Annotated in this window: 52 protein-coding genes (1 of these 52 only partly in view); 22 read left to right on the top strand and 30 right to left on the bottom strand. The window is 64.6% G+C overall.

The genetic code is table 11. The features are described 5' to 3' along the window. Positions 1–25: 25 nt before the first annotated feature. The 3 genes from LB538_RS07995 to LB538_RS07985 form a co-directional block, all read right to left on the bottom strand. Positions 26–433 carry an MAPEG family protein gene (locus LB538_RS07995; protein ID WP_224524186.1) on the bottom strand — a complete coding sequence of 136 codons (408 nt, stop codon included), beginning with the start codon at positions 431–433 and terminating at the stop codon, positions 26–28. A gap of 128 nt (positions 434–561) precedes the next feature. Then, the gene (locus tag LB538_RS07990; RefSeq protein WP_224524188.1) at positions 562–1779 is read right to left on the bottom strand and encodes a DUF459 domain-containing protein; all 1218 of its coding nucleotides are present in this window, start codon (positions 1777–1779) and stop codon (positions 562–564) included. 112 nt (positions 1780–1891) lie between these two features. Further along, positions 1892–3112, bottom strand: a complete 1221-nt coding sequence (locus LB538_RS07985; protein WP_224524190.1) for a lytic murein transglycosylase — start codon at positions 3110–3112, stop codon at positions 1892–1894. 234 nt (positions 3113–3346) lie between these two features. Here LB538_RS07985 and galU point away from each other — a divergent pair, with 234 nt between their 5' ends. Continuing rightward, entirely contained in the window at positions 3347–4252 is a 906-nt protein-coding gene (gene galU / locus LB538_RS07980) for a UTP--glucose-1-phosphate uridylyltransferase GalU (protein WP_140842140.1), read from the top strand. A gap of 158 nt (positions 4253–4410) precedes the next feature. On the opposite strand, the gene LB538_RS07975 is transcribed toward galU, so the two are convergent. After that, a complete protein-coding gene (locus LB538_RS07975) occupies positions 4411–6195 on the bottom strand; it encodes an outer membrane beta-barrel protein (protein ID WP_224524192.1) in 1785 nt (594 codons plus the stop codon). A gap of 158 nt (positions 6196–6353) precedes the next feature. Between LB538_RS07975 and LB538_RS07970 the strand changes: the two genes are divergently transcribed. Next, complete coding sequence (locus LB538_RS07970; RefSeq protein WP_224524194.1) at positions 6354–7355, top strand: SIS domain-containing protein; 1002 nt, start codon at positions 6354–6356, stop codon at positions 7353–7355. A gap of 55 nt (positions 7356–7410) precedes the next feature. On the opposite strand, the gene LB538_RS07965 is transcribed toward LB538_RS07970, so the two are convergent. The 11 genes from LB538_RS07965 to LB538_RS07915 all read right to left on the bottom strand — a co-directional run bounded on the left by LB538_RS07965 (position 7411) and on the right by LB538_RS07915 (position 20678). After that, entirely contained in the window at positions 7411–7875 is a 465-nt protein-coding gene (locus LB538_RS07965; RefSeq protein ID WP_224524205.1) for an NfeD family protein, read from the bottom strand. Positions 7876–7895: 20 nt separating this feature from the next. Continuing rightward, a complete protein-coding gene (locus LB538_RS07960; RefSeq protein ID WP_140541853.1) occupies positions 7896–8846 on the bottom strand; it encodes an SPFH domain-containing protein in 951 nt (316 codons plus the stop codon). A 135-nt stretch (positions 8847–8981) separates the two neighbouring features. Further along, a complete protein-coding gene (hemH, locus tag LB538_RS07955; RefSeq protein WP_224524208.1) occupies positions 8982–10046 on the bottom strand; it encodes a ferrochelatase in 1065 nt (354 codons plus the stop codon). Between the two features lie 145 nt (positions 10047–10191). Continuing rightward, positions 10192–12327, bottom strand: coding sequence for a bifunctional metallophosphatase/5'-nucleotidase (locus LB538_RS07950; protein ID WP_224524209.1), 2136 nt, complete (start codon positions 12325–12327; stop codon positions 10192–10194). Positions 12328–12517: 190 nt separating this feature from the next. Continuing rightward, complete coding sequence (locus LB538_RS07945) at positions 12518–12892, bottom strand: hypothetical protein (protein ID WP_095766333.1); 375 nt, start codon at positions 12890–12892, stop codon at positions 12518–12520. A 188-nt stretch (positions 12893–13080) separates the two neighbouring features. Beyond that, positions 13081–14526, bottom strand: coding sequence for a homospermidine synthase (locus tag LB538_RS07940; protein WP_224524211.1), 1446 nt, complete (start codon positions 14524–14526; stop codon positions 13081–13083). Between the two features lie 132 nt (positions 14527–14658). After that, positions 14659–15594: a heme-dependent oxidative N-demethylase family protein gene (locus LB538_RS07935; RefSeq protein ID WP_224524213.1), complete on the bottom strand. Its 936-nt coding sequence runs from the start codon at positions 15592–15594 to the stop codon at positions 14659–14661. Between the two features lie 39 nt (positions 15595–15633). Then, positions 15634–16296, bottom strand: coding sequence for an aminotransferase class IV family protein (locus tag LB538_RS07930; protein WP_224524216.1), 663 nt, complete (start codon positions 16294–16296; stop codon positions 15634–15636). Next, positions 16245–17390, bottom strand: coding sequence for an aminodeoxychorismate synthase component I (locus LB538_RS07925; RefSeq protein ID WP_224524218.1), 1146 nt, complete (start codon positions 17388–17390; stop codon positions 16245–16247). The genes LB538_RS07930 and LB538_RS07925 overlap by 52 nt, the downstream gene beginning before the upstream one ends. A gap of 389 nt (positions 17391–17779) precedes the next feature. After that, positions 17780–18484, bottom strand: a complete 705-nt coding sequence (locus LB538_RS07920; protein WP_224524220.1) for a proton-conducting membrane transporter — start codon at positions 18482–18484, stop codon at positions 17780–17782. Positions 18485–18839: 355 nt separating this feature from the next. Further along, positions 18840–20678, bottom strand: coding sequence for a M3 family oligoendopeptidase (locus LB538_RS07915; protein WP_224524223.1), 1839 nt, complete (start codon positions 20676–20678; stop codon positions 18840–18842). A gap of 157 nt (positions 20679–20835) precedes the next feature. On the opposite strand from LB538_RS07915, the gene LB538_RS07910 reads away from it, so the two are divergent. Next, on the top strand, positions 20836–22383 hold the full coding sequence (locus LB538_RS07910) for a sigma-54-dependent transcriptional regulator (RefSeq protein WP_224524227.1): 1548 nt from the start codon (positions 20836–20838) through the stop codon (positions 22381–22383). A gap of 379 nt (positions 22384–22762) precedes the next feature. Next, positions 22763–24619 carry a DUF882 domain-containing protein gene (locus LB538_RS07905; protein WP_224524230.1) on the top strand — a complete coding sequence of 619 codons (1857 nt, stop codon included), beginning with the start codon at positions 22763–22765 and terminating at the stop codon, positions 24617–24619. 72 nt (positions 24620–24691) lie between these two features. Here the strand turns inward: LB538_RS07905 and LB538_RS07900 are convergent, their stop codons facing one another. Beyond that, the gene (locus LB538_RS07900; protein ID WP_224524234.1) at positions 24692–25330 is read right to left on the bottom strand and encodes a 2-dehydro-3-deoxy-phosphogluconate aldolase; all 639 of its coding nucleotides are present in this window, start codon (positions 25328–25330) and stop codon (positions 24692–24694) included. A 145-nt stretch (positions 25331–25475) separates the two neighbouring features. Between LB538_RS07900 and LB538_RS07895 the strand changes: the two genes are divergently transcribed. From LB538_RS07895 to LB538_RS07885, 3 genes are all read left to right on the top strand, one after another. Beyond that, positions 25476–26405, top strand: coding sequence for a rhodanese-related sulfurtransferase (locus tag LB538_RS07895; protein ID WP_224524640.1), 930 nt, complete (start codon positions 25476–25478; stop codon positions 26403–26405). A 122-nt stretch (positions 26406–26527) separates the two neighbouring features. Next, positions 26528–27259 (top strand): tellurite resistance TerB family protein, encoded by a 732-nt coding sequence (locus LB538_RS07890; protein WP_224524237.1) that lies wholly within the window; start codon positions 26528–26530, stop codon positions 27257–27259. A 239-nt stretch (positions 27260–27498) separates the two neighbouring features. Then, a complete protein-coding gene (locus tag LB538_RS07885; protein ID WP_224524240.1) occupies positions 27499–28260 on the top strand; it encodes an SDR family oxidoreductase in 762 nt (253 codons plus the stop codon). Between the two features lie 12 nt (positions 28261–28272). Here LB538_RS07885 and LB538_RS07880 read toward each other — a convergent pair whose 3' ends face one another. Next, entirely contained in the window at positions 28273–29457 is a 1185-nt protein-coding gene (locus LB538_RS07880; protein ID WP_224524244.1) for a pyridoxal phosphate-dependent aminotransferase, read from the bottom strand. 82 nt (positions 29458–29539) lie between these two features. On the opposite strand from LB538_RS07880, the gene LB538_RS07875 reads away from it, so the two are divergent. From LB538_RS07875 to denD, 4 genes are read left to right on the top strand one after another with little or no spacing between them, the layout of a single operon-like run. Continuing rightward, a complete protein-coding gene (locus LB538_RS07875) occupies positions 29540–30226 on the top strand; it encodes a GNAT family N-acetyltransferase (protein WP_140842106.1) in 687 nt (228 codons plus the stop codon). Positions 30227–30239: 13 nt separating this feature from the next. Then, positions 30240–31223, top strand: a complete 984-nt coding sequence (locus tag LB538_RS07870) for a cation diffusion facilitator family transporter (protein WP_224524246.1) — start codon at positions 30240–30242, stop codon at positions 31221–31223. 51 nt (positions 31224–31274) lie between these two features. Then, entirely contained in the window at positions 31275–31481 is a 207-nt protein-coding gene (locus LB538_RS07865; RefSeq protein ID WP_224524247.1) for a hypothetical protein, read from the top strand. Between the two features lie 2 nt (positions 31482–31483). Then, positions 31484–32458 (top strand): D-erythronate dehydrogenase, encoded by a 975-nt coding sequence (denD, locus tag LB538_RS07860; protein ID WP_224524248.1) that lies wholly within the window; start codon positions 31484–31486, stop codon positions 32456–32458. 63 nt (positions 32459–32521) lie between these two features. Here the strand turns inward: denD and LB538_RS07855 are convergent, their stop codons facing one another. From LB538_RS07855 to LB538_RS07840, 4 genes are all read right to left on the bottom strand, one after another. Beyond that, entirely contained in the window at positions 32522–33589 is a 1068-nt protein-coding gene (locus LB538_RS07855) for a nickel/cobalt transporter (RefSeq protein WP_263482322.1), read from the bottom strand. Between the two features lie 154 nt (positions 33590–33743). After that, positions 33744–34412, bottom strand: coding sequence for a DUF1007 family protein (locus tag LB538_RS07850; RefSeq protein WP_140842096.1), 669 nt, complete (start codon positions 34410–34412; stop codon positions 33744–33746). A gap of 79 nt (positions 34413–34491) precedes the next feature. After that, positions 34492–35391 carry a LysR family transcriptional regulator gene (locus LB538_RS07845; protein ID WP_224524259.1) on the bottom strand — a complete coding sequence of 300 codons (900 nt, stop codon included), beginning with the start codon at positions 35389–35391 and terminating at the stop codon, positions 34492–34494. Positions 35392–35393: 2 nt separating this feature from the next. Beyond that, a complete protein-coding gene (locus LB538_RS07840; protein ID WP_224524261.1) occupies positions 35394–36590 on the bottom strand; it encodes an amidase in 1197 nt (398 codons plus the stop codon). Between the two features lie 539 nt (positions 36591–37129). On the opposite strand from LB538_RS07840, the gene LB538_RS07835 reads away from it, so the two are divergent. Together LB538_RS07835 and LB538_RS07830 are read left to right on the top strand one after the other, a co-directional pair. Next, positions 37130–38263, top strand: coding sequence for a type III PLP-dependent enzyme (locus LB538_RS07835; protein ID WP_224524264.1), 1134 nt, complete (start codon positions 37130–37132; stop codon positions 38261–38263). Positions 38264–38539: 276 nt separating this feature from the next. Continuing rightward, the gene (locus tag LB538_RS07830; protein WP_263481553.1) at positions 38540–39130 is read left to right on the top strand and encodes a GNAT family N-acetyltransferase; all 591 of its coding nucleotides are present in this window, start codon (positions 38540–38542) and stop codon (positions 39128–39130) included. Between the two features lie 120 nt (positions 39131–39250). Here the strand turns inward: LB538_RS07830 and LB538_RS07825 are convergent, their stop codons facing one another. The 7 genes from LB538_RS07825 to flhA all read right to left on the bottom strand — a co-directional run bounded on the left by LB538_RS07825 (position 39251) and on the right by flhA (position 44581). Further along, positions 39251–39535, bottom strand: coding sequence for an SCP2 sterol-binding domain-containing protein (locus LB538_RS07825; protein WP_027165149.1), 285 nt, complete (start codon positions 39533–39535; stop codon positions 39251–39253). Positions 39536–39726: 191 nt separating this feature from the next. Next, positions 39727–40254, bottom strand: coding sequence for a hypothetical protein (locus LB538_RS07820; RefSeq protein WP_140842088.1), 528 nt, complete (start codon positions 40252–40254; stop codon positions 39727–39729). Between the two features lie 30 nt (positions 40255–40284). Continuing rightward, positions 40285–40704 carry a hypothetical protein gene (locus tag LB538_RS07815; protein WP_140542843.1) on the bottom strand — a complete coding sequence of 140 codons (420 nt, stop codon included), beginning with the start codon at positions 40702–40704 and terminating at the stop codon, positions 40285–40287. Positions 40705–40712: 8 nt separating this feature from the next. Further along, positions 40713–41282 carry a rod-binding protein gene (locus LB538_RS07810; RefSeq protein ID WP_224524267.1) on the bottom strand — a complete coding sequence of 190 codons (570 nt, stop codon included), beginning with the start codon at positions 41280–41282 and terminating at the stop codon, positions 40713–40715. Positions 41283–41352: 70 nt separating this feature from the next. Then, positions 41353–41739 (bottom strand): hypothetical protein, encoded by a 387-nt coding sequence (locus LB538_RS07805; protein WP_224524279.1) that lies wholly within the window; start codon positions 41737–41739, stop codon positions 41353–41355. Between the two features lie 5 nt (positions 41740–41744). Further along, positions 41745–42497 carry a flagellar biosynthetic protein FliR gene (gene fliR, locus LB538_RS07800; RefSeq protein ID WP_140542845.1) on the bottom strand — a complete coding sequence of 251 codons (753 nt, stop codon included), beginning with the start codon at positions 42495–42497 and terminating at the stop codon, positions 41745–41747. Beyond that, the gene (gene flhA, locus LB538_RS07795) at positions 42494–44581 is read right to left on the bottom strand and encodes a flagellar biosynthesis protein FlhA (RefSeq protein WP_224524281.1); all 2088 of its coding nucleotides are present in this window, start codon (positions 44579–44581) and stop codon (positions 42494–42496) included. The genes fliR and flhA overlap by 4 nt, the downstream gene beginning before the upstream one ends. Before the next feature lie 123 nt (positions 44582–44704). Here flhA and LB538_RS07790 point away from each other — a divergent pair, with 123 nt between their 5' ends. The 9 genes from LB538_RS07790 to LB538_RS07750 all read left to right on the top strand — a co-directional run bounded on the left by LB538_RS07790 (position 44705) and on the right by LB538_RS07750 (position 53643). Next, positions 44705–45004, top strand: coding sequence for a putative quinol monooxygenase (locus LB538_RS07790; RefSeq protein ID WP_224524284.1), 300 nt, complete (start codon positions 44705–44707; stop codon positions 45002–45004). Between the two features lie 322 nt (positions 45005–45326). Continuing rightward, positions 45327–47108, top strand: a complete 1782-nt coding sequence (locus LB538_RS07785; protein WP_224524286.1) for a chloride channel protein — start codon at positions 45327–45329, stop codon at positions 47106–47108. A 121-nt stretch (positions 47109–47229) separates the two neighbouring features. After that, positions 47230–47898, top strand: coding sequence for a helix-turn-helix domain-containing protein (locus tag LB538_RS07780; protein WP_224524289.1), 669 nt, complete (start codon positions 47230–47232; stop codon positions 47896–47898). Positions 47899–47936: 38 nt separating this feature from the next. After that, positions 47937–49010 (top strand): extracellular solute-binding protein, encoded by a 1074-nt coding sequence (locus tag LB538_RS07775; protein WP_224524291.1) that lies wholly within the window; start codon positions 47937–47939, stop codon positions 49008–49010. Between the two features lie 22 nt (positions 49011–49032). Next, the gene (locus tag LB538_RS07770) at positions 49033–49902 is read left to right on the top strand and encodes an ABC transporter permease (RefSeq protein ID WP_224524293.1); all 870 of its coding nucleotides are present in this window, start codon (positions 49033–49035) and stop codon (positions 49900–49902) included. Next, positions 49902–50699: an ABC transporter permease gene (locus LB538_RS07765; RefSeq protein ID WP_224524295.1), complete on the top strand. Its 798-nt coding sequence runs from the start codon at positions 49902–49904 to the stop codon at positions 50697–50699. The genes LB538_RS07770 and LB538_RS07765 overlap by 1 nt, the downstream gene beginning before the upstream one ends. Further along, entirely contained in the window at positions 50696–51808 is a 1113-nt protein-coding gene (locus tag LB538_RS07760; protein WP_224524300.1) for an ABC transporter ATP-binding protein, read from the top strand. The genes LB538_RS07765 and LB538_RS07760 overlap by 4 nt, the downstream gene beginning before the upstream one ends. Before the next feature lie 78 nt (positions 51809–51886). Beyond that, a complete protein-coding gene (locus LB538_RS07755; RefSeq protein ID WP_224524302.1) occupies positions 51887–53272 on the top strand; it encodes an NAD(P)/FAD-dependent oxidoreductase in 1386 nt (461 codons plus the stop codon). Between the two features lie 2 nt (positions 53273–53274). Then, positions 53275–53643, top strand: coding sequence for a cupin domain-containing protein (locus tag LB538_RS07750; RefSeq protein WP_224524304.1), 369 nt, complete (start codon positions 53275–53277; stop codon positions 53641–53643). A 13-nt stretch (positions 53644–53656) separates the two neighbouring features. Here LB538_RS07750 and LB538_RS07745 read toward each other — a convergent pair whose 3' ends face one another. Continuing rightward, on the bottom strand, positions 53657–55300 hold the full coding sequence (locus LB538_RS07745) for an MFS transporter (protein ID WP_224524307.1): 1644 nt from the start codon (positions 55298–55300) through the stop codon (positions 53657–53659). Positions 55301–55450: 150 nt separating this feature from the next. Then, positions 55451–57248 carry the 3' portion of an asparagine synthase (glutamine-hydrolyzing) gene (asnB, locus tag LB538_RS07740; RefSeq protein WP_224524325.1) on the bottom strand. It continues 68 nt past the right edge of the window, so the window shows 1798 of its 1866 coding nt (coding positions 69–1866); its start codon lies off the right edge, out of view; it ends in the stop codon at positions 55451–55453.

Genomic DNA, 57248 nt, shown 5'->3' with positions numbered 1-57248 from the left:
CTGAGCCGTAAGCTTCTTGAAGCGCCTAACCGGCCAGCAGCTTTACCGCCCAGTAGAGGCCGATGGCCATCTGGACCGCGAACGCGGAAAATCGAGCCTTGACCGCGTTTGGACTTGTCGACGCCAGATGAATGGACGACTGGATTAGCCGCGCGGCAATAAACCAGTATGCAAGGGGGTCGGTGATCCCCGTCCGAGAAGTCATCATGGCAACGCCCATGAGGCCCCCGAATATCGGGAGTCCCTCAATGCAATTTGCGTGGGCTCGCGCAAGCCGCTGCAAAAAGGGCGAAAGACCTGCGTTATCCGGCGTGAAGCCATTTGCCGGGATGCGCCCACTCACCACAAGATGGGTGCGCAGGATCTCCATCCATACAAGCAGGAGGAGGGTCCAAGCTACGAACCCAAGCAAGGCATAGCCCGTCGCCGACATGTTCGCCCCCTGTAATCCCAGCCGAATAGAACAATGCCATTGTTCGGCCTGGCGTGAAATCGCTTTCGCGCAGACGATCTAAGGGTGATCTCCTTAACGGATATCCCGACGAATCCGATGGACGTCGATTAAGGGCTGGCGGGCGTGGAGTCCGGCTCGACGGCTGCTGTCGCCGGCTGCGTCTTCGGCGGCCAGGAAAAATCGTCGGCGCGGCCGGGCGAGGCGGCGGGCGCCTTGCCTTCGACGATCAGTCTTTCGCCGGGCAGGTTCGGATCGGCCCTGGCCGGCTGCGCGGCGCCGAGCAGCTCGGTGCCGCCGTCGAGCGCCGGGTCGCCGAGAAGCATCGGCGCGGTGCGGTCGACGATGACGGGCGCCGCTGCCGGTTTCGGCGCCTCGACCGGAGCGCCGGCCGGCGCCGACACGGTCGTGACGCTTCCCGGCGCCGCCAAGCCCAGGATCTTCGCCAGCGGCTTTTCCGTATAGAAGGCGAGCTTGCGCTTGCCGGCCTTGGTGACGTTGATGCCATCATCGGAACGCAGGCGAACAGGCTGACCGTTGATGTCCGGGCCGGAGGTGACGAAAGCGCCGTTCTCGTCGACGAAGCCGTCCCAGACGTCGACGAATTCGCCGCCATGCTTTTCGGCGACCGAATGGTAGATGTCGTTGAAGGCGAGCATGTCCGAGTTCATCTTCGACACACCGAAAGCCGGCATGCCGACCCACAGGAACGGCACCTTGGTGTCCTGGATGGCCTTGCCGAGCGCATCGGCGCGGCGCTCGTATTCCTTGGTCCAGTTCTCCGAGCGCGGCTGCTCGCGCACCTCGCCGACCCGCATCTGCTGGCGGTCATTGGAGCCCAGCATGACGATCACGGCCGACGGCTTCTCGGTCTCGATCAACGACTTGATCTCGACCGGCCAGTTATAGAAATCGTCGCGAACGAAGCCCGACGACCCGTTGGCGCGGGCGACAATCCTGACGGCGGGATTGTCGGCAAAGGCGGTGTCCAGGCCCTCGGCCAGCCCGCCCGCCAGAAAATCGCCGACCACCAGCACGACATGGGCGTCGTCCGCCTTCTCGACGATCGGCGTTTCCGGCTCGGCCGGCGGGCGCGGCTTGGATTTCTTCTTCGGCTTCGGCCTTGATTTCTGGATTTCGAACGGTGGCTCGACGCGTTCGCTGCGGCGCGGGAACAGAAGGTCACGCAACGACCAGCCGCGGCTTTCCTCCTGCGCGAATGCCGGTGCGTGGAAAGCGCCCGCGGCAGTGACGACGAGCACGGCCAGGGCGAGAACCAGGATCGGCGCCCGGCGAATGCCCTGCCTGATACGCGCAACCGAAACCAAACACCTCTCCATCCCTTGGCGCATGACCGGAAGACGTGGGAAAGTCATGCGCAAGCCGAAGCGCTACAGCATCCTTGCCGTCTTTGAGAGGATACTGGCGCTTCCCCAGGCTTTACTGCTTGCGGAGCCATTTGAGCACTTCCAGGCTCGGATAGCCATCCTGGTTCAAGCCGACCTTGGCCTGGTAGGCCATGATGGCGGCTTTCGAGCCATCGCCGATCTTGCCGTCGAACTTGCCGTCATAGTAGCCGTGATCTGAAAGCCGCTTCTGCAGTTCCTGCCGTTCCTCGAAGCTGAGCTTGGTGAAAGGCCGCTGCCAGTCCTGCACCAGGCCGGTGCCGCCGGCGATCTCGTCGGCCAGAAGGCCTACGGCCAAAGCGTATTTGTCGGCGTTGTTGTAGGCCTTGATGACGGAGAAATTCCTGATCATCAGGAAGGCGGGCCCACCTCGGCCGTCCGGCACTTTCAACGTCGCCTTGTCAGTCAGGTTCTTGAACGGCTTGCCGCTGGCCCTGACGACGCCGAGCGCCTGCCATTGGGCGATCGTCTTTGCGCCGCCGGGCAATTTGCCGGCCGGTATGGAGACCTCATAGCCCCAGGTCTTGCCGGCCTGCCAGCCGTTCTTCTTGAGCAGATTGGCGGAGGTCGCCAGCGCGTCGGGGATCGAACTCCAGATGTCGCGCTTCCCATTGCCGTCCATGTCGACCGCATAGCGCTGGTAGCTGGTCGGGATGAATTGGGTCTGGCCCATCGCGCCTGCCCAGGAGCCCATCAGATGGCTTTCATCGATGTCGCCGGTCTGCAGGATCTTCAAGGCCGCGATCAATTGGGTGCGGGCATATTTCGACCGCTTCGGATCGCCATAGGCAAGCGTCGCCAGCGAGCGGACGACGTTGCGCATGATGTCGTCGCGCTTGAGCGTCTCGCCATAGTTCGATTCCATCGACCAGATGGCCAAAAGGATGTTGCGGTCGACACCGAACCGCGCCTCGATGCGATCGAGCCACGGCCTCCATTTCTTCGCCATCGCCTGGCCGTTGGCGACTGCCTGGTCGTGCACGCGGTTGTCGAAATAGTCCCAGGCGGGCGCGGTGAATTCCGGCTGGGTACGGGCCTTTTCCAGCACGACCGGGTCGGCCTCGATGCCTCTCATGGACTGATCGTAGACCGCCCCCGAAACGCCGCCGGCCACCGCGGTTGCGCGGAAATCCGAGACCCACTGGCGGAATCCGGCATCGGCGAAAGCGGGTCCGGCGGGCATCAGCAAGGCCAGCGTGAGGCCGGCGGCCGTCGCCAGTGCCGTCAGGCGCCTCGCGGTGTTGCGAACGGACATCATTTCCTCCTTCGTCACATCAGGAAGATCATTCAACGCCGAACCGGGTTAGCATTTGGTTTACCATAGGTCCCGCGGGGAACGAAAAGAGGTGTCGCGGCTTTTAGTTCTCACGTTCACTGCTCGCCCTTAATCCAACATTCCGGCGTGAAAATGATTTCCGTCGGGAAATGTTTGGGGATTGCGGAGCGTGCCGCCGAGCGGATAATTGGCTGAAACGCAGGGGGTGTCAGCATGAAGCGCGTTCGCAAGGCAGTTTTTCCGGTCGCCGGCCTCGGCACGCGGTTTCTTCCGGCCACCAAGGCCATCCCGAAGGAAATGCTCACCGTCGTCGACCGGCCGGTCATCCAATATGTGGTCGATGAGGCACGCGAGGCCGGCATCGAGCATTTCATTTTCGTGACCGGACGCAACAAGGCGGTCATCGAGGACCATTTCGACGTACAGTTCGAGCTCTATGACACGCTTGCCCAGCGCGGCAAGGACGATCAGCTCGCCCGCCTGCAGCGGCTGCAGCCGGCGCCGGGACAGACGAGCTTCACGCGCCAGCAGGTGCCGATGGGCCTTGGCCACGCCGTCTGGTGCGCCCGCGAGCTGGTCGGCGAGGAGCCGTTCGCCTTGCTTCTGCCGGACATGATCATGCAGTCGGAAAAGAGCTGCACGAGGAGTATGGTCGAACTCTATGCCGAGACTGGCAACAATATCGTCGCCGTGCAGGAATGCGATCCGGCGGAAGCGCATAAATACGGCATCGTCGGCCGCGGCGAGGACGCGCATCACGGCTTCCGCATCACCGGCATGGTGGAGAAGCCGAAACAGGGGACCGCGCCCTCCAATCTTTACATCAACGGCCGCTACATCCTGCAGCCGGAAATCTTCGGCATCCTGGAGAGCCAGGAGCGTGGCGCCGGCAACGAGATTCAGCTGACCGACGCGATGCTGAAGCTGGAGAAAGAGCAGCCCTTCTACGGCTACCACTACAAGGGGCGCACGTTCGATTGCGGCTCGCCGGAAGGTTTCGTCGAGGCCAATGTCGCCTTCGCGCTCTGGCGTAGCGACATGAACGGAAGCATGGCCGGCGTCATCCGCACGCTGCTGGACGAGGTGCGGCCGGTAGAGCGGCGCGGCGCCGCGTCTTAGCCTATGCCGATATTCAGGTGAGGCCGGTCTGCGAACGGCAGTTTCCTGCGCTTCCGGTGCTCACGTACTTTGAGTACGCTCCGCTCCGGTTCTCGGAAGCCACCGTTCTCGACTCGGCCTGACCTGAATCTCGGCATAGGCTTGGCGGTTGCTGCCCTTCAGCGCTGGACCTTCAGGCCGAGATAGACACTGTTGGTCGTATAGTCTCGGCCAGGCAGATTGCTGGTCAGCTTCTCCGTCCTTACCCTGGTGGTGACCCCGGCATAGCGGTTCAACCACCAGGTCAGCCCGGCCTCGGCGCTCAGGATCAGATCGTGGCCGTCGGAGCCGGTGTAATCGCGCCAGTCGAGGCCGAGCGCCGAGTTCGCCGTCAGATTGGCGCGAATCTGGCGCTCGCCGGTCAGACGGCCGGAGTAGAGGATATCGCCGCTCTCATTAGCCGTCGTGGTTGTTTCGACCCTGGTCTTGCCGGTCAGGCCTATAGTGGTGCCGCGCTCGGGCGACCATTTGAGGTCGGCATCGATGCTCGGACCCGCTACCGCCGGAAGGCGGTTGTCGTCGATCGCCTCGCGCAGCCAGCCGACAGAAAATTCGCCGGACAACTTCTCGCCCATGTCGAGCTCGAGCCCGGCGCGCGCGCCAAGCCTGGTCGAGGATCGCTCGAAGCCGTCGGTGTCGACGCGCAGGTCATAGAGGCGCCGCCCGGCCTCGACTTCCGTGAACGGCGTCAGCGCCGGCGAAATCTCGTAACCGGTGCGCAAGGTCGCGGTGTAGAGCGTGGAGTCGCGATCCTTCTGCGAAACGGTGATGCCGTCGGAGAGTTCGGCATCGCCGTAGAAATCATGCGAGACCGCGCCGGTCAGCGCGTAGCGCATCTTGCCGACACTCTTTTCGAGACCGAGGCTGCCGTCGACGGTCTGGCGCAGCGGCTGTTGGGTGACACCGGCGATCGCATCCGGCGAGGAGGCCGATTCTGGCGCGGCCTCGTAGCCCAGCTTGGCGATGGCGCGCAGCTCGTTGTCGAGGTCGACATTGAGCTGGCCCTCGATACGGCCCTGCGCATCGTTGATCTTCTGGCCAGAGACGGTATTGCGGAACTGGCCGTAGCCGGTGATCAAAGCCGAATTTTCGCGCCAGTCGGAGGTCGCAGTGAAGCGCAGCGCCGTCTCGGACAGAACCGCCGATTTGCCGGTGCTGCTGGAATCGGCATTGGAGGTCGCGGTGAAGCCCTGCTCGAGCGTCGGCCGGAAGAGAAAGGTGCCGACCTTGACGCCCGGCGCGGCGAAGGGATCCTCCTCCGGCTTGACCTTCCGGCCTTCAATGGAGGCGGTGCGCTCCTGACCGGGGTCCAGCTTCTGCTTGTCGACGCTGTCGATGGTGACGGCACGGCGGTTGCTGCCGTCATTGTCGTCGGTGGCGGTGGCGTCGGTCCGGTTGCCTGTGCCGGCGGTCGCGGCGGTGGTCGTGCTGTCCGTCGTTTCGCCGGGTTTTTTCTTGGCCTTTTGCTTGTCGGCGGTCTTGGCGCCGGCCTTGGCGTCCTGAGCACGCTGCTTTGCCATCGAAGGTCGGCGGGGTTTTACCGGAGCCTTCGTGACGGCCAATGGATCGTCCGTTGCCTGCGGCTGATCGAAGATGCTGTCCGTCGCGCCCGCCGTCTGATCATCATCGGGAACGGCGCCGGGGCTTGATGGTTGGTAGGTCGTCGATGCCGTGTCCTGGACGGCGGCGGCGGGCGGGGTCTGACCCTGCGATCCCCGCGCCCGCCTGGCCTTGCGCTGCTGGTCGGCGAGTATGGCCGACTCGGAGACCTCGCCGCGCAGCTCGGTTTCCTGCGAGAATGCCGGCGCGGGATGCAGCAAGGCTAGCGCGCTTGCCGTCAGCAGCAGTGCTGCAAGGGCAAGGCCGCTTCGGCCGATTTTCGTTTCAGACTGGCCCCCGGACATCGTCACCACTGCTTGCGCGGCGCGGTTGCGCCATACTTACCGAACCGTAAATGCGGATGGTTAACGGAGGGTTGAGAGAGCCGCCTTTGGGCCCCCAATCGGAGGTTGAAGGCAATTCCGTTGGACAGGGGCGCGGCAAAGCGCTAATCGCTTGCGCCATGCATGCGGGGTCCCCAGAAAGAAAGCAGCCGGACAGGCAGGCCGTGATCGAATCGGCGCTGAGAACGGTGGCGACGGAGCAGACCGGCGTGGCGGCCCTCGCCGCCGCGCTCGCAAACGGGCTGACCGAGCCTTTTGCCGCCGCGATCGACCTGATCTCGCGGATCGAGGGCCGCGTCATCGTCACCGGCGTCGGCAAGAGCGGCCATATCGGCGCAAAGATCGCCGCGACGCTTGCCTCGACCGGCACGCCAGCCTTTTTCGTCCATCCCGCCGAGGCCAATCACGGCGATCTCGGCATGATCGCCAAGGACGACGCCATCATCGCCATGTCGTGGTCGGGCGAAAGCAAGGAATTGATGGGCATCGTCGCCTATTCGAGGCGTTTTTCCATCCCGCTGATCGCCATTACTTCCGGCGAGAGCTCGGCGCTGGCACGTGCGGCCGATGTGGTTTTGCTGCTGCCGGTCGTGCCCGAGGCTTGTCCGCACGGGCTGGCTCCGACGACATCGACACTTCTCCAGCTCGTACTGGGCGACGCGTTGGCCATCGCTCTGCTCGAAGCGCGAGGCTTCACGCCGGATCACTTCCGAACCTTGCACCCCGGCGGGCAGCTTGGCGCCAATCTGACCCTGGTGTCGGAGATCATGCGGACCGGCGATCAGGTGCCGCTCGCCCTGCTCGGCACCAAGATGCCGGAAGCGGTGATGACGCTGTCGCAGAAGAAAGTCGGGTGCGTCTGCATCGTCGATACGAGCGGCAAACTGGTCGGGATCGTGACCGACGGCGACGTTGCACGCAATCTGCATCGCAATCTGGCCGACGTGACCGTCGATGAGGTCATGACCCGCACGCCCAAGACGATCGATCCGCAGACGCTGGCGGGCACGGCGATCGCCATGCTCAACGAGCACAATATCGGCGCGCTGGTCGTGACCAAAGACAAAATGCCGGTGGGCGTGGTTCACTTCCACGACCTGCTGCGCATTGGCGCAGCTTAGCCACGCCCTTTCGTGGAATTGCCTTAGTCTCAGCCCGTCCGATACCTGTCTCGGGTCAGGCCGCCTCGACCGTCAGTTCCAGGTCGGTGTCGGCGGCGCCGACAACGCGCACTTGCGTGCCGGCAGGGAGGTCAGGACCGGAAACGCGCCACAGCGTGTCGCCGAGCTTGATGCGGCCGCGGCCGTCCTTGATCGGCTCGGCCAGCGTCGCCAGCTTGCCCACCATCTGCGCGCCGCGGCGGTTGAGCAGCGGCTGGTCGGCATCGTCGTGGCGGCCGGCCATCAGTTTCTTGCCGACGAAAGCCGAGATCAGCGACAGGATCAGGAACGCCAGCACCTGCACCTGCCAGGTCCAGAAAGCGGCGTCCCATATCGCCAGCGACACGGCGCCGACGATGAGCGCGGCGATGCCGATCCACAGCATGAAGACGCCCGGCGCGACGATCTCCATCGCCAGGAGCACGAAGCCCAGAACCATCCAGTTCCACGGGCCGAGCTCGGAAACGATACGGTCGAACATGGGAGCAGCCTCCTATGATCTCAGTTTTCGTTCGGCCGAACCAGCGGCGGGCGTGCGGCCTGCCGCTGCGCGCCGGCCGTACCTTCACTCCTGAAAACTTCCTTGGCGATCTCGCCGATACCGCCGAGCGTTCCGATCAGCGACGAGGCTTCAAGCGGCATCAGCACGATCTTGCTGTTCGTGGCCGAGCCGATCCTGGTCAGCGCCTCGGTGTATTTCTGGGCGATGAAGTAGTTGAGCGCCTGGACGTCGCCCTTGGCGATGGCCTCCGACACGACCTGGGTCGCCTTGGCCTCCGCTTCGGCCGAGCGCTCGCGCGCCTCGGCGTCGCGGAAGGCTGCTTCCCTGCGGCCCTCGGCCTCGAGGATCTGCGACTGCTTGAGGCCTTCGGCGGCCAGGATCTGGGCGCGCTTGTTGCGCTCGGCCGTCATCTGGCGGCCCATAGATTCGATCAGATTGGCCGGCGGATTGATGTCCTTGATCTCGACGCGGGTGATCTTGATGCCCCACGGATGCGCCGCCTCGTCGACGACGCGCAACAGGCGCTCGTTGATGGCGTCGCGGTTGGACAGCAATTCGTCGAGGTCCATCGAGCCCATGACGGTACGGATGTTGGTCATGGTCAGGTTGAGAATGGCGTTCTGCAGCCCGGCCACCTGATAAGCGGCCTGCGCGGCATTGAGGATTTGGTAGAAGGCGATGCCGTCGACACCGACGATGGCGTTGTCGCGGGTGATGATCTCCTGCGTCGGCACGTCGAGCACCTGCTCCATCATATTCATTTTGGCGCCGACGCGCTCGAAGATGGGGTTGATGATGTTCAGGCCAGGCGTCAGCGTCTTGGTGTACCGGCCGAAGCGTTCCACCGTGTAATTATAACCTTGCGGCACCGTCTTGATGCCTTTGAAAAGAAGGATGATGACCAAGAAGACAAGAACAATGATGGCAATATCGAAACCGCTGAAGCCCATTTCGTTTCTCCCTCAAAAGGCGGCGACCTCACGGAATCACTTAAGTGTGTTTCCGCAGCGTTACAATCATGTGATCGGGAATATTGGTTAGCGAAGGCTTTTGCGCACCGGTTTCGAGCCTGTCGGTGAAACCGGTCACACCCAGCCGGAAAGCTCGCGCCGCGCCAGCGCTTCGATGACCGCCATGCCCTCGGCGCTGTCGTTGAGGCAGGGGATGTGCGCAAAATTCTCGCCGCCGGCGTGATGGAAGGTTTCGGCCGCCTCGCGGCCGATCTCGTCCAGCGTCTCGATGCAGTCGACGGAGAAGCCGGGATTGACGATGGCGATCGATTTCACGCCGTCCTTGGCCAGTTTCTCGACGGTGACGTCGGTGTAAGGCTGCAGCCATTCCTGCGCGCCGAAACGCGACTGGAAGGTGGCGATGAGCTTGTTCTCGTCCCAGCCGAGCCTTGCCCGCAGCAGCCGCGTGGTCTCCAGGCAATGCGCCCCGTAGGGATCGCCCTTGTCGGAATAGGGCTTGGGGATGCCGTGATAGGAGGCGATCACCACCTCCGGCACGAAATCGAGGGTCGCCAGATGCTGCTCGATCGAACGCGCAAGCGCGTCGATATAGACCGGTTCGTCATAATAGGGCGGCACGCTGCGGATCGCCGGCGCGCGCCTGATCTTCATCAGCGCGCGGAACAGCTGGTCGTTGGCGGTCGCCGTCGTCGTCGCCGAATATTGCGGATAGAGCGGAAAGGTGAGGATGCGGTCGCAGCCCTGGTCGACCAGCTTCTGAGTGACGCTTGCCGTCGAGGGATTGCCGTAGCGCATCGCCCAGTCGACCACCACATCGGGCAGATCGGTAAGTGCGGCGGCCAGCTTCTGACCTTGAGCGCGGGTGAAAGTGCGCAGCGGCGACTCGTTCATCTCCCGGTTCCAGATACGGGCGTAGTTGGCGCCGGATTTTTTCGGCCGGGTCGTCAGCACCAGTCCATACAGGATCGGATACCAGATCGCCTTGTTGAGCTCGATGACGCGCGGGTCGGAAAGGAATTCGCGCAGGTAGCGCCACATCGGCCTGAAATCTGTGCCGTCGGGCGTGCCGAGATTGACCAGCATGATGCCGATCTTGCCCGGCCTGACCGGCGCGGCATGCGCCGGCGGCAGGCCGACGGCCTTTGCGGCTTTGGCATCGGTGGGGTTGGCAACGGTCATCAACAGTCTCCGGTAGCGCCGCGGAACCTAGCGATGCCCTGCCGGTTTTCAATGCTGCGTCTGGCCGCACCTTATCGCGTCAGGACCTCAAAAAGGAACACCCGCCCGGTTGCCCGAGCGGGTGCCATGCTTTCCGGATGACCGGTTACTTCGCGGCCGGCGGGATGGTCAGCGTCGCGCCGAGCGGCAGGCGCCGCGGCTTATAATCCTTATTGGCTTCGGAGATGAGCTTCCACTTGGTTGCGTCGCCGTAGGCTTTCTTGGCCAGGTCCCAATAGGTATCGCCGGCGGCGATGGTGTGGCTGGTCTCGGCCGGTTTCGCTTCGGCCTGCGTTGCCTGCGCCGGCTTGGCCGGCTCGGCTGCGGGAGGAGGCGTTGCCGGGGCGGTCTCGGCGGGCTTTGCCGGTTCCGCGGCCGGCGCCGCGGGCGCGCTCTCTGCCGGCTTCGCGGTCTCGGTGGGCGCGGCCGGAGCGGTTTCAGTAGAAACCACCGGCGGCGTGCCAGCTATGTCGCTGGAACCGGAAGGCGGAGCCGGCATGGCGGGCTCGCCGCTTGTCGGCGACGTCTCGGCTGGTTTTGCTGCCCCGTTCGCAGGTGCCTGGGTGGCGGGGGCGGTCTCGGCAGGCTTTGCCGGTTCCGCAGGCTTGGCCGGCTCGGCCGCCGCCGCCGTTGCCGCAAGCTCGGTGATGCGGCCGTCGAGCTTGGGCGTATAGGGACGGTGGGCGCCGAGATAGTCGGCCACCACCTGCTCCAGGCCGGGGCCGTAGTCATAGGCGTCGGTCGCCTTGTCGGCGAAAACCTTGTAGCCGTCGCCGCCCTGGCGGACGTAGTTGTTGGTGGCGACGAGGTACTGCTTGTCCGGGCTGATCGGCGCCCAGGCGCCGTTCTCCATCACCTCGACCGATTTGACGCGGCCGGAATTGGGCGCGACGGATCTGTCGAAGGAATATTTGATGCCGGCAACCTGCGGGAAGCGGCCGGCGCCGTCCTCGATCTGGCTGAGGCCGTTTTCAAGGCCCGCGACCAGGTCCTTGCCCGAGATCTTGAAAGTGGCCAGCGTGTTCTGGAACGGCAGCACGGTCAGCACCTCGCCCATAGTCACCGTGCCCTGGTCGATCGAGGCGCGCAGGCCGCCGCCATTCGAGATGACGATTTCGACGCCTTGGCCCTTGGTGCGCTCGAGAATGGCGTCGGAGACGAGATTGCCCATCTCGCATTCGCGCGCGCGGCAATTCTCGCGGCTGCCGTCGATGGCCTTGGTGGTCTCGGCCACCTCCTTGTTCTTCAGCGCCTCGATCGGCGCGCCGAGCTCCTTGATGCGGGCAAGAACGGCGGGATCGGGGGTGATCGACTTGTCGAGATAGATCGGCGCGCCGCTCGCCTCCTTGACGACGCCGTTGTCGTCGAACACGACCTTGAACTCGCCGAGATATTTCGAATAGGACGCCGCCTGCACCACCGGCACCTTGTAACCGTCGGGGTTGTCGACCATCGTCGGATAGGGCCCCGCCGCCTTCGGATCGGTGTTCGACAGAAGCGTGTGGCTGTGACCGCCGACCACCACGTCGACACCCGGTATTTTCGCTATGACGTCGCGCTCGCGGTTATACCCGATATGCGTCACCGCGATGATCTTGTTGATGCCTTGTGCCTTGAGCTTCTCGACCTCGGCCGTGATCGACTTGACATCGTCGGCGATGGCGATGTTCGGGCCGGGCGAGGCGAGTTCCGGCGTGTCGTTGGTGACGGCGCCGACGATGCCGATCTTCTGGCCACCGACCTCGACGACGATCGAAGGCTTGATCTTGTCCTTGGCGCCGGACTTGTCATTGGGCACGACATTGGCGCTGACGATCGGGAATTTCGCCTTGTCGAGATAGGGAACCAGCGCGGTCTCGCCGTCGTCGAACTCGTGGTTGCCGAGCGTCACCGCGTCGGGCTTGATCTGATTGAGGAATTCCTCTTCCGCCGCACCCTTGTAGGTGATGTAGAACAGCGATCCCTGGAAGCTGTCGCCGGCATTGAGCAGCAGCAGGTTCTGGCCTTCGAGCTTCTTGCGCTCCTGAGCGATCGCCGTGATCAGCCGGCCGGCGCCGCCGATGCATTCGCCCTTGGTCTCTTCATCGGCGGAGCAGGTCGACTCGTATTTGTTGTTGCCTTCGATGCGGCTGTGCCAATCGTTGAAATGCAGGATGTTCAGCGTGTAGTCGGCAAAAGACACGCCTGCCGACAGGCCGAGCGCCGAGGCCGACAGGGCTAGGATCGCGGCAATCTTCTTCATCATCGTCTCCCGGATAAGCTGACTTCGAATATGCTTAACGCCCTCGCTTGACTGGAAAATAACAGTCAGCTCCGGTCATGTTCACATCGGGTTCCGGTCGATGCAAGCACAAATCAGGGAGATGTTTGCCGGCACAAAAAAGGACGGCGGCTTGCGCCGCCGGCCCTGTCGGCTGACGATTTGCGAACGCTCAAGCTCGGCGCGTCAGCACGAAATTCTGGCCGCTGGCGCTGGTGCAATTGAGTTGGCTGATGGAGACCATCAGGCAGTTGAAGCTGACCGGCGTCTGGCGGATCAGCGAGGTGCCGTGGATCTCGACCGAGGTCGCTCCGGTCATGGTGTAGCTGCCTTCCGACAGCTTCTGGCCGGTGTCGGTGGCCACGGTGGTGAAGCTGCCGGCCGCGAAGGTCGACAGGCCGGTGCCCTTGGCGTCGATCCAGTTGCCCTCGACGCCCTTCGGCGCCGCCATCGAAGGCTGGTCCGCGGGGCCGGTGGTGGTGCAGGCGGCCGCAGCCAGAAGGCTTGCCGCGGCGCCTGCCGAAAGCAGTTTGCGCGCAATGGTCATTTTGAAAATCCTCTCCTCAGTCCGCCGATACTCAATCGCCCGATTTCCGGGCGATTGCAAGGCGCAGAGGGAGAGCGTCTCCACCGTTTCGCGGAAACGGCGAACCGCTCTATCCCCTTGTTTTCACACAAATCCGGACGGAAAACCGTTTCACACTTTTCCTCGAATTGCTCCGGTAGGTCCGGCTGCTATCGGACCAGAATGTTGCGGAACTGCCACGGGTCGTCCTTGTCCAGGTCCTCGGGGAAGAGACCCGGCCGGTTATCCAGCGGCGTCCAGTCGGTGTAGTAGCCCCTGACCGGCCCGAGATAGGGAAGTTGCACTTCGAGGCAGCGCCGGTAGTCCATCTCGTCGGACTCGACGATGCCGGCGGTCGGGTTCTCCAGCGCCCAGACCATGCCGGCGAGCACAGCCGAGGTCACCTGTAGGCCGGTGGCGTTCTGGTAGGGGGCGAGCTTACGCGCCTCGGCCAGCGACAGCTGCGAGCCGTACCAGTAGGCGTTCTTGTCGTGGCCGTAGAGCAGCACGCCGAGCTCGTCGACGCCGTCGACCAATTCGTTCTCGTCGAGCACGTGGTGGACGGGCTGCGACTTGCCGGCGGCGCCGAACATCTCGTCCAGCGACAGCATGGCGTCGTTGCAAGGATGGTAGGCGTAGTGGCAGGTCGGGCGATACTGGACCTTGCCCTTTTTCGAGCGCACGGTGAAGAAGTCGGCGATCGAGATCGACTCGTTATGCGTCACCAGCAGGCCGTATTGCGGGCCGGGCGTCGGGCACCAACTGCGCACGCGCGTGTTGGCGCCGGGCTGTTCCAGATAGATCGCCGCCTTGGAGCCGTGCTTGTGCTTCTTGCCGTTCTTCGGCATCCAGTTTTCATGCGTGCCCCAGCCGAGCTCGGCCGGTTGCAGGCCCTCCGAGATGAAGCCTTCGACCGACCAGGTGTTCCAGAACACGTTCATCGGCTTCGGCTTCTTCGTGCGCTGGGTGTCGCGCTCGGCGATATGGATGCCCTTGACGCCGGCCTTCTTCATCAGCCTGGCCCAGGCCTCGCGATCCTCCTGCGCGGGCTCGGAAAACTCGAGACCGAGATCGGTGGCGAGGTTGACCAGCGCCTTCTTGACGAACCACGAGACCATGCCGGGATTGGCGCCGCAGGTGGAGACCGCCGTCGGGCCGCCGGGCTTGTCTTGCTTTTCCTTGATCATCGCCTCGCGCAGCGCATAGTTGGTGCGGCTGGCATTGTCGGCCTCGGTGTCGAAATAGAAGCCGAGCCACGGCTCGACCACGGTGTCGATGTAGAGCACGCCGAGCTTGCGGCACAATTTCATCAGGTCCACCGAGCCGGTGTCGACCGACAGGTTGACGCAAAAGCCCTGGCCGCCGCCATTGGTCAGAAGCGGCGTCAGCAGCTTCTTGTAATTCTTCTCGGTCACCGCGTCCTGCATGAAGGTGATGCCGCGCTCGTCGAGCAGCTTGCGGTCGGTGTCGCGCGGGTCGATGACCGTCATACGCGACTTGTCGAACTTGAAATGGCGCTCGATCAGCGGCAGCGTTCCCCGTCCGATCGAGCCGAAGCCGATCATCACGACAGGGCCGGTGATTTCACCGTAAACGGGCCAGTTTTCGTTCGCCATTTTTTCGCACACTCCTTCAAACACGCGCAAAACCGGGGCCTTTTGCCCGACGGCCAAGCGCTACAACCACAGATCATTGTCATAAACCAGCGAAAAGCACCAACCGCCGGCCAGGCCCGGCTGGCACCTTGGTTAAGGCGTGCAGGCCATGCCGCTGAGGAATTCGACCAGCCGGTCGCGGTCGGCGGTCAGGCCCTTATAGTCGAGTTGTTGCTGGTCGAGAGCCAGGAGCTGCTCCGCGAAGGAGACGGCGAGGGCTGCCCGGTCAGGATGGCGAACGAGCAGCTTGAGCGGATCGAGATGGATGCGGATGGTGAAGAGGATGTCGCGCGACAGGGGAAGCTTGCGCAGCGTCTGGCGTTCGACGCGGATGAAGGCGTGGGCGTCGACATCGCCGTCGGCGAAGCGGCTCGGGCGGTTCGTGGCGCGGTCGATGCGTTCGACATTGGAGAGCGGATGATAGAGCGCATCGCCGGCCTGGATCGACCAGTTGAAGCGCTCGACCGCCTGGCCCTGCAGGCCGTCGAACATGCGGTTGATGAGTTCGGCCGGCCGCGTGCCGGGTCCGAATCCAGGCACCGGTTCGTGGATATCCTGCAATGGCTTGCCGAATTTTTCCTGCAGCGACCAGGACGAAGGGAAGCAGAGCGAGCCGGCGCCGAGCCGCCAGCCGTGCTCGCCGCGGCGCATCAGGATCAGATCTTCCTGGACGAGCAGCGAAGCCTTGGCCAGCGGCGCCTCGCGCAGGGCAGCAGGCAGCCTGTCGCTTGCCGTCTCGAAACCGATCGGCTCGACATCCTCTCCGTTGCGACGATACGTGCCGGGATGGGCGGCTTCGAGATGCGCGACGAGCAGGTCCAGCACTTCGCGCTGAGCCTCGCTTGTGCCGTCTTCCTCGACAAAGACCTTTTCCGGGATTTCCGCATAGAGCCGTTGCTTCTCGGCCAGATGCGGCAGCAGCAATTCGTCGATCTCGATCCAGCGGTCGAAGTCGAGCGGCTTCAGCCCGATGGTGAAGAGCTTCGAGGACCCGTCATAGGGTGTATGGGTCGGCTGGCGGACGGTCATGCCTGTTTGGGTGCTATCCAGTTTATGTCTCCGGCGCGGTCAGCCAAGCCGCGCCGGGATCAGCCCGCGCAGCGAGTTGCCGACGAAGATCGCCTTCGCCGCCTTCAGATCGTCGAAGCTGTAGATCGCTTCCACGGCGCGGCCTTCGTCCAGAAGCGCGCCGCGCAATATTCCAGGCAAAAGGCCGCAGTCGAGCCGAGGCGTGGCAAGCGGGCCGTCGCCGAAGTCGGCGAAGAGATTGGTGATCGTGCCCTCGCAGAGCTCGCCGCGCTCGTTGGCCAAAAGCACTTCGTCGGCGCGGGTGGCGAGATATTCGGCGCGCGCCTGCGCGTAGACCTGGCGCAGGCTTGTCTTGTGGCGCAACAGCGTGTTGGCCGAATCGAGACGGATCCGCGCCAGCTGCAGCCGCCAGACCTTGTCGGCGGGCAGCGGTTCATAGACTTGAGCCGCGGCCGTCGCTTCGCCATTGCGCCGCAAGGCAAGACGTACGCGCAAGGCAACTCCGTGTCCGCTAACGGTGTTCGAAAGCACTTCGCCGATCCGTTCAGGATCGCAGACGAAGCCGAGTTCGGCGGCGGAGACGTAAAGCCTCGCAAGATGGCGCTCGAAGCGCAGGAAACCTGTGGCCGGCTCCCAGCGCATGGTCTCGATCAGCTCGAAGCCGGCACCGTTCCCGTCGCGAAGCGGGCTTTCAACAGACACTCCCGATACTCCTCCTCGGCGGTGGAATCGAAGACGACGCCGCCGCCGACATTGTAGACGGCCTCGCCGTCGGCAAAGAGCGAGATGGTGCGGATCGCCACCGAAAAACGCATCCTGCCGCCCGGCGCGATCCAGCCGATGGCGCCGCAATAGACGTCTCGCGGCGCATCTTCCAGCTCATGCAGGATTTCCATGGCACGGATTTTCGGCGCGCCGGTGATCGAGCCGCAAGGGAAGAGCGCGGCGAAGATTTGGCGGATGCCGATACCAGGCAAAAGCCTTGCCCGCACGCGGCTGACCATCTGGTGCACCGTCGGATAGGTCTCGATGCGGAACAGTTCCGGCACGTCGAGCGTGCCGACTTGGCTGATCAGCGAGATGTCGTTGCGCAAAAGGTCGACGATCATCCGGTTCTCGGCTTGGTTCTTCTCGTCATTGCGCAGGAAGGCCTTCAGCCGGGCGTCTTCGGCCTTGGTCGCGCCGCGCGGCGCGGTGCCCTTCATCGGATGGGTTTCGATCATGCCGTCGGCATCGATCTCGAAGAACAGTTCGGGCGAGCGCGACAGGACGATCGGATCGCCGAGCGAGACCAGCGCACCGTATTTCACCGGCTGGCGTTCGGTGAGCGCGTCGAAGGCCGCAAGCGGATCTCCGGACCACTGTGCACGGACCGGGAAGGTGAGATTGCCCTGGTAGCAATCGCCCTTGCGGATGTGGTTGTGAAGGCGCGCGAAACGGCCGGCATAGTCCTCGGCCGACCAGGCTGCGCGGGCATCGAAGATTGGACCATTGCTGGCTGACGCCCGTGACTGCGGGACCTCCTCCTCGTCCGGCGCATCGAATACGCCGAGGCAAACCAACGGTGCGCGGCGGCCATCGGGCAGCAGCGGCACCAGTTTCGGCTCGAGCAGGTAACCTGCTTCGTAGGAGAAATAGCCCGCCAGCCATTTGCCGGAGTCGGAGGCGGCCTGGGCTCTTTCAAGCGCAGGCCCGAACTCTTCAGCCCCGTGCGCGACGATGATCTCATCCGGCCGATCGAAGACCAGCTGACGAGCGGTCGCGTCGTTGCGGAAAATGGCTGCGGGCAGGGACATGAGCCTCGGATGCGGACAAAAGCGCCGTCGACCGCTCTATATGGGGGTTCGGCGTGGCGCAATCGAGGGAACGGCGTCGAACGGCGCAAAGGCGTCCCGTTGGCGCGGAAGCTTCGGTAGCTGATCCTGCAGGGATGGCGGAAACGCCCGAACTTCGTCATCCACGGGCGGAGCGGACGCGAAAGCGGACGCGTAGACCCGAGGATCCATTCCGTGATCTTAATCGTAGGGTGCTGCGGAGCAGAATTCTGCAGCGTGGCAACGCCTCGACTTCACGGAATGGATCCTATGGTCTGCGCTGCGTCGCTTCGCTCCTCGCTACGCCATAGGATGACGAAGTGGCGGGTGTCTCTGGCCAATGGACGGCGTTTGCGACGCCGGCTAGATGTTCAGGTGTTATTTGCGGTTCCAGCTGTTGGGAACTGCCTGGCAAACTCCGCTTCGTCGCCGGCGGCCAGCAATTTCGCCTGCTCGATCCACTTTTCACGCGCGATGCGGCCGTCGAAATTGAGCACCTCCTCGATGCGTTTGACGTCGGCGGCGGTCCAGGCGGCGATCTGGGCGTAGGTGGTGACGCCCTGGCCTTTGAGCAGCCTTTCATTGACCGGCCCGATGCCGATGAGGCGGCGCAGATTGTCGGCCTTGCCGGACGCGGCCTGCGGCGCTGCCGCCTTCTTTGCCGCGGGCGCTGCCGCCTTCTTTGGCGCGGCCGCCTTGGCCGCCGGCTTCGGTGCCGCTGCAGTCTTCGTTGCGGCCGGCTTCTTTGCAGCGGCGGGCTTTGCGGGCCCGGCCTTTGCCGCCGCCGATGTCGTCGACATCAGCGCCGACGGCGCCGGCGTGGCGGCCTTGTCGGCGCCGGCCTTGGCGGCAGGCGCATCGCGCAGCCGGCTTTCGAGATCGGCGCGGGCACGGCCGCTGGCATCGAGCTCGCCCTTCAACCGATCGCTATCGGCGCGCAGCCTGTCGCGCTCGCTTCGCGTGCGGTCGAGATCGCCACGCAGACTGTCGAGCTCGCCGCGCAGACGGCCCCAGATGAACCAGCCGACCAGGATACCCACAACGAACGCCAGGAGCATGTAGAAAAAAGTGCTCATTTCCCTCTCCAGTCCGATCTGTCGGCCGAGGCCCGGAAAGGCGAGCTCACGCCAGGGATCGTCAAAGGTTCCGTGATCGGCGCAATCGCCGGCTTCAATCGAGCCATCGGCGTTTGGCCCTTGTCCGAAGCCGACGGCCGTCATCGCATTCGCCGTAGCGGCGCGACCAGCCATCTCTGGCCTGCGCGATGCGTCCGGCTGAGCTTGAGGCCGGACGCTATCATATGGCTTGTCGAAAGCCAGTTGAAAAATGCGCCGGAGAGTTATTCAAGAACAGCTATTTAGGGCAAGAATAGATTCTTGCTAATATGCGTCTTGGCTAAACTATAGCTGCCGATGCGCCCTTCGTTGCTGTTCACCTCTCGAGCGCTTCCAATTCGTCGATCAGCGAACCGATCACGCCAAGGCCGATCTGCCAGAAAGCGGGATCGGTGGCGTCGAGGCCGAAGGGCGCCAGAAGCTCGGAATGATGTTTCGTGCCGCCGGCGCGCAGCATCTCGAAATACTTCTCCTGAAATCCGCGCTCGGCATTCTGGTAAACGGCGTAGAGCGAATTCACCAGGCAATCGCCGAAGGCATAGGCATAGACGTAGAAAGGCGAGTGGATGAAGTGCGGGATGTAGGTCCAGAAGACCTCGTAGCCCTCGCGCAGCTTGATCGCGGGCCCCAGGCTCTCGGCCTGCACCTCCAGCCAGAATTCGCCGAGCCTGTCCGAGGTCAGCTCGCCGTTCTTGCGGTCGGCATGCACCTTGCGCTCGAACTCGTAGAAGGCGATCTGGCGCACGACGGTGTTGATCATGTCCTCGACCTTCTGGGCGAGCATGGCCTTGCGCTCGCGGCGGTCAGCGGTCTGCTCGAGCAGCGAACGGAAGGTCAGCATCTCGCCGAAGACGGAGGCGGTCTCGGCCAGCGTCAGCGGCGTCGAGGCCATCAGCGCGCCCTGGCCGGCGGCCAGCACCTGGTGCACGCCATGGCCGAGCTCATGCGCCAGCGTCATCACATCGCGCGGCTTGCCCATGTAGTTCAGCAGCACATAAGGATGCGCCGACGGCACCGTCGGATGGGCGAAGGCGCCGGGCGACTTGCCCGGCCGCACCGGCGCGTCGATCCATTTGCGATCGAAAAAGCCGCGGGCGATCTCGGCCATGTCGGGCGAGAAGCGCTGATAGGCGGAAAGCACCGTGTCCCTGGCGTCGTCCCAGCGGATCACCGCCTGCGGCGTCTCCGGCAGCGGCGCGTTGCGGTCCCAATGGTTCATCACCTCCATGCCGAGCCAGCGCGCCTTCATCGCGTAATAGCGGTGCGACAGCCGCGGATAGGCCTCGCGCACGGCCGCGGCCAGCGCGTCGACGACGTCGCGCTCGACGCGGTTGGCGAGGTGGCGCGAGTCGGCGATGTCCTGGAAGCCGCGCCAGCGATCGGAGATTTCCTTGTCCTTGGCTAAGGTATTGGTGATGAGGGTGAAGGTGCGCAGGTTCTTGCGGAAGGTCGCCGCGAGCGCCTCGGAGGCACGGCGGCGAACCTCGCCATTGGCATCCTGCAGTCGGTTCAGCGCCGGCTCGAGCGTCAGCTCCTCGCCGTCGACGTCGAAGCGCAGGTCGGTCATCGTCTCGTCGAACAGGCGGTTCCAGGCGCCCCGCCCGGTGACCGACTTTTCGTGGAACAACTGCTCGACGCGATCCTCGAGCTGGTAGGGCTTGTCCTTCCTGAGGTCGAGCACCCAAGGCCGGTAGTGGCCGAAGTCCTTGTCGGCGGCCAAGGCGTTCTCGATCGCCGCATCGTCGATCAGGTTCAGCTCGAGCGCGAAGAACAAGAGATGGGCGCTGGCGTCCGTCATCTTTTCCTGGACGTCGCCATAGAGCTTGGCGCGCTGCGGATCGGCGGTGTTGCCGGCATAGACGAGCCCGGCATAGGAGACGATGCGGCCGATCAGTTCCTCGAGCGCCTCATAGGTTTTCAGCGCCTCGCCAAGCCGGCCGGCGCCGCCGCGCCCGGCCTCGGTGGCCAAAGTGCCCTTCCAGCGGGCCTCGAAGGCGATGGCGTCGCTGGCCGCCTTGGCGATGTCGCGCTTCAACTCGGGCGCTTCCATGCTCGAATAGAGATCGGCGAGATTCCACTCGGGCAGGTCGCCAAGCTCCGCCGCGCCCTGGCCGGACGCTGGGGCCGCTAGCCGCCGAGCAAACATCATGCGCATCGACAATACCTTCTTTGAACCAAGCGCCAGAATCAAAGGGAAAGGAGAAGCCGGTCAAATCCTAAGGAATTCGTTCACCGGGTTTTTTGAAACCTTATTTAGAACCCTGTGCCAAGATGATCCATGGGATTTTCTCGGGCGGACAACTCAAACAGTCATGACAGGTTCCATACTCATAGTCGATGACGATCCGGTGCAGCGCAGGCTGGTCGAGGCCGCGTTGACCAAGTTCGGCCACACCGCGATCGTCACGGATAGCGGCGCCGCCGGCCTCGACGTGCTCGACGGGCCGAACGCGCGCGAGGTCTCCGTCGTCATTCTCGATCTCGTCATGCCCGGCCTCGACGGCATCGGCGTGCTGAAGGCGATGCGCGAGCGCGCCATCAACATCCCCGTCATCGTGCAGACCGCCCAGGGCGGAATCGAAATCGTCGTCTCGGCGATGCGGCACGGCGCCTTCGACTTCGTCGTCAAGCCGGCCTCGCCCGACAGGCTGCAGACCGCGATCTCCAACGCCCTCAAGGTGGAAGCCGTCGAGGACGAGATGAAACGTGCGTCGCGGCGGCGCGGCGGCGGCCACCTCACCTTCAAGGACATGATCACGCGCAGCCCGGCAATGGACCGCGTGATACGCCTCGGGCAGAAGGCGGCGGCCTCCAACATCCCGATCCTGATCGAGGGCGAATCCGGCGTCGGCAAGGAGCTGGTGGCGCGCGCCATCCAGGGCAGCGGCGATCGTCGCTCGAAGCCCTTCGTCACCGTCAATTGCGGCGCTATCCCCGACAATCTGGTCGAATCGATCCTGTTCGGCCATGAGAAGGGCTCCTTCACCGGCGCCACCGATAAGCACATCGGCAAATTCGTCGAGGCGAATTCCGGTACGCTGTTCCTCGACGAGATCGGCGACCTGCCGCTCGACGTCCAGGTCAAGCTTTTGCGCGCCGTGCAGGAAGGCGAGGTCGATCCGGTCGGCGGCCGCTCGACCGTCAAGGTCGATATAAGGCTGATCTCGGCCACGCACCGCAACCTTCTGCAGCAGGTCAAGGACGGCAAGTTCCGCGAGGACCTGTTCTACCGGCTGAACGTCTACCCGATCTTCGTGCCGCCGCTGCGCGACCGCCGCGACGACATTCCCTACCTGGTCCGGCATTTCATGGAGAAGGTCGCTCCGACAGATCCGCGCCGCCGCCTTGCCGGCATATCGGCCACGGCGCTTGCGATGCTGCAGGCCTATGACTGGCCGGGCAACATCCGCCAGCTGGAGAATGCGGTCTTCCGGGCGTCGGTGCTTGCCGAGGGCGACGTGCTGACCGAGGAGGAATTCCCGCAGATCCGTGCGCAGGTGGAAGGAACGGTCAATCTCGGAGCGGAACCGGCATCCGCCATCGCCGATATGGTTGCGGACGCGACTCGGCAAGGGGATGAGACTGTCGCCGATACAATGGGAGCCGGCTTGCCTGATGGCCAGGCGCCAGCCAAGCCGCAGCCGCGTTTCGGAACGCTTCGCGCGCTCGATGAGCGCGGCAATGTGCGGGCGTTGGCCGACGTCGAGCTCGAGATGATCAAGCTTGCGATCGACCATTACAACGGCCAGATGAGCGAAGTCGCCCGGCGATTGGGCATCGGCCGCTCGACACTCTACCGCAAGTTGAAGGAATATGGCATTGATCCCGAAGCTGGTCGCGTCGACCGGCTTGCCTCATGAGGGGCAAGCCTCGATCCAGCTTGCCTGCCTAAAATCCGAATCAAATTGTCGCTTTTGACCTGAAAACGCATGGTTTTCAGCGGTTGGCGTTGCCGAGGATCACGCATTAACGCTAACGGTAACAGATCGTGTTGTCGGCGAGGCCGGATTCTTGATATAAACCAGCGGTTTACCACGAAATGCCGTGCATCATTTTTGACGGGATATCGCCACGGTGTTACCGCATTTCGGCTTCAATAAACGATGATTAACCATTAGGATCGATATTCGGATGTGAAAACGACGCATCCGTTTGGTCAAATCCGGGGACAAACGGCAGCCTGCAAGGCCATTTGATTTGAACAAAGTCGAACGACACAACAACGGGCGGCATTTTCACATGAGCGTCTGGCCGAGGTGGCTGACGTTCGTGATTTTGGCCGTCGGTTTTCTGTCCGCGGCGACGTCGGGCGCCCGGGCCGAGGTTCGTACGCTCAAGCTCTATCACCTGCACACCCACGAGAAGGCCGAGATCGTCTACAAGCGCAATGGGCGCTACGATCCCGAAGGCCTGCGCAAGATCAACATCATCCTGCGCGACTGGCGCCGCAACGAGCCGACCAAGATGGACCCGCGGCTGCTCGACCTCGTCTGGGAAGCCTATCGCGAAAGCGGCGCGACCGACTATATCCAGGTCGTCTGCGGCTATCGCTCGCCGTCGACCAACGCGCTGTTGCGCTCGCGCAGCCGCGGCGTCGCCGAGAAGAGCCAGCACATGCTGGGCAAGGCGATGGATTTCTACATCCCCGGCGTGCCGTTGAAGAAACTGCGCAACATCGGCCTAAAGATGCAGGGCGGCGGCGTCGGCTATTACCCGACTTCCGGTTCGCCCTTCGTGCATATGGATGTCGGCAACGTGCGCCATTGGCCGGGCATCAGCCGCCAGGAACTGGTCAGCCTGTTCCCCAACGGCAAGACGCTGCATGTGCCGAGCGACGGACGCCCGCTGCCCGGCTATGAGCAAGCAGTGGCAGCGTATCAGGCCCGCAAGGGGGCCGGCACTCCGAACATCGAACTGGCCAGCGCCGGCGGCTCGACCAAGCGCTCCGGCGGCCTGCTTGCGGCCTTGTTCGGCGGCGGTGCCGACGAAGCCGACGACGCCGCCGACGAAAGTGCCCCGGCGCCCCAGCGGAAAGCCGTGAAGCAGGTTCAGGTCGCTACTGCTGCCACGGCACGCGACAGCAATCTTCCGGGCATCGCGATTGTTTCGCCGAAGGATGCCAAGCGCGCCAGCATCCCGCAGATCGCGGATGACGGCGCCGACGAGCAACAGCAGGATACGCCGGAGACGATCATCGCCGCCCTGCCGCCCAAGGAAATCCCGCTGCCCGATTTCGCGCCGCGTCCGAAGGTTGATGTCGGCCAGCAGACGCCGCAGAACGTGCCGTTCGCCATGGCGGATGCCTCGGCGACGACGGAGCAGGCGGTTTCGACTGCGCAGGCGCCGGTGCCGGACAAGGTTCCGTTCGCCACGGCCAGCGCCGCCGAGGCCGCGAGCACCGATCCGGCCCAGGTAGCGGTCAACAACATCCCGCTGCCGACCTGGCGTCCCGACCGCTCGGCGACGCCGGCCGATCTGGCGCCGAAGGACAAGAGCGTGCTTCTGGCGCTGGCCGAAACCGCTTCGCAGGACAAGAGCGCGACCGACGCGTTCTCCGTGCTGCCGACCGCCCGGCCGCAGCCCGGCAAGCAGGACGAGGTCAAAGCCGTCCTCGAACAGGCCAATGCCACCGTCGAGGCCGATGGCGTCGGCGGCGCCGAATACCAGCTTGCGTCGCTGACCGAGCCGGAGCCGCGCTCCGCGTTCAACGATCCGTCGGGCGTCGATGCGGCCTCGCCGCGCCAGGCCATTGCCGCGCTCCCGGCCGGGAGCGACCCGGCGCAGGCAATTGGCGCCGGCGTGAAGACGACGGCCAAGGAAGCCAGGGCGTCTGCCCACGATCTGAAGCCCGGGCCCAAGGCCATGGTGGTGGCGACGCCGCCGCAAGCCGCGCGCTGGGCGCTGGGCAGCGGCGTCAACATTGCCACGGTTTCCGACCCGACGACAGCGCCGCGCTATGCCTACAACATCGTGCATACGCCGCCGAGCGAAGTGTATACGGCCGGCTTTCAGGCGGATGGCGGGGTGCCGGACGCAAGCCGGTTCACGGGCAACGCGGTGAAGTTCCTCTCGGTCGCGCGCTTCCAAACGAAATAGGCGAGCCAGCGTGGCCGCTGAAAAGCCGCGTTGGCCCGCCAGCGCGGCTTTTGCTTTATGGGGGCGGACCGATTACTTCTTGAGCTTGCTCGCCTCACGCGCCAGCGCTTCGATCTCGTCCCACTTGCCGACCTTGATGAGATCGTCGGGCGCGACCCAGGAGCCGCCGACGCAGATGACGTTGGGCAGGCTCAGATAGTCGGCGGCATTCTTGGCCGTAATGCCGCCGGTCGGGCAGAATTTCACGTCGGCGAGCGGCGAGGCGAAAGCCTTCAGCGAAGCGATGCCGCCGGACTGCTCGGCCGGGAAGAATTTCAGGAAGCGCAGGCCGGCTTCGCGCGCGGCCATGATCTCGCCGGGCGTGATGGCGCCGGGCAGCAGCGGCACGGAGCTGTCCTTGGCCGCGTCGAGAAGCTGGCTGGTGATGCCCGGACTGACGATGAATTTCGAGCCGGCGGCGGCTGCCTCGTCGAACTGCTTGGCATCGAGAATGGTGCCGGCGCCGACGACCGCGTCCTCGACCTCGGCGGCGACGCGGCGGATCGCTTCCAGCGCATCGGCGGTGCGCAAGGTGATCTCGATGGCCCGCAAACCGCCGCGCGAAAGCGCGCGGGCGAGCGGCACGGCATCTGCCACGTTGGCGATCTTGAGCACCGGGATGACCGGCTGACCATTGAGGAGCGACAGGAGCTTTTCGGTCTTGCTGGTCATGTGCTGGTCTCCATCTCGATCGTTTTAAACCGATTAGCAGAAGGGATATGCCAAGTCCACGAAACCCGGCGTGTCGTGATGCCGCGTGGCCAGCTGAATATCGGTCGCCTTGAAACGGCTTTCAGCACGGTCTAGTGGCATGAGCATGACAACTGCTATGGAGATTCAGCCAGTCCGGGTCGCCGCGCTCTACAAATTCGCGCGCCTCGACGGATACGAAGCCTTGCGCGCGCCGCTTGCCGCCTTCTGCTGCGGGCGCGGCATCAAGGGCACGCTGCTTCTGGCGCATGAAGGCATCAACGGTACCGTTGCCGGCAGCGAGGATGCGATTGCCGCGCTGATCGACCATCTGCAAGCCATCGAAGGCCTTGCCGGTCTCGAAGTCAAATACAGCGCCGCTGCCGAAATGCCGTTCCACCGCATGAAGGTGCGGCTGAAGCGCGAGATCGTCACCATGGGCGTCGAGGACATCGATCCGAAGGCGAGCGCCGGAACCTATGTCGCGCCGGCCGACTGGAACGCGCTGATCTCGGACACCGACACGCTCGTCATCGATACCCGCAACGCCTACGAGGTCTCGCTCGGCACTTTCCAGGGTGCGGTCGATCCCAAGACCACCAGCTTCCGCGAGTTCCCCGCCTGGGTCGAGCAGCATCGTGGAGAGCTCGAAGGCCGCAAGGTGGCGATGTTCTGCACCGGCGGCATTCGCTGCGAGAAGGCGACGGCCTATGTGAAGTCGCTCGGCCTCAAAAACGTTTTCCATCTCAAGGGCGGCATCCTGAAATATCTGGAGGACGTGCCGGCCGAAGAGAGCCTCTGGCAAGGCGAATGTTTCGTGTTCGACGAGCGGGTCTCCGTCTCGCATGGTCTGGTCGAGGGGGAGGCGGAGCTCTGCCGGGCTTGCCGGCATCCGCTGACGGTCGAGGACCGGCTGTCGCCGAAATACGCAATCGGCGTCTCATGCCCGCGTTGCTTTGAAGTGCGGTCCGATGCGGATCGCGAGCGCTATGCCGAACGCCACCGCCAGGTCGAGCTGGCGCAAGCGCGCGGCGGCAAGCGCCATATCGGCAATTAGAGCGGCCAGTTCTGCGAGCGAAAGCTGGCCCCGTCATTGTAATGTCGATGCACGGGGCCTACCTCTTGCCGGTCCGAAACCCTGCCCGGGCGCGTTCGGCCGGGCCCATTCTGGAGGCATTGATGCTCGATCCCAAGAAGCTGCTCGACGACCTTCTCGGCTCGCAAATCCCCGGGACCGGCTCGACTGTCCGCGACAAGGCGGGGCAGGCGGTGCAGATGGCAAAGGACAATCCGCTCGCCGCCGGCGCGCTGGCAGCCGTGCTGCTCGGCACCGGCACTGGCCGGCAGGTGACGGGCGCGGCCGTCAAGCTCGGCGGCCTGGCTGCGATCGGAGGCCTCGCCTACAAGGCTTATCAGAATTACAAGGCCGGCAAGGAGCCGGCGCAGGCACCGGCCGGCAGCGAGCCAGAGCTGCTGCCGCCGCCGGCCGACACCGCCTTCCACCCCTCGCAGGCGCCGCAGGGCGAGGCCGAGTTCACGCTGACGCTGGTCAGGGCAATGATCTCGGCGGCGAAGGCAGACGGCCATGTCGACGATGACGAGCGCAAGAAGATCGCCGACAAGCTCAAGCTCGCGGGCATCGGGGCCGAAGCGGAAAAGTTCCTGCTTGCCGAGCTCGAAAGCCCGCTCGATCTCGACGCGCTGATCGCCGGCGCCAAGACCGATGCGCAGAAGCTCGAGCTTTATACCGCCTCGCGGCTCACCATCGATCCCGACACGCGCACCGAGCGCGGTTATCTCGACCTGCTCGCCGGCCGCCTCGGCCTGCCGGACGCCCTGGTCGATCATGTCGAGGCGACGGTTTCGGCGGCCAAGGTGCCGGCGGGAACGGCGCCCAATTCACCGTGGTGATTCGGCGTGGTAAACGTCCTTCGGGGACGCCTTGCCGGTCGTTAATCTTCCGTTAACCCAGCAAGCGCATCATTCTAATCAGTCGGACCGGCTTTTCCTCCTCCCAAGCGCGGTTCAGATCGGGGCGGTCGCCAATGGCCGCCCTTTTTGTTGGCCTTTTCTTTATTGCCAACAGCGGCTTGCCATGACCCCAGGCATTTGCGATGCCACGTCTTTCCATCCATGACCGGAGGTCGGCGATGACAGCCATAGCAGAGAAGACCGCCATCGTTACCGGCGCCGGCACCGGCATCGGCAAGAGCGTCGCGACGGCGCTGCTCAAGGCAGGCTGGAACACGGTGTTCTGCGGCCGCCGCAAGACGCTGCTGGAAGAGGCGATCGCCGATGCGGGCAAGACGCAAGCCAAAGCATTGGCCGTCGCTTGCGATATCAGCAAGGCCGAGGAAGTGGACGACATGTTCGAGACCGTGCTCGAAGGCTTCGGCCGCGTCGACCTGCTCTTCAACAATGCCGGCATAGGCTACAAGTCGACGCTGATCGACGAGATTCCGGTCGAGGTGTGGAACGACGTCGTCGGCGTCAATCTCACCGGATCGTTCCTGTGCGCTCGCGCAGCCTTCGGTGCGATGCGAAGGCAGAAGCCGATGGGCGGCCGGATCATCAACAACGGCTCTGTGTCGGCCTATGCACCGCGCCCAGGCTCAGCGCCCTATACGGCGACCAAGCACGCGATCACCGGGCTCACCAAGACGCTGGCGCTCGACGGCCGGCCCTTCGACATCGCCTGCGGCCAGATCGACATCGGCAATGCGCTGACCGAGATGGCGCAGCCGATGACGGTGGGTGTGCCGCAGGCCAACGGCTCGATCGCCGCCGAGGCGGTAATGGATGTGCAGCGCGTCGCCGACGCGGTGCTGCATATGGCCAGCCTGCCGCTCGATGCCAATGTGCTGTTCATGACGGTGATGGCGACGAAGATGCCATTCGTCGGGCGCGGATGAGCGCCTGATCGATCACTTGTTCAGGAACGCCTCGATCCGCTCCAGCGCGCGCAGGATGTTCTCCTCCGAATTGGCGTAGGAAAGCCGGATATAGCCTTCGCCGAGCACGCCGAAATCGGGGCCGCCGATGAGCGCCACGCCGGCGTCTTCCAACAGCGCCGAGGCAAGCTTCTTGGCCTTCCAGCCGGTCTTCGAGACGTTGGGGAAGGCATAGAAGGCACCTTTAGGCGTGATGCAGGAAATGCCCGGGAGCGCGTTCAGCCCTTCGACCACGATCTTCCTGCGGTTGTCGAAGGCGCGCATCATCTTCTCGACGTCGTCCTGCGGGCCGTCGATCGCGGCGATGCCGGCGAACTGGCTCGGCGCGTTGACGCAGGACCAGCAGTTCACCGCCAGCTTGCGAACCTTGTCGTAGAGATGCGCGCCCTTGTCGCCGTTCGGCCAGATCGACCAGCCCATGCGCCAGCCGGTCATCGCCCAGGTCTTCGACCAGCCGTTGAGCACGATCAGCCGGTCGCGGATCTCGGGGAAATTGAGTAGCGAGCAGTGGGTCTCGCCGTCATAGGTCATGACGTCGTAGATCTCGTCCGACATGATGGCGACCTCAGGATGTTTCTCCAGGCCCTTGACCAGCTTCTCGATCTCGGCCCGCGGGGTGACGCCGCCGGTCGGATTGGCGGGCGAGTTGAGGATCAGCAGCCTCGTCTTCGGCGTGATCAGCGCCAGCGTCTCGTCGGCCGAGAAGGCAAAGCCGTTTTCCTCGCGGATCGGCACCGGCACCGGAGTGGCGCCGGTGAACTCGATCATCGAGCGGTAGATCGGAAAGCCGGGATCGGGGTAGAGGATCTCGGTGCCGGCCTCGCCGAACATCAGGATCGCGGCGAACATGGTCGGCTTGCCGCCGGGCAGGATCATCACGTTCTCGGGCGACACCTCGACGCCGGTGGTGGTCAGCGTGCGGCGCACGACGGCCTCGCGGGTGGCCAAGAGGCCGTTTGCCGGCGTGTAGCCATGGTGGCCGTCGCGCAGCGCCTTGATCGCCGCCTCGACGATGTGCTGGGGCGTCTTGAAATCGGGCTGGCCGATGCCGAGGTTGACGATATCACGACCCTGATGGGCAAGCGCGGTAGCCCTCGCCAGCACCGCAAAGGCATTTTCCTCGCCGAGACGGTCGAAGGCCGCGATCGTGTGGAGCATTTTTCCTGTCCCTGTGGTTCTTTCTGTGGGCGAGCGTTTTTGTGACCGTCCGCAGGCAAAAGTCAAACGGATTGGAATGGCCGTGTCGGAAGATCTGAAGAATTGGCAGCCGCGCCCGCGGCCGGAACGCAAGCCGATCGAGGGACGCACGGTCAGGCTCGAGCCGCTGAGCGCAGCAAGGCATGGCGATGGTCTTTACGAAGCGTCGTCGGTGCCCGACGCCGGCGGACGTTTCGCCTGGCTGCCGGACTATCCGCCGGAGACCCGCGCGGCCTTCCAGCCTTGGCTGGACAAGGCCGAAGCGAGCGAGGACCCGCTGTTCTTCACTGTCATCGACAAGGCGAGCGGCAAGATCGCCGGGCGTCAGACGCTGATGCGCATCGACGCCGCCAACGGCGTCGGCGAAATCGGCAACATCTATTGGGGTCCGCTGATCTCGCGCAAGCCGGCCGCGACCGAGGCGCAGTTCCTGTTTGCGAAATATCTCTTCGACGATCTCGGCTACCGCCGTTACGAGTGGAAGTGCAACAACCGCAACGAGCCTTCGAAGCGCGCCGCCGAGCGCTTCGGCTTCAGGTTCGAAGGCATCTTCCGGCAACACCTTGTCGTCAAGGGTGAAAACCGCGACACGGCGTGGTATTCGATCATCGACAAGGAATGGCCGGCCTTGCGCAAAGCCTATGAGGGCTGGCTCGATCCGGCGAATTTCGATGGCGAAGGCGGCCAGAGGCGGCGGCTTGAGGATTTCCGCGCTGATTTCGGCGCGTGACAGGAGTTCAGCGATGGCGCATGACCACGCTTCGCACGATCACGGCCCGGCCGGTGCCGGCCATGTGCATGGCTCGACCGACAAGAAACGGGTGCTGATCGCGACCTGCCTGACCGCGGGCTTCATGGTCGCCGAGGCACTGGGCGGCTGGCTGACCGGGTCGCTGGCGCTGGTCGCCGATGCCGGGCACATGCTGGCGGACGCCATCGCGCTCGGTCTTGCCTGGTATGCCTTCCACCTGACGGGCCGTCCGGCCACCGGCCGTCTCACCTATGGCTTCGCCCGGGTGAAGACGCTCGTCGCCTACACCAACGGCATCGCCATCTTCGTCATCGCGCTCTGGATCGTCTACGAGGCCTGGGGGCGGCTGATGAACCCGGCGCCGGTGCTCGGCGGGCCGATGCTGGTGGTGGCGGTGGCAGGCCTTCTGGTCAACATCGCCTCCTTCTTCGTGCTGCATGGCGGCGATCGGGAAAGCCTCAACATGCGCGGCGCCATCCTGCACGTGCTGGGCGACCTGCTTGGCTCGGCCGCGGCAATCGCGGCAGCCCTCATCATCCTGGCAACCGGCTGGACGCCCATCGATCCGATCCTGTCGGTGCTGGTGTCGCTGCTCATTCTCTCGACGGCATGGTCGCTGATGCGCCAGGCGGCCCACGTCCTGCTCGAAGGCGTGCCGGCCAGCCTCGATCGCGACCTGATCGCCAAGGACATCGAAGGCGCTGTCAAGGGCGTGCGTGAGGTGCACCATATGCATGTCTGGTCTCTCGACGGGACCTCCAACATGGCGACGCTGCATGCTTGCCTGAATGACGGCGTCGATGCGCATGTGGCGGTGAGCGCCATCAAGAAACGGCTTGCGGCCGAGCATGGCATCGAGCATGCCACTGTCGAACCCGAATTCGGCCAATGCGCGGACAGCCATGACGAGCACGACCACCATCATGATCACGACCATGCGCATGATGCGCCGCGCGATCGCCGGCACTATCACTGATCGCGGCGTGATGATGAACCCGAACAGCCTCGAACTGAAGAACGCCAGCTGATGGATCGTGACACAAAGAACGCGGCGACCGCTGCGGCCGTGATACTGCTCGTGTTCGGTCTCGCGGCCTATTTCCTGCCGGCCATCATGCTGGCCGCGGGCAAGGTGTCGACGGTGCTCGCGGCCGTCATCGCCGCGATCTTCATGGTCGGTCTGTTCGTCGTCCTGTGGCTGCGCGGACGCAGCCAGCGCAAGAAAGGTCTCTGAAGATGAGAATACTGATCACGGGCGCGGCCGGCATGGTCGGCCGCAAGCTTATCGCGCGGCTCGCCAAGGACGGCGCCTTGCGCGGGCGAAAGATCACGGCGCTCGACCTGCATGACATCGTGGCGCCGCAGGCGCCGGCGCTCGCCGGCGTCGATGTCTCGATCCATACCGGCGATCTTTCCGCGCCCGGCGCCATGTCCGCTCTCGTGGCTCCGCGCCCGGATGTGATCTTCCATCTGGCGGGCATCGTCTCGGGCGAGGCAGAGGCTAATTTCGACCTCGGCTATCGCGTCAATCTCGACGGCACGCGCACCCTGTTTGACGCCGTGCGGCTGGCGGCGTTCGCGCCGCGCCTCGTCTTCACCTCGTCGATCGCCGTGTTCGGCGCGCCGTTTCCGGACGTCATCCCGGACGAATTCCATCCGACGCCGCTCACCTCCTACGGCACGCAGAAGCAGATGAGCGAAGCGCTGCTCGCCGACTATACGCGGCGCGGTTTCTTCGACGGCATCGGCATCCGGCTGCCGACGATCTGCGTCCGCCCTGGCAAGCCGAACAAGGCGGCGTCGAGCTTCTTCTCAGGCATCATCCGCGAGCCGCTCGCCGGCCAGGAGGCGATCCTGCCGGTGCCGCGATCGGTGCTGCATACTCATGCCAGCCCGCGTTCGGCGGTGAATTTCCTCGTCCACGCGGCCGAGATCGACGGCGACAAGGTTGGTCCGCGCCGCAATCTCACAATGCCGGGCGTCGCCGTCACGGTCGGCGAGCAGATCGAGGCGCTGGAACGCATCGCCGGCGCCGAGGTCGCGAAACGGATCCGCGAGCAGCCCGACGAGACCGTCTGGGCGATCGTCAAAGGCTGGCCGACGCGGTTCGAGGCCAGGCGGGCGAGGGAATTGGGATTTGCCGCCGAAAGCAGTTTCGACGAAATCATCCGCGCGCATATCGAGGATGAGCTCGGCGGGAAGATCGCCTGACGTCTGTCCATACCAGGTGATGCAGGGCTGACGCGAAGCTCAATACAGCTTTGGGCTGCTTGGTCAGGCGCCGCCTGACAAGCCGGCCGACAGAAGCAGCAGGCCGACCAGGAAGATGAAGGCGGCGCCGCCGATCTCGACGATGGAATGGATGCGGTTCCCAATGCGTCCGTCGCCGGCGAAATAGACCGCCCAATTTTTGGCCAGCACCGCGATCGTCGCCAGCGCCGAGACGGTGATCGCGGTACCGATCGACATCGCCAGCACCGACAGCAGCCCTCCCACCCACAGTCCGTTGAGCAGCGCGAAGCTCAGCACGATCAGCGCGCCGGAGCAGGGGCGGATGCCGACGGCGGCCACCGCCGACCAGGCGGTCTTCCAATCGAAGCGGTCACCCGACAGCATTGCCGGATCCGGGGCATGCGAATGGCCGCAGGTCTCGCAGACTTCGCCCGGGCCATGATCGTGGTGGGCGTGGTCGGTGTGATGGTGACCGTGCGAATGATCATGATCGTCATGCACGTGCAGTGCATGCGTATGAGCATGCGAGTGGCCCGCATGCCCGCCATGCGAATGGCCGGCATGAGCGGCCGACAGGCTGTAGGCAGGCGTCCTGCCGAACAGGTGCAGGATCGACGGACCGAGCTTGCGCCACAAAAGCCAGGCGCCGAACAGTGTCACCAGCACATAGCTCGAGATTTCCAGGAACCAGGCCGCGTCGGTCATCGAGATCGCGGTGCCGCGCAGCACGAAATAGGCAAGCATCATCACGACCACCGCCGTCAGGCCCTGCAGCAGCGCCGAGACGAAGGAGAGCATGATGCCGCGTCTCAACGCCACTTCATTGGCGACCATATAGGAGGAGATCACCGCCTTGCCGTGGCCGGGGCCGGCGGCGTGGAAGATGCCATAGGCGAAGGACAAGCCGATCAGCAGCCAAAGCTTGCTGCCGTCCTGACGCATCGCCTTCATGGCGGCCGCCAGCGAATGGTAGAACTCCTGCTGACGCAGATTGATCCACATCAGGATATGGGCGAACGGACCGGTGGTGGTGGGCGCCATGCCGTCATTGGTGCCGATGCCGAGCGAGCTTTGCGCATGCGCCGCGACACGCAGATGGGTCACAATCAAGGCAGCGGCCAATAGCCCGAGGGCCAAGCGGATATTCGTGGGATGCCCCACGAATATCCGCTTGGATTCCCTTGTTTGTCGCAGGTTCCGATCGCAAAACCGTGAGACACTTTTGCGGAACCTGCTTGCGCGCAGCGACGGTTTCATCACCAAATCATCCTTCCGGCGGGCAGTTCAACTCGAGCTTGGTGGCGAAAATCTTGCTCATGTTGGTGCCTGTCGGATCGTTGAAGAACGCCTCCGTCAGGGTCTTCTGGTTTTCCTTGATCGCCTCGTCAGGATCGGGCCGGATGACCTTTTTGGTGCAGGTCGATGGCAGGCCTTCGACGGCAAGGTTGGCGTCGTCGGTGAAGTCAATCGCCGTATAGAAGGTCGGATCGTAGACGCCGATGTCGACTTTGCCGGCGAGCTTGATCGGGGTCTTCGGCTGCGACTCGAACAGGATGATCAGCTGGTCGTTGTCGAAGTTCGCCATCAGATGCGGCGGCGGCACCATCGGCACGTCCTTGCCGTCCTGGGTGACGAGCTGGAAATAGTTGAACTCGGCCAACGACGAATGAACGGTGTCGGCCACTTCCTTGAGCTCTTTGTCGTCAAGTTTCAGATCGGAGTTCTTGTCGAACTCCATCATCACCGTACTCGAAAACAGGTCGTCGAAGCGCCAAAGGTGGCGCAGCGCCGTCACACTTTGGTGATCCTGGCTGAGGATGACGTCGAGGCGAGCCTCGGCGAAGACATGCGGGTGCACCTCGGCCTGCTCGACCGAGGCGAACGTGGCCGCGAGGGCCGAAGCCAGCATGGTTGCTTGCCGTTTCAGATGCATTCCGGGCCGCGATTCCATCGACTTCGGGAGTGAGGGCCCGAGAGTTAACATAAAGGGGGCGAAATTGGGACGCGGGTTATCACGCTGTGTCGCGCGTCTTGAACCACTGCACCAGGAAATCGACGAGGACCCTTACCTTGGCCGGCAGATAGCGGCGATGCGGGTAGACGGCGAAGATGCCGGTGCCCGCCAGGAGACGATCGTCGAGCGCGGTGACCAGCTTGCCGGACGCGACGTCGGGGGCGGCGACGAAATCCGGCAGCATGGCGTAGCCCAGGCCGGAGAGCGCGGCGGCTCTTGCCACGATCGGGCTGTTGACCTCGATCGGGCCCGAAACGGCGACGCTGATGGAGTCCTCGGCATCGCCCTTGAAGCGCCAGTTGGCCAGTGAGCGGCCGTTGGTGTCGACGATGCAGGGCATGTTGGCGAGATCCTGCGGACGTGTCGGCTTGCCGTGCCTGGCGATCAGCTCCGGCGACGCGCAAAGCCTGACCGAGAACGGCGCCAGCCGCCTGGCGATCAGCGAGGAGTTCTCCAGCCGCGAGATGCGCACGGCAAGGTCGAAGCCCTCCTCGACAAGATCGACGAAGCGGTCGTCGAGATGGATGTCGAGCACGATGTCGGGATGCTGCCTGGCGAAGTCGACCAGCGATTGGCCGATCGGCGCATCGGCGAAGGTGCGGGCGGCCGACAGCTTGATCCTGCCGCGAACGTCGCCGGAAGACTGGCGCACAGCCTCGGCGAGGCTGTCGACCTCGCGCACGATCTCGGAGGCGCGCTGATAATAGGTGTGGCCGGCTTCGGTCAGCGAGAACTGGCGCGTGGTGCGGTTGAGCAGCAGCGCGCCGAGCTCGTCCTCCAGCTCGCGCACATATTTCGACAACAGCGCCTTGGAGCGGCCGATCTTGCGCGCCGCGGCCGAAAAACCTTCCGCCTCGACCACGTCGATGAAGGCGCGCATGCGCGTCAATGTATCCATGGTCAGACCTTTCGTGCCGCGTCGAGAATCCTGCGGCCGAGCCGTATCAGGGCAACGTCGCTGCCGAAAGGGCCGAGCAGCGAAAGGCCGAAGGGCGCGCCGTCGACGGAGCCGATCGGCAAGGTGATCTGCGGAAAGCCCGAGAGACCGGAAAGACACAAGAGATGCAGCGCCCTTTCGCGATAGGCCTGGAACTGTTCGGGCGTGCTTGAAGCGAGCGGCGCCGCGCCGGGAACGGTGGGCAGGACCAGAAAGCCGTTGTTGCCGAGCAGCGCCGCGAACTCGGCCCGGAACGCCAGGCGGCGCGCGGCTTCGGTGGCGGCAGTCTTGGCGTCGATGGTGCGGCCGAAGCCGAAACGCTCCTCGACGCCCGGGCTGAGCCGGCCGCCGGCCGAAATCCAGGGACCATGCTCGCGCCAGGCCTCGAAGGCCTGCAGGCGGCGGAAGCACCAGTAAAGCTCGTCGGGGGACGAGGCGAAGGCGTATTCGGTCTCCGCGGGCTGGCCGACGACGGCGGCCGCCGATGCCTTCATACGCGCATATTCGGCGGCTTCGGCCGGACCGGTGACGAAGGCGTCAAGCCAGCGGATCGACAGCGGCCGGTTGAGCGGGTGTTGGTGCGGGTCGCGGCCAAGCAGCAGCTTGCCGACCGTCTCATAGGTTTCGATGTCGTCGGCGAACCAGCCGAAAGTGTCGAAGCTCGATGCCAGCTTCATCGCGCCGTCGAGCGGGATGCGGCCATGGCTGGTGCGCAGTCCGATCAGGCCGCAGAAGCTCGCCGGCGCGCGGATCGAGCCGCCGGTGTCGGAACCGGTGGCGATGTTCGCCAGCCCGCCGGCGACCGCGGCGGCCGAGCCGGAGGAGGAGCCGCCGGTGACGCGCTCGGGCGCGGCGGGATTGACCGGGTAGGGGAAATGCGCGTTCTGGCCGAACAGCGAGAAGGCCAGCTCGTCGGTCTGGGTCTTGCCGACGAATCGCGCGCCGGCGTCGAGGATCGTCTGCACCGCTTGCGCCGTGCGCGAGGCAGCGTGCGCCTCCTCGAATTTTTGCGGGTTGCCGCAGCCTGTGCGGTAGCCGGCAACGTCATAGATGTCCTTGACGGCCAGGCGCAGGCCTGCGAGCGGGCCCAATTCCGCATTCGCCACAGGCATTTGGCGCAGATCGAGGAAGGCGTTGAGCGGTGCTTGAGTTCCTGGCATCGTTCGATATCCGGATACAGTGCGGCAAGCATTGTTCGATGCCAGAAATTTTACAACCTGCACTTACGATTTTTATTGATTGTGAAATCCTTCGCTCCTATATCCCCTTTGCCCAAAGTCGCACGTGCCTGTGGGTGTCCGCCGATCCTCGAATGGTGAGGGCAATCGGTAAGGTAACTGGAGCCAACCCCTCCAGTCGGTCAGTGGCCAACCACAAGACCGAGGACACCTTGAAGCAACGACGGTGCGGGCCTTTCTGGTTCTCTTCCGGTTGTCCAAAGACCGGGGTTACTAAAGAGGCACACCTTCATTGCCGGCAGTGCGGACGGGTCTCCCATCCAAGCCAAGGCAGACAAAGCGAACCGAGGCCGGGCAAGGCCAAGGTTCATCGCCGCGAGACGGCATTTCATGGTTCCGGGGTCTCCACCGGCTGGTCCCATGGATTTGACGTCCCGCCTTTGTCCACCGCGTGTTCGCGAGGCCGACAGCCCGCGTCCCGCAGCCTTATTGCACGCCGAAAGGCGTTATGGAGAGACCCGATGGCCACCCAGCGCATCCTTGATTTCCTCGCCACCCGACGTCCGAACGGCCCTTGCCTCGTCGTCGACCTCGATGTCGTGCGCGACAATTTCCGCGCCTTCGAGAAGGCGTTGCCCGATTCCAAGATCTACTATGCGGTGAAAGCAAACCCGGCGCCGGAAATCCTGCGCCTGCTTGCTGCAATGGGCTCGTCCTTCGACACCGCATCGGTTGCCGAGGTCGAGATGGCGATGGATGCCGGCGCGCCGGCGGGCCGCATTTCCTTCGGCAATACCATCAAGAAGGAGCGTGACATCGCACGCGCTTACCAGCTCGGCATCCGCCTCTACGCGGTGGACTGCGTCGAAGAGGTCGAGAAGATCGCCCGCGTCGCCCCCGGCTCGCGCGTGTTCTGCCGCGTGCTGACCGACGGCGAAGGCGCGGAATGGCCGCTGTCGCGCAAGTTCGGCTGTGTGCCGGCGATGGCCGTCGACGTGCTGCGTCATGCCAAGGGCCTCGGCCTCGATGCCTATGGCGTGTCGTTCCATGTCGGCTCGCAGCAGACCGACCTGTCGGCCTGGGATCGCGCGCTGGGCGACGCCAGGAAGGTGTTCGCGACGCTCGCCGAGGAAGGCATCGTCTTGAAGATGGTCAACCTGGGCGGCGGCTTCCCGACCCGTTACCTGAAGGACGTGCCGGCGGCCCAGGCCTACGGCCAGGCGATCTTCTCGGCCCTGCGCAAGCATTTCGGCAACGCGCTGCCCGAGACGATCATCGAGCCGGGACGCGGCATGGTCGGCAATGCCGGCGTCATCAAGTCGGAAGTCGTGCTGATCTCGAAGAAGGCCGACAACGACAATGTGCGCTGGGTGTTCCTCGACATCGGCAAGTTCGGCGGTCTCGCCGAGACCATGGACGAGGCGATCCGCTATCCGCTGGTCACCCGCCATGACGGCTCGGAGACCGCGCCCTGCGTGCTCGCCGGCCCGACCTGCGATTCGGCCGACGTGATGTATGAGAAGACGCCTTATCCGCTGCCCTTGTCGCTGACCATCGGCGACGAGGTGCTGATCGAAGGCACCGGGGCCTACACGACCACCTATTCGGCGGTCGCCTTCAACGGCTTCGAACCTCTCCGATCCTACGTGATCTGAGCATTTCGCAAGAAACCGCTCAGATCAAACCGGCGCGGGCGCCTTCGCCCGCCCGGGCTCGCTTGTGGGACAGATCTCCGCTCGTGAAGGATCGCGGATATGGAATACCTGACCAAATCGGCCTTCGCGGCCACTGAAATTGCCCCCTCGTCCGGACCGTTGGCTGAGCTTTTCTCCGCGGGGGAGAACGGCTCGACGGCAGTGCTTCTTGGCGCATTTTCTTACGGCGAACCCGTTTCCACTTCGCCTGAAAATGCGTTTGCGCCCTCCCTGGCCCTGCGGGCACAGGCTGGCTCGCGCGGCGCACCGGACGAGGGGGCCGCCCAGGCGCCGGCCTTCGTCATTCTTGGCGAAGGCGCGGGCGACGTCGCAGCGCGCGAAGCGCTGCTCGACCGCGCCATGGGGCCGAAGCGCAAGAAGAAGTCATCCGAGAAGCTGCGGCGCGGCCGCCGGCCCTCGGAAGGCCTGGCCTTTGTCGCCCGCGATGCGTCGGGCGCGGTCGTCGGCACGGTGCGGCTGTGGGATGTGAGGTTGGGCGAGGGCGGTCCGGCAGCGCTGCTGCTCGGCCCGCTCGCGGTCGAGCCGGGATTGAAGAGCGGCGGCATCGGCTCGGCGCTGATGCGGCACGCACTCGCCGAAGCGGCGCGGCTCGGCCATGGCGCGATCCTGCTCGTCGGCGATGCGCCCTATTACGGGCGGTTCGGCTTCTCAGCCGACCGCACCGGGGCGCTTGCCATGCCCGGCCCCTATGAGCGGCACCGGCTTCTGGCGCTGGAACTGCAGGAAGGCGCGTTGGACGGCGCCAAAGGCACGATCAAGGCCGCCGGCCGCAAGATCAAAGGACAGGCGCTGGGTTTCGTCGCCTGAAGCCTTTGTTTTCACGCAATTCCGGACGGAAACCCGCTACGCACTTTTCCTGGAATTGCTTTAGGTTCGACAAAAACAGCAACGCCGCCCATCGGGCGGCGTTGCTGTTTTTGCGAAGGATCAGCCGAGCAGCTGGCTGAGCGCCATGGCGACGGTCATGTCGCCCTCGACCTTCAGCTTGCCGGACATGAAGGCCATGGTCGGATTGAGGTCGCCGGCAATCAGCGAATCCAGATCGTCGAGCGACAGCTTGACGGTGCAGTCGGTCGGCGCATCGGTGGTCGAGACGGTCGCGCCGTCGATGACGATGACGCCGTCGCTGCCGGTGTCGAACTTGACCGAATGCTCGAAGCCGGCGCTTGCCACGCGCGACTTGATCTTGTCGGCAATCTCCTGAACGCCCATGGCGGTTCTCCTCGTTGGTTGCGTTGACGCGCACCGGCGCTTGGCCGCTGGGCGAGGTAGACGCGCCGCGCTCCAGCGCGACCACAGGCGCATATAGCTTCGAGTTGACGTTTACGTCAACGCGGTCACCATGCGTCATATCGCTTAGGGAAACTGGGCCATGTCTATCGCCGGCGCACGCGGCTAGGCAGTCAATGCTCCGGCGCCTGGAAAGGCTTGGTCATCGCCGCCGCGGTGTCGCCGGCATTCTTGCGGCGCCGAAGCGCGTTGTCGCGGATATCGTCCTTGGACAGGAAGTTGACCTGGTCGATCAGCACCTCGTGCACCAGCTCGACGCCGACGCGGGTGTTGATGGTGTCGCGGATCGACTTGCGGAAAGCGTCGAGATCGATCGATTCCTTCTTGGTGAAATCGATCTGCGGGTTGGAATAGAGATAGGAATAGACCTGGTCGGTCATCAGCGCCTGCGCCGGGATCGACAGCTTCTTTATCTGGTCCGGCTCCACCGTGTAGACGAGTTTGGTGAGGAAATAGCCCTCGATCGTCCCGTCGCGCAGCAACGGCACCGAGATCATGTCGGTCTTGACATAGTCGAGGCCGCCCAGCATCGGCTTCGGCGGCTCGGCCGCGCCGCGCTGGCCCGCCGCCTGGAAGGAATAGAAGACCGCGCCGAGCGTCACGGCGCAGATCCACAGCGCGGCGGCGATGAATTTTATCACCGGGTCTGTCCTTGCGCCTCGATCATCTCATCAGGCTCGCGCCATTCCGAACTCACCGGCCGAATAGGTGCCGTCGGTATCGGCGCGCTGGATGGCGTTCCTCAAAAGCGTGGCGACTTCGTTGACCGCGTTGAGATGGGCAAGGATCGCCGCCTCATTCCTGGCCAGCTTCTGGCGCAGCCGCAGCAGGCCTTCGCGATGCTGCTCGAGGAATTCGATCTCGTTGGCGCCCTTCATGGCGCGGTTCAGCTCGTAGAGATACCGGCTCTTGCGCGCGTTCGAGGCCTTGAGATCATAGGCCGTTCCGCTGCGGATGCCGGCGGTTTCCTCGTCCACGACTTCCTCGATGCGACCGATGATGGCGGCGAGGTTGCCGGGTCGCGCGGCGGCGGGCGCCTCCATTGCGCTGGTGCGTGCGGGAAGGTTGGAAAGCTCCGTTTGGTCGGCCATGTAGGTCCCTAGATCTTGATATCTGTTTTTATGATCGTCTCGTCGCCGGTCATCGACCGTGCTGCTTTGCGCTCAAGCTCCTCGATCATCGAGGTCGAAAGCCGGGTCTGCCGGTCGATCTCGGTTTTCTGCGCTCCACCGGCAATGGGGCCGACCGGCACCTTGTGCTTGCCGTCGAGATAATGGTCGGCAAGCATGGATCTGGCGATGCCGATGCCCCCATGCGCGGCCATGACATCGGCCACCTTTTCGGCGAGCTGCGACTTCCACATGTCGCCGGCCAGGCCCTTGCCGTAAACACCCTCGGTGTCCTTGGGCATCATGTTCTGGATGAAGGTGGTCAGCACCATCGCCTCGAAGCGCTGGAACTTCTTCGCCGGATTGGCGGCTTCCGCCTTGTCGGCCGTTGCGCGCGAGAGAATGGAGCCGGCATCGACCGTCGCGGATGGATCGACAGAGAAAGGCGCCGAGGTGCCATTCGCCCTTCTCGCGAGCGCCGCGCGCGCGGCCTCGACATCGGCCGGCTCCGCTGCGCGGGCAACGTCCATGACGATGTCGCTGGGTGGGGAAATGGCCAAGAAAGTCCGCCCTTTGTCGGTTTTGTTAGTTGCACAATGACTGAAGAAGCTTGTGGCAGGCTTGCGATGATCAGCGGTCGGAGGTTCGCTTCTGCATGATCAGATCGAGCCGCTCGCGGTCGGAGCGTTCGCGCTCGTCGCGGCGGCGCTCGTCCTTGTAGGCGCGCTCGACCATGTTGGTGCGCGCCGTCGCAGTGGCGATCAGCGATACTTCCTGGCGGGCGTTCTCGAGGTTCCGTTCCTGACGGCCGAGCGCGTCAGTGATGCGGCGGTGGTAGATTTCCGGAAAGAGGGAACCCAGCGAGCTGTCGGTGTCGAAGCGCTCGATCAGCTCCTTGGCCTCCGTTTCGGCCTTGACGGCGGCGGCGAGGAAGCCGGCGTGGCGGGTCTCGTGCAGCGCCTTCAACTGCTCCTGCACCTTGACCAGTTTCTTCAGGCGGTCCTTTCGCACGGTCATGGAGCCTATCTCGCCAGGGTGAGGTCGACGAAGCCGTCGACGAACAGCGACAGCAAGGTGCCGACGGCGAAATAGAAGATGATCATTCCGCCGGCGATGACGAAGGGCAGCGAAATGAAATAGACCGGGATCTGCGGCGTCAGCTTGTTGACGAAGCCGATCGTCAGATTGACCAGGATGGCATAGGCGACGAAGGGACTGCCGAGGCGGATGACCAGAAAGAAGGCGTCGGACACCGTGTCGGTGACGTCGACCAGCGCCGCCTGCGGGTTGAAGAACACGTTGACCGGAGCGACCGTGTAGGAGGCGACGAGCGCCTTGACGATCTCGTGGTCGAAGTCGAAGACGAAGAGCAGAAGCAGCGCCGAGAACGAGATGATGGCGGCAAGGGCCGCCTGCGGTTCCGGCTCCTCGATCGCCGGTCCGCCCGAGCCGCCATAGCCGATCAGCATGGCGATGGCCGAGCCCATGAAGCGCAGCGCCTCCATGTAGAGCCTGGTCATGGCGCCGATCAGACCGCCGACCAAGAGCTCCGAGACGATCATCGGCGCCAGGACCTGCGGGCGCGGATCGACGAACGGGTAGATGCGGTCCCACAGGAAAGCGAGCAGGCCGCCGGTGGCGGCGAGCGAAACGAACAGCCGGATCTGCAGCGGCACGCGGGCGCTGGACAGGCCGGGCATCAGCATGAAGCAGGCGCCGATACGGCAGAAGGCGAGGAAGGCGGCGATGACGACGCCTTGCGAGAGCGCGTTCACGAGATTGTTCCGAGCACCTTGATCTCGACGCCCTTGGCGATCTCGACATGGCTGAGAACGGGAAGCGTCGTGAACAGCCGCTCGATGATCATGCGCACATAGGGACGGGCGTCGGGCGCGGTGACGAGCACAAAACGCTCGCCGGCCTCGAGATGCTTGCGGATCGCCTTGGTGGCGTCCTGGCCGAATTCCTCGAGCTGACGCGGATCGATGTCGAACTCGCGTACCTCGCCCTTGGCGTCGCGCTTGAGGCTCTGATGGAAGGCCAGGTCCCAGCGGTTGCCCAGGCGCAGCACCTTGAGCGTGCCGCCTTCGGAGAGGTCGCCGCAGATCTGCTGCGCCATGCGGATGCGCACGTGCTCGACGATCTGCTCGGTGCGGCGCACATGCGGCGCGATCTCGGCGATCGCCTCGATGATCAAATGCAGGTTGCGGATCGAGACGCGCTCGGCGAGCAGCAGCTTCAGCACGGCCTGCAGGCCTGGATAGGAGATGTGCGAGGTGCATATCTCGTCGGCGAGCTTGCGGTATTCCGGGTCGAGCCGCTCCAAGAGCGCCTTCATGTCCTTGTAGGACAGAAGCTGCGGCAGGTTGTTGCGGATCACCTCGGAGAGATGCGTGAGCAGCACCGACATGTTGTCGGCGAAGGTGAAGTTCTCGCGTCTCAGATCCTCGGCGAAGGTTTCGAGCACCGAATAGGCGCGCATGCCGAAGGCCGGTTCGCGGATTTCCTCGCCGGGAATTTCCGGCACGCCGCGCGTGCCGAGCAGCACCATGATCTCGCCGACGCGCATCTGGTATTCGGCGACCACCGTGCCGTGCACCTTGATCTGATAGCTCTTCGGCGGGATGGCGAAGTCGTCGGCGACGCGCACCTCCGGCACCACGAAGCCATATTGCTGGGCGAATTTCTTGCGCATCTTCGACATGCGGAACACCAGTTCCTGGTGCGCCACCATCAGCCTGGTCGAAAGCTGCTTGCCGATCAGAAGCTCGATCTCGGCGGTGACCAGCGAGGCCTTGACCGAGTTCTTCTCCTCCTCGACCTTGTTCGCCTTTTCCTGCGTCTTCAGGGCTTCGGCGGCGGCGCGCTCGCGGCTCTGGCGCAGCGGGATGATGTAGCCGAGGCCGGCCATGCCGCCGGCAAGCGCGAAGAACGGGAACAGGGGCAGGCCGGGCATCAGGCCGAGGATGACCAGCAGCGAGGCCGCGACGTAGAGCGCGCGCGGATGCGCGCCGAGCTGGCCGAACACCGCCTGGTTGGTCGAGCCGCGCGTGCCGCCCTTGGAGACGAGCATGCCCGCGGCGAGCGAGACGATAAGCGCCGGGATCTGGGTGACGAGGCCGTCGCCGACCGACAGCTTGATGAAGACGTCGGCCGCCTGGCCAAGGCCCATGCCGTGGCGCAGATAGCCGATGGCGATGCCGCCGACGATATTGATGGCGGTGATGATCAGGCCGGCGATGGCGTCGCCGCGCACGAATTTCGAGGCGCCGTCCATCGAGCCGAAGAAGGAGCTCTCCTCCTCCAGCTCGCGGCGGCGCAGCTGCGCGGTCTTCTCATCGATCATGCCGGCGGAAAGGTCGGCGTCGATCGACATCTGCTTGCCGGGAATGGCGTCGAGCGTGAAGCGCGCGCCGACCTCGGCGATACGGGTCGCGCCCTTGGTGATGACGATGAAGTTCACCACGATCAGGATCATGAAGACGATGAGGCCGATGACGAAGTCGCTCGACATCACCAGCTTCGAGAAGCCCGAGATGACATAGCCGGCGGCATGCGTGCCCTCGTTGCCGTGCGACAGGATCATGCGCGTGGTAGCAATGTTGAGCGATAGCCTGAGCATGGTGGCGATGAGCAGCACGGTCGGGAAAGATGAGAAGTCGAGCGGCCGCTGGATCCACAGCGCCACCATCAGGATCAGCACCGAAAGCGCGATCGAGAAGGCGAGGCCGATATCGATCAGGAAGGCCGGAATCGGCAGGAACAGCACCGCCAAGATGAAGACGATGCCCAGCGCGAAGAAGATGTCGCGGCCGTTCTTGACCGCCAGGCCGGACGGTAGTGTTTCGCTGATCGCCATGTCGTCCTCAAAATCCAGGCCGTCCGCCACGCACAGGACAGGCCCTCGACCGTAACCCTCCAAGCTTGCGCGAAGGTGGGAGAGCGGCTACGGCGCCTGAGCCACCTATCGGAAGGAAATCGCATGCTCCTGATCATCGGCACGATCCGCTTGCCACGCGACAGGCTCGAACAGGCAAAGCCGGCGATGCAGCGAATGATCTCGGCGAGCCGCGCCGAGCCCGGCTGCCTCGGCTATTCCTACGCGCAGGATGTGCTGGATGCCGGGCTCATCCATGTCTCGGAGGCCTGGAGCGACCGCGCCGCGCTCGAAACGCATTTCAAGTCGGCGCATATCGCCGAATGGCGCGCGAGCTGGGCCGAGCTCGGCATCGGCGAGCGCAAGCTCACGCTTTTCGAGACGGACGGCGGCGCGCCGACCTGATCGTGTGAGGCATTTACGGCTGTGCCGCCTCCGCGGTCGCGACGGCGACCAGCCAGCGCCGCACGGCGCGTTCCTCCTCGGCGGACAGGCCGGAGGGCGGAGCTGCTGGCGATCTTCGTCGTACAAGACGATTCCGGCCCTCTCACCATACCGGTGCCCGACTAAGTCTATCTCCTGGTCACGCGGCAAGTCTTGCTTAAGGCTAATGCGGCGCAACGCCAAAATGGCGCCACATGCGGTCGGCATTGCGGTTGCCACGCAAAGCCGCCGCGCGTATCAGGCACGGCAGTTCTTATCTTTCGCATACCGGCGAGCCGCTTCGTTGCCTGCCAGAAACGACCCACAAGTTTACGCCCGCCGGCTTCGCGCGGTGCTGATCAGCTCGATCCCCGTGCTCGAGGCGCGCGGCATCGTGATCGTGCTGATGGCCGGCATGGTCGGCGTCATCGCGGGCGCGCTGGTCACCGGCATGAGCGCCTTGGTGCAAGGCATGCATTACCTGCTGTTCGACGTGCAGCCGGGCGGCCGGCTTTCGGCGATGTTCTCGCTTGCCGACCCGGCACAGGCGATGTTCCCGGCGATCGGCGGCCTGCTTCTTGGGCTTTCCGTCATCTGGCTCAGAAAGCGCAAGTTCCGCACGCCGGTCGACCCGATCGAGGCCAACGCGCTCTATGGCGGGCGCATGTCGCTCACCGACACGTTCATCATCGTGGCGCAGACGATGGTCTCAAGCGGCTTCGGCGCCTCGGTCGGGCTGGAAGCGGGCTATACGCAGATCGGCTCCGGCGTAGCTTCCCGGCTGGCGCGGGCCTTCCACCTGCGCCGCAATGACGTGCGCATTCTGGTCGGCTGCGGCGCGGCCGGCGCGATCGCCGCCGCCTTCGACGCGCCGCTGACCGGCGCCTTCTACGGTTTCGAGCTGGTCATCGGCATCTACTCCGTCGCCAATGTGGCGCCGGTGATGGCGGCGGCGATCGCCGCTTCGCTGACGGCGGAAATGTTCGGCGGCGTGCCGTTCCCGCTGGAACTCTCAGGTCTGCCGAATCTGACCGCCGGCGAGTATGTGCCATTCCTGCTGCTGGGGCTGCTCGGCGGGGCTGCCTCGATTGCGATCATGCATCTGGTGAGCATCGTCGAGCGGCTCTTTGTACGGTTGTCGATCGACGTGTCGGTCAGGCCGTTCATCGGCGGCATCTTCGTCGGCTTGCTCGGGCTGGTCACGCCGCAGGTACTCTCCAGCGGCCATGGCGCGCTGCATCGCGAGTTCGCCATGAATTATGCCCTTCCCGTGGTGGCGAGCGTCTTCGTGATGAAGCTGGCGGCCTCAGCCATCTCGCTCGGCTCGGGCTTCCGCGGCGGCCTGTTCTTCGCTTCGCTGTTCCTGGGGGCTTTGCTCGGCAAGGTCTTTGCCGGCGTCATGGCGCTGACCGCGCCGTCGGCCGGCATCGACCCGTCGGTCGCCGCCGTCGTCGGCATGACCTCGCTTGCGGTGGGCGTTGTCGGCGGTCCGCTGACCATGACGTTCCTGGCGCTGGAGTCGACCCGCGACCTGACGCTCACCGGCGTGGTGCTGGCCGCCTCGATCATGTCGGCGATCCTGGTGCGCGAGACCTTCGGCTACTCCTTCTCGACCTGGCGTTTCCACCTGCGCGGCGAAACGATCCGCAGCGCCCATGACGTCGGCTGGATGCGCAGCCTCACCGTCGGCACGATGATGCGCAAGGACGTCCGCACCATTCCCGCCTCGACCACGCTCTCCGAATTCCGCAAGGAGATCCCGCTCGGCTCGGCGCAGCGGGTTATCGCCGTCGAGCAGGCCGACCAATATGTCGGCATGCTGCTGGTGCCGGAACTGCACAGCGATCGCTCCGATGGCGAAATGCCGGTGAGCACGCTCGCCCAGTTCAAGGACGCGGTGCTGGTGCCGTCGATGAATGTCCAGACCGCCGCCGAGACTTTCCAGCGCACCGGGGCCGAAGAACTTGCCGTGGTTGAGGATTTCGACGAGCGCATCGTGCTCGGCCTGCTCACCGAGAGCCATCTGATGCGCCGCTATGCCGAAGAGCTCGACAAGGCGCGGCGCGATCTGTCGGGTGAGGGCTAGCCCCTCTCTTTCAACTGAAGGCCCCGGCGCGGCGGCCGCGAGGATGCGGCGCGACCGCGCAACCATGCCTCTTGCCATCTGTACAGTGGCACTGTACAAGTTGTTCAGTGGAGGAACATGAATGCCCAAGGCATCTGGCAACGTTCGGGCGCAGGCGGCAAACGCCGCCGGTGCGGCCGCAACGCTTGCCCATCAGGCTCTGGGCATGCGGCTCAAGAGCCTTCGCCTTGCTCGCCGCCTTTCCTTGCGCGACCTCGCCGAGGCGACCGGAACCAGCGCCAGCTTCATCAGCCAGCTCGAGCGCGGCCTGACCGGCGCCAGCACGGCATCGCTCAATCAGATCGCTTCCGCGCTGGGAGTCAGCGTCGCGCTGCTGTTTGCGGAAAGCGCGGCTCAAAATCACCACGGCGTGCTCAGGCGCAGCGAGCGCCCAAGCCTGCCGCCCAGCGACGGCTGCCGCAAGATGCTCTTGTCGCGGCCGCCGCTCAGCGACATGGAAGTCTATGTCGGCGAGTTCGAGATCGGCGGCTCGACCGGCCCCGACCAATACACGCATGGCGACGCACATGAGATGCTGATCGTGCTGCGCGGCATTGTCGAGGTCTCGCTCGGCGAGGCGCGTCATGTCCTCGAAGAGGGCGACAGCGTCGAATACACAACGGCCACTCCGCATCGCACGGAGAACATCGGCAGCGGCCGGGCCGAAGTGATGTGGATCATCGCGCCGCCGACCTCGGCGCGCGCCGAGCTCGACCAATACACGACCTGGAAACCGCCCGCCGCCAGGTAACCGACCAAAATGCGGGCATGAATGGGAGAGTCCTCGTTATGTTGAAATCGAGATATGGCATCGGCGCCGTCCTGGCGCTCGGCGTTCTGACCGGCGCGGCCTTCGCGCAGGACAAGCCCGTGGCAGGCGAGGTGAAGGAAGGCTCGCTCAAAGGCAAGACCCTGACCTTCGTCTCCTATGGCGGCATCTATCAGGACGGCCAGACGGCGGCGCTGAAGGAGTTCGTCGACAAGTCCGGCGTCAAGCTGCTCAATGACGGCCCGACCGAGATCGCCAAGCTGCAGGCGCAGGTCGAATCCGGCAATGTCACCTGGGACGTCGTCGATACCGACGACCTTCCGCCTTACGTCTATTGCGGCAAGCTGTTCCAGAAGCTCGACCTGACCAAGCTCGACGTCTCGAAAATCCCGGAAGGCCAGGTCGGCGAATGCTCGGTGCCGGCGATGAACTACGGTGTCGTGCTGATGTACAACAAGGAGAAGTACAAGGATAGTCCGCCCAAGAGCTGGGCCGACTTCTTCGACACCGAAAAGTTCCCGGGCGTGCGCGGCATCGACGGCTCCGGCAGCCCGACCGGCGGCCTGCTCGAACAGGCCTTCAAGGTTGCCGGCGGCGATCCGAAAGCAATGACGGTAGCCGATATCGACAAGGCCATCGACGTGGTCCGCAAGCTCGGCCCCGACACTATCTTCTGGAAGACGGGCGCTGAATCGCAGCAGCTCGCCGAATCCGGCGAGGCCGACATGCTGATGATGTGGACCGGCCGCGCCATGACCGCGGTCAAGAACGGCGCCAAATACGCACCCGCATGGCAGGATTGGCTGGTGGTGATGGACCAGATGACGATCCCGGTCGGCGTCAAGGACACGGATGCCGCTTACGCGCTGCTCAACGCCTATCTCGGCAAGAATGCCCAGGAGATCCTGACCGAGAAGACCTCCTACACGCCGATCAACAGCGAGGCGCGGCCCAAGGTCGACGCTTCCGTCGCCGCCTTCCTCACCAACACGCCGGAGCGCCAGAAGCAGGGCTACAAGCAGAACTTCAAGTTCTGGGTGCCGAACTTCGCCGTGGCGCAGGAGAAGTGGTCCGCGCTGATGGCCGGCAACTGACCGGCTGAGAGAGGCGAAGTCCGTGAGCGCGCTCGAACCGACGACGCCCTCCGCCCCGCAACGGGCGGGCTGGGCATGGCGGCCGTACGCGCTCACGCTGCCGGCACTCGTGCTGCTGGTAGCCGTCATCGGCTACCCGCTGCTGACCATCGTGCTGCGCAGCCTGTCTGAGCCGCAATGGGGCCTGCAGAACTACGCCTGGTTCTTCGGCGCGCCCGTCAACCTGATGGTGCTTCAGCGCACCTTCACCATCTCGGCCTGGGTGACCGTGGTCTGCGTGCTCTGCGCTTACCCTTACGCCTATCTGATGACCGCCGTCGGGCCGCGCGCGCGACTCGTCCTGGTGCTTTGCGTCTTGATCCCGTTCTGGGTGAGCGGCGTGGTGCGCACGCTTTCCTGGGTGATCCTGCTGCAGGATTCCGGCGTCATCAATTCGCTGCTGAGATCAGCCGGCTTCGACGGGGTCCGGCTGATCCGCACCCAGACCGGCGTGGTGATCGGCATGGCGCAGGTGCTGCTGCCCTTCATGATCCTGCCGCTCTATTCGGTGATGAAGGGCATCGACCTCAGGCTGGTGCAAGCGGCGCGAAGCCTGGGCGCGCGGCCGTCGCGCGCCTTCTTCACGGTCTACCTGCCGCTGTCGCTGCCGGGCGTCTATGCCGGCGCCATCATCGTCTTCATCCTGGCGCTGGGTTTCTATATCACGCCGGCGCTGCTCGGCGGACCGCGCTCCACCATGCTGTCGACCCTGGTGCAGACACAGGTGCTGAGCCTTCTGCAATGGGGACGCGGCGGCGCCATGGGCGTGGTGCTCCTGGTCGCGACCTTCGTCTTGCTGGCGCTGGCGGCCCCGGTGATGCGGTCCAGGTATCGTGAAGCGGGGCGACGCTGATGGAAATGAAGCCGCTCACCCGCCTCATCCTCGGCCTCGTCTGCCTGCTCGTGGCGATCTGGCTGGTGGCGCCGACGCTGGTCGTCGTGCCGATGTCGTTCAACGAGAACAAGTCGCTTGCTTTTCCGCCGCAGGGCTTTTCCTGGCAGTGGTACCAGAACTTCGCCACCAATCCGGAATGGTCGACCAGCTTCCTCAACTCGCTCAAGGTCGCTTCGCTGGTGGCGGTGCTGGCGACGGTGCTCGGCACGCTGGCCGCCTTCGGCCTCGACCGCATGAAGGCGCGGCCGGCCAATCTCTTGCGCATGCTGATGCTGACGCCGATGGTCGTGCCGGGCGTCGTTCTGGCCATCAGCATCTATGCCGTCTATCTCGATGCGCAGCTCGTCGGCACGCTGACGGGCTTTGTGCTGGCGCATACCATCCTGGCGCTGCCCTTCGTGCTGATCGCGGTCTCGGCCAATCTCGAAGTGTTCGACCGGCGGCTGGAGACGGCGGCGGCAAGCCTCGGCGCCGGCGCGCTGACCACGTTCCGCACGGTGACGCTGCCGCTGATCCTGCCCGGCATCCTGTCGGGCCTGCTGTTCGCCTTCGCCACCTCCTTCGATGAGATCGTGGTGTCGCTGTTCATCACCAATCCCTATCTCAAGACATTGCCGGTGCAGATATTTTCCTCGATCACGCGCGACGCCGATCCGACGGTCGCGGCCGTCGGCACCATCCTTTTGTTCGCCACCACGATCCTGATCGGCGGCGGCATGCTCCTCCTTGGCCGCGAGCGGAAGGGACGCCTATGAACCCGAGAGCGGAAAATCGCGGCGCCGCGATCGACCTCGATACGGTCAGCAAGGCCTATGGCTCCTTCAAGGCGCTGGACGGCGTCTCGCTCAGGATCGAGCCCGGCGAGTTCATGACGCTGCTTGGACCGAGCGGCTCGGGCAAGACGACGACGCTCAACGTGATTGCCGGCTTTACCGACGTGACCAGCGGCAAGCTTTTGGTCGGGGGGAAAAGCGTCGTCGGCGTGCCGGCGCACAAGCGCAATATCGGCGTCGTCTTCCAGCACTACGCGCTGTTTCCCCATATGACCGTCGGCCGCAACGTCGCCTATCCGCTGACACTGCGCGGCATCAAGCAGGACGAGCGCAAGAAGCGCGTCGCAAAAGCGCTCGACATGGTCAAGATGGGCGACTTCGCGCATCGCTATCCGAGCGAGTTGTCGGGCGGCCAGCAGCAGCGCGTGGCGCTGGCGCGCGCCATCGTCTTCGATCCGCCGCTGCTTCTAATGGACGAGCCGCTCGGCGCGCTCGACAAGAAGCTGCGCGAATGGCTGCAGCTCGAGATCAAGCGCATCCATCGCGAGCTCGGCACCACCTTCGTCTATGTCACGCACGACCAGGAGGAGGCCCTGGTGCTGTCGGATCGCATCGCTGTCTTTAATCGCGGGCGCATCGAGCAGGTCGGCACCGGTCGCCAGCTCTATGACGAACCGACGACTTTGTTCGTCGGCCGGTTCATCGGCGATTCCACCGTGCTGCGCGGCGAGGCGAAATGCGACGGCACCGGCACGGCTCTGACGGTCGCCGGAGAAACAGTTAGCGCGCCGCGTCGCCTCGCGGGCGAAGCCCATCCGGTGATGCTGCTGCGGCCGGAAAAGCTCGCCATCCGCCGGCCGGGCCAGGATGCCGCCGGCACGAACCGGTTGTCGGGAACGATCGCCGAGGCGATCTATCTCGGTTCGGGCTCGAAATACGAAGTGAAGCTCGGCGACGGCTCGACCGCGATCGTGCGTTCGCCGCTCGCCGGCGAGAGTTTTGGCCTCGGCGAGAAGGTCGAGCTCTGCTTCGACGGCGCCGATGCGAAACTCCTGCCCGACGACAGCACGGCCGACACGACGCTCACCTGATCATCTTTGTTTAAACGCAATTCCGGACGGAAAACCGTTTCACACTTTTCCTGGAATTGCTTTGGCGGAAACCATCCCATGCAAGTCAAGCGCAACGGCGATATCTCGTTCTGGTATGCGGATCTGGGTCATATCCCGGCGCCACGTCCGTCTTTGCCGGGCGACATAGAGGCGGATGTGGCGATCGTCGGGGCGGGCTATACCGGGCTGTGGACAGCCTACTATCTGAAGAAGGCGAAGCCATCGCTGCGCATCGTGCTCATCGAACGCGAGTTTGCCGGCTTCGGCGCTTCGGGGCGCAATGGCGGCTGGCTGTCGGGCGGATTCGGCTGGTCGCGCGAAAAGTATCTGAAGACCTCAACACGGCAAGGCGTCACCGCCATGCAGAAGGCGATGGCCGGCTGCGTCGACGAGGTGATCCGGGTCGCGACGGAAGAGGGCATCGACGCGGACATCCGCCGCGTCGACAATCTGACGGTCGCCACCAACCCGGCGCAGCTGGAACGCGTGCGCGAAGAATGCGAGACGATCCGCTCCTGGGATGCCAATCCCGAACGCATCGAGCTGCTCGACGCCGAGGCGACCCGGGCGCGCATCAACATCCGGAATGTCATGGGAGGCTTCGTCATCCACGGCCAGGCGCGTGTGCAGCCGGCCAAGCTGGTGCGCGGGCTGGCGGTAGCGGTCGAGCGTCTCGGTGTTTCCATCTACGAGAAGACGACGGTCACTGCGATTGCCAAGGGCGTTGTGACCACGGATCGCGGCACCGTGCGGGCCGAAACCATCATCCGCGCCACCGAAGGGTTCACCGCCGGCATTCCTGGCGAGGAGCGGACATGGCTGGCGCTCAACAGCGCGCAGATCGTCACCGAGCCGCTGTCGGAAGAGCTTTGGCGCAAGATCGGCTGGGAGGGACACGAGCTGCTCGGCAACGCCGCGCGTGCCTATTGCTATGCCCAGCGAACGCGCGAGGGGCGCATCACCATGGGAGGCCGCGGCGTGCCTTATCGCTACGGGTCGCGCACCGACGTCAACGGGCAGACGCAGCAGGCGACGATCGACCAGTTGCACGCGATCCTGACGACGCTCCTGCCGCAGACGGCCGGGTGCCGCATCGACCACGCCTGGTGCGGTGTGCTCGGCGTGCCGCGCGACTGGTGCACGACCGTCGGGCTCGACTCCAAAACGCGGATCGGCTGGGCCGGCGGCTATGTCGGACTCGGCGTGTCGAGCTCCAACCTGTCCGGGCGCACGCTGACCGACCTCGTGCTCGGCCAGGATACCGAGCTGACGCGGCTGCCCTGGGTCAACCGCAAGGTGCGGCCCTGGGAGCCGGAGCCGTTCCGCTGGCTGGGCGTCCATTCGATGTACCAGCTCTACCGCATCGCCGATAACCGCGAGGCTGCCGGGCTTGCCCATAGCTCGAAGCTTGCCGCCCTGGCGGACAGCCTCACCGGTCATTGATCATGGAGACCAGCTTGATCGATCTTTCGACTTTCCACGACCTTGCCAACGCCGACATCGGCGCCTTTTCACCGAAACCGACCTCGATCCAAGGGGATCAGTTGGAGGCCGCGCGATCCTTCTTCCAGTCGCCGGACGGGAGCGTCGACATCGGCATCTGGGAATGCACGCCCGGCCGCTTCACCGCCGACCGCACCAACTCGTCAGAGATCTGCCACATCATCTCCGGCCGCGTCGAGGTGAGCCGCGCCGATGGCGAGATGCGTGAGCTGGGACCGGGAGACCTCCTCGTCCTGCCGCAGGGATGGAAGGGCGAATGGCGCATCCACGAGACCACGCGCAAGCTCTACATGATCCAGAGCGCCGGCTGATCCCTGAAAGTCCTTAATGCTCGATCGGCCCCTTCGGCGAGACAAGCGTCGTGCCCGCGGTGGTCGGACGCTCGATCATGCGGCGCACGCGCGGCGGGTTGTCGCCGCTGTGCAGCGCGCGGATGCGTTCGCCGACCACGGCGTCGGCATGGGTGGCGCGCCGGTTGTGGCGGATATACTCGACCCAGGTCGGCGTGTGGTAGTGCTCGATCCACACCGACGGATTTTCGAGGTCGCGGGCCAAAGTCCAGTTGCGGGCGCCGTCACGGCGGCGGATGCGGCCGCGCTCGGCCATGGTCGCCAGGAATTCCGGCACGTCCTCCTCGCGGATGATGTACTCGATCATGATAGCGATCGGGCCGCTGCGCGGCTTGAGGTCGAGCGCCAGCATCGGTTCCTTGAAACGGTTGAGCGGATCGAGGTTGAGCACCGTCTGCCGCGGCAAGGGTAGGACGAAGCCGATGGCGCCGCCGGCGAGCATCGCGACCGCCGCAGCGGTCAACGCGGTCTCCGCGCCATGCGCGTCGGCGACGACGCCCCAGATCCAGCTGCCCAGCGCGATGCCGCCGAAGGTCGCCGTCTGGTAGATCGACAGCACGCGGCCGACCACCCAGCGCGGCGTCGACATCTGCACCGTGACGTTGAAATGCGAGAGCGCGATCACCCAGCAGGCGCCGCCGATGAGCAGGCCCGCCGATGTCTGCCAGGCATTGCGGCTGACTGCGGCGTTGAGGGCGCAGAGCGCGAAGCCGCTAAAGGCCATGCGCACCATCGCCTCGCTGGACAGCAGCTGCCTGAGCCGCACGCTGATCAGCGCGCCGCCGACCGCGCCGATGCCGAAGGCGCCGAGCATGATGCCGTAGGTCAGCGCATCGCCCTTGACGACATCGCGCGCCACCAGGGGAAGAAGCGCCAGCACCGCGCCGGCGCTGAAGCCGAAGGCCGAACCTCGGACCAGCACCTTGGCGATGTTGGGCGACATGGCGACATAGCGCAGGCCGGCGCCCATTGCCGCGCCGAGTGACTCGCGCGGCAGGGTTTGCTCGGGCAGCGCCGGCTTCCAGCGGGCGAGCACGACGATCAGGCCGATATAGCTCGCGGCATTGGCGGCGAAGGCGGCCGCCGCACCCGCGGCAGCGACGATGACGCCGCCTATGGCCGGGCCGACGCTGCGGGTGATGTTGAAACCCAGCGAATTGAGCGCGACCGCCGCCGGCACCTTGGCGCGCGGCACCATGTCACCGACCGAGGCCTGCCATGACGGGCTGTTCAGCGCCGTGCCGCTGTCGATCAGGAAGGTGAAGGCAAGCAGCGTCCAGGGCGTCATCCAGCCTTGCCAGGTGAACAAGGTCAGCAGCGCCGAGACGACCAGCATGAAGGTCTGCGCCACCAGCATCACCTTGCGGCGGTTGAAGCTGTCGGCGATGGCGCCGGCAACGAGCGCGAACAGCATGATCGGCAAGGTAGTCGAGGCCTGGACCAGCGCCACCTGGTAGGGCGAGGTGGCGATCGTGGTCATCATCCAGGCGGCGCCCACGCCCTGGATCAGGCCGCCGAAATTCGACACTAGGCTGGCCGACCAGACGGCGCGGAAGATGCCGTGCCGGAACGGCGCCAGCGCGGAGACGCGTTCGCTTTCCGGCTCGTCGTCGATCATGGTTGCGCCTTCATCCGCTATAGAGGCTCGCCGCGCCCGCGCAGGCGGGCGACTCGCCAAAGAGTGCGACCCAACAACAGGATGGCAAAGGCGAAAATGCGTCGGCGAAGCTTTAAGCCAAGCATCTGGCCTGTCTGGACCAACTTTGGGTTATTTCGCACCTCTCTCCTCGGCATGCAGGGCCTCGGTCAACGCGCCTGTTGTCTCGCCATTCATGTAAAGCCTGAGCAGCATTTCCATGCCGACGAGACGCAGGCGCGACGTTTCCTGGCTGCTTGCCATGTCGATCAGGTCGTCCAATTCGGAAGCAGACCATTTCATCGCGTCGCGCAGCAGGCCACCGCGCAGCAGGCCCTGCGTGCCAGCCGAAAAAGCGGCATCCATCTCGAAGCCGTTCTTTGCGGCGCGAATGTTTTCGCGCGGCAGATGGCGTTCGGCGACCTTCTTGAGCAGCCACTTGCCGGTCCCGTCGCGGTATTTCTGCCGGCGCGGCAAATGAAGGGCGAAGTCGATCAGCCGGTTCTCGAGGAACGGCACCCTGAGCTCGACGGACGCCGCCATGCTCAACCGGTCGTGCCGGTGCAGCAGGTCCTGCAGATGCGAGTAAAGGTCGTAAAAACAGCTTGCCAGGAAGGCGCGATCGCCGGGCTGCGCGACGCCGTCCAACCTGTCGAACAGCTTGGTCTGCAGGAAATTCAGCTCGGGCGACAGGGCTCTGAGCGCCATGGCGCGGTCCGTCGGCGAGCCGCGACCGATCGAGTTGCGGAACGGGGCGCGGCGCAATTCAGCGAATTTGCGGTCACGCCCGGCCTTCGACCGGAACAGGCGCTGCAGCCAGGACTGGCGCCAGAGCCTGACCGTCGATGCCTGCCATTTGTAGCCGCCGAAAAGCTCGTCGGAACCCTCGCCGGTCAGCAGCACCTTGACGCCATCGGCGCGGCACTGCTCGGCAAGCGCCAGCAGCGCCGCGTGGCTGGCATGCCACCCGTCGGTTTCGAGGTGCCAGACCGCGCGCGGCCAGAGCTCGAGGAACCGGTCCTTGTCCAAAGGCACCCGACGCAGGCTTACGCCGACATGCCGACCGGTCCGCTCTGCATCCTCGGCCTCGCTGCGGCCGAGCTTCGGGTCGACGACGTAACCATGCATCTCAGGCCTGAAGCGTTTGGCAAGCGCGGTGATCAGGCCGGAATCGATGCCGCCGCTGCAGGCGGTGGCAAGGCTGGTATCGGCGATGCAATGCAGCTCGACACTTTCCTCGAGCAGCGTCCGGAGCGTCGCCATATGTTCGGCGTCGGATGTCTTGTCGCCGGAGATGCGCGCGGTCTCCAGGACGTCGAGGACATGCCAGAAGCGGCGCTTCTCGATGCCCTGCGCCGTGATCTTCCAGAGGCCGGCCGGCGGCAGGCGCTCGATGCCGTCGAAGACGCTGTAGCTCGAATCGCGGCTCTGCCAGGCCAGCCGCAGCGTCAGCTCGCGCGTGTCGATCCGGCGGGTAAAGTCGTGGCAGGCGAGGATCGCCTTGTCCTCTGAGGCGAACAGCAGTCGGTCGCCGGTCTCGGCGACCGACATCGGTTTGATGCCCAGCCTGTCCCTGGCAAGCCACAAGGCGCCGGCGCTGGCATCGAAATAGGCGAAGGAGAACATGCCGTCGAACAACGGCACCGCTTTTTGCGGGCCCCAGTGATGCAGGGCCTGAAGCACCACCTCGGTGTCGGACACCGTGCGGAACGTCAGGCCTTCCGCCTCCAGCGACTTGCGCAATGCGCGAAAATTATAGACCTCGCCATTGTAGCACAGCACACCGTCGCCGGACGCGGTCAGCATCGGCTCGCGCGCGGCGGGCGATGGGTCGATGATGGTCAGCCGGCGATGGCCGAGCGCCAGGCGGGCGTCGTTCCAGTTGCCGTGATCGTCGGGACCGCGATGCGCCAATGCCTGCATCATGCGC

The organism is Mesorhizobium sp. Ca11, from assembly GCF_020165275.1.
Lineage (GTDB): Bacteria > Pseudomonadota > Alphaproteobacteria > Rhizobiales > Rhizobiaceae > Mesorhizobium.
This window is presented reverse-complemented; position numbering and strand designations above follow the sequence as displayed.

Excerpts from the sequence above, each read along its gene's own strand:
- LB538_RS07995 (WP_224524186.1), bottom strand. The coding sequence starts at position 433 with ATGTCGGCGACGGGCTATGCCTTGCTTGGGTTCGTAGCTTGGACCCTC.
- LB538_RS07985 (WP_224524190.1), bottom strand. The coding sequence starts at position 3,112 with ATGTCCGTTCGCAACACCGCGAGGCGCCTGACGGCACTGGCGACGGCC.
- galU (WP_140842140.1), top strand. The coding sequence starts at position 3,347 with ATGAAGCGCGTTCGCAAGGCAGTTTTTCCGGTCGCCGGCCTCGGCACG.
- LB538_RS07975 (WP_224524192.1), bottom strand. The coding sequence starts at position 6,195 with ATGTCCGGGGGCCAGTCTGAAACGAAAATCGGCCGAAGCGGCCTTGCC.
- LB538_RS07970 (WP_224524194.1), top strand. The coding sequence starts at position 6,354 with ATGCATGCGGGGTCCCCAGAAAGAAAGCAGCCGGACAGGCAGGCCGTG.
- LB538_RS07965 (WP_224524205.1), bottom strand. The coding sequence starts at position 7,875 with ATGTTCGACCGTATCGTTTCCGAGCTCGGCCCGTGGAACTGGATGGTT.
- LB538_RS07960 (WP_140541853.1), bottom strand. The coding sequence starts at position 8,846 with ATGGGCTTCAGCGGTTTCGATATTGCCATCATTGTTCTTGTCTTCTTG.
- hemH (WP_224524208.1), bottom strand. The coding sequence starts at position 10,046 with ATGACCGTTGCCAACCCCACCGATGCCAAAGCCGCAAAGGCCGTCGGC.
- LB538_RS07950 (WP_224524209.1), bottom strand. The coding sequence starts at position 12,327 with ATGAAGAAGATTGCCGCGATCCTAGCCCTGTCGGCCTCGGCGCTCGGC.
- LB538_RS07945 (WP_095766333.1), bottom strand. The coding sequence starts at position 12,892 with ATGACCATTGCGCGCAAACTGCTTTCGGCAGGCGCCGCGGCAAGCCTT.
- LB538_RS07940 (WP_224524211.1), bottom strand. The coding sequence starts at position 14,526 with ATGGCGAACGAAAACTGGCCCGTTTACGGTGAAATCACCGGCCCTGTC.
- LB538_RS07935 (WP_224524213.1), bottom strand. The coding sequence starts at position 15,594 with ATGACCGTCCGCCAGCCGACCCATACACCCTATGACGGGTCCTCGAAG.
- LB538_RS07925 (WP_224524218.1), bottom strand. The coding sequence starts at position 17,390 with ATGTCCCTGCCCGCAGCCATTTTCCGCAACGACGCGACCGCTCGTCAG.
- LB538_RS07920 (WP_224524220.1), bottom strand. The coding sequence starts at position 18,484 with ATGAGCACTTTTTTCTACATGCTCCTGGCGTTCGTTGTGGGTATCCTG.
- LB538_RS07915 (WP_224524223.1), bottom strand. The coding sequence starts at position 20,678 with ATGCGCATGATGTTTGCTCGGCGGCTAGCGGCCCCAGCGTCCGGCCAG.
- LB538_RS07910 (WP_224524227.1), top strand. The coding sequence starts at position 20,836 with ATGACAGGTTCCATACTCATAGTCGATGACGATCCGGTGCAGCGCAGG.
- LB538_RS07905 (WP_224524230.1), top strand. The coding sequence starts at position 22,763 with ATGAGCGTCTGGCCGAGGTGGCTGACGTTCGTGATTTTGGCCGTCGGT.
- LB538_RS07900 (WP_224524234.1), bottom strand. The coding sequence starts at position 25,330 with ATGACCAGCAAGACCGAAAAGCTCCTGTCGCTCCTCAATGGTCAGCCG.
- LB538_RS07895 (WP_224524640.1), top strand. The coding sequence starts at position 25,476 with ATGACAACTGCTATGGAGATTCAGCCAGTCCGGGTCGCCGCGCTCTAC.
- LB538_RS07890 (WP_224524237.1), top strand. The coding sequence starts at position 26,528 with ATGCTCGATCCCAAGAAGCTGCTCGACGACCTTCTCGGCTCGCAAATC.
- LB538_RS07885 (WP_224524240.1), top strand. The coding sequence starts at position 27,499 with ATGACAGCCATAGCAGAGAAGACCGCCATCGTTACCGGCGCCGGCACC.
- LB538_RS07880 (WP_224524244.1), bottom strand. The coding sequence starts at position 29,457 with ATGCTCCACACGATCGCGGCCTTCGACCGTCTCGGCGAGGAAAATGCC.
- LB538_RS07870 (WP_224524246.1), top strand. The coding sequence starts at position 30,240 with ATGGCGCATGACCACGCTTCGCACGATCACGGCCCGGCCGGTGCCGGC.
- LB538_RS07865 (WP_224524247.1), top strand. The coding sequence starts at position 31,275 with ATGGATCGTGACACAAAGAACGCGGCGACCGCTGCGGCCGTGATACTG.
- denD (WP_224524248.1), top strand. The coding sequence starts at position 31,484 with ATGAGAATACTGATCACGGGCGCGGCCGGCATGGTCGGCCGCAAGCTT.
- LB538_RS07850 (WP_140842096.1), bottom strand. The coding sequence starts at position 34,412 with ATGCATCTGAAACGGCAAGCAACCATGCTGGCTTCGGCCCTCGCGGCC.
- LB538_RS07845 (WP_224524259.1), bottom strand. The coding sequence starts at position 35,391 with ATGGATACATTGACGCGCATGCGCGCCTTCATCGACGTGGTCGAGGCG.
- LB538_RS07840 (WP_224524261.1), bottom strand. The coding sequence starts at position 36,590 with ATGCCAGGAACTCAAGCACCGCTCAACGCCTTCCTCGATCTGCGCCAA.
- LB538_RS07835 (WP_224524264.1), top strand. The coding sequence starts at position 37,130 with ATGGCCACCCAGCGCATCCTTGATTTCCTCGCCACCCGACGTCCGAAC.
- LB538_RS07825 (WP_027165149.1), bottom strand. The coding sequence starts at position 39,535 with ATGGGCGTTCAGGAGATTGCCGACAAGATCAAGTCGCGCGTGGCAAGC.
- LB538_RS07815 (WP_140542843.1), bottom strand. The coding sequence starts at position 40,704 with ATGGCCGACCAAACGGAGCTTTCCAACCTTCCCGCACGCACCAGCGCA.
- LB538_RS07805 (WP_224524279.1), bottom strand. The coding sequence starts at position 41,739 with ATGACCGTGCGAAAGGACCGCCTGAAGAAACTGGTCAAGGTGCAGGAG.
- flhA (WP_224524281.1), bottom strand. The coding sequence starts at position 44,581 with ATGGCGATCAGCGAAACACTACCGTCCGGCCTGGCGGTCAAGAACGGC.
- LB538_RS07790 (WP_224524284.1), top strand. The coding sequence starts at position 44,705 with ATGCTCCTGATCATCGGCACGATCCGCTTGCCACGCGACAGGCTCGAA.
- LB538_RS07780 (WP_224524289.1), top strand. The coding sequence starts at position 47,230 with ATGCCCAAGGCATCTGGCAACGTTCGGGCGCAGGCGGCAAACGCCGCC.
- LB538_RS07775 (WP_224524291.1), top strand. The coding sequence starts at position 47,937 with ATGTTGAAATCGAGATATGGCATCGGCGCCGTCCTGGCGCTCGGCGTT.
- LB538_RS07765 (WP_224524295.1), top strand. The coding sequence starts at position 49,902 with ATGGAAATGAAGCCGCTCACCCGCCTCATCCTCGGCCTCGTCTGCCTG.
- LB538_RS07760 (WP_224524300.1), top strand. The coding sequence starts at position 50,696 with ATGAACCCGAGAGCGGAAAATCGCGGCGCCGCGATCGACCTCGATACG.
- LB538_RS07755 (WP_224524302.1), top strand. The coding sequence starts at position 51,887 with ATGCAAGTCAAGCGCAACGGCGATATCTCGTTCTGGTATGCGGATCTG.
- LB538_RS07750 (WP_224524304.1), top strand. The coding sequence starts at position 53,275 with ATGGAGACCAGCTTGATCGATCTTTCGACTTTCCACGACCTTGCCAAC.
- LB538_RS07745 (WP_224524307.1), bottom strand. The coding sequence starts at position 55,300 with ATGATCGACGACGAGCCGGAAAGCGAACGCGTCTCCGCGCTGGCGCCG.